The organism is Acetivibrio saccincola (assembly GCF_002844395.1).
Lineage (GTDB): Bacteria > Bacillota > Clostridia > Acetivibrionales > Acetivibrionaceae > Herbivorax > Herbivorax saccincola.
In genome coordinates this window covers 2,652,892-2,710,562 of sequence record NZ_CP025197.1, presented here as the reverse complement: position 1 = coordinate 2,710,562, position 57,671 = coordinate 2,652,892, and the positions used below count along the sequence as shown (strand labels likewise).

Genomic DNA, 57,671 nt, shown 5'->3' with positions numbered 1-57,671 from the left:
AGTATAGCTTCAAAAGTAGAGATAATAAGAGTATAGCTTCAGAGGTAATATATGAAAAGAATTAAGAGGTATGCTAAAAGATTTATTATAATGCTACAGTTTTTTACAACAATACCCATAAAGGAAAACATAAATTGCCATGCAGAGGATTATGGAAAGGGACTGGTTTTTGCCCCCTTTACCGGGTTAATTATAGGAATTATATTAATGGGTATATACTGCGGTTTGGAGCTTTTTTTTCCTCATGAAGTAGTATTTGCATTTATAATAATTGCATATATTGTTTTGACAGGAGGAATTCATCTTGACGGTTTAGCCGATACATTTGACGGGCTATTTTCCGGAAAGTCAAAGGAAAAAATTCTTGAAATAATGCGTGACAGCAGGATTGGAACTAATGGGGTGCTGGCAATTGTATCCTTGCTTTTACTAAACTACGCATTGTTTGTATCTTTGGATTTACAGGATATTAAAACAGTTTTAATTTTATTTCCTGCAGCAGGCAGAATGGCTTCTTTAATTGGAGCCGGAGCCTCCGGATATGCAAGAAAAACCTGGGGGCTTGGCAAATCATTCATTGATTTTTGCGATCTCAAAGAAGTTATAGCCGGCTCTCTTATCTACACGCTGGCAATATACATTGGCCTTGGTGTGGAAGGATTGGTTATAGCTTCTTTAACAATTTTGTTTCCCTATATAATTTTAAAACTAATAGAAAAAAAGATACAGGGGGCAACAGGGGACGTTTTAGGGGCACTTTGTGAATTAAACCAGACATTTTTTCTTATATGTTTTATGCTTTATAAAGGGGTAATTTTTAAAATTTTTTAAAGAATATAAAGAATATGCGAGGTTGATTATAATGCTGGAATTAATACTTATAAGACATGGGCAGACAGACAGCAACAAAAGAAGGACTTATGTGGGCTGGACTGATGTGGAGCTAAATGAAGAGGGAATAAGGCAAGCCCGTAATTTGAAGGAGAAGCTGAAAAACTTATCCGTTGACAAGATATATTCAAGCCCGCTAAAAAGAGCCAGAAAAACCGCTGAAATAATAAATGAAAACTTTAACCTTGACATTCATTATGACAACAATTTAAAAGAAAGAAATTTTGGCATATGGGATGATTTAACAGACGATGAAATAAAAAAACTCAATGAAAAAGAGTACAATGCCTGGCAAAAGGATTGGAAGAACTATCCCGTTAAAGGCGGGGAAAGCGGGATGGACTCTTATGAAAGAGTGATAAAGTTTACAGAAAACATTTTAAATTCTTTTGACAGCGGTAGGATATTAATAGTGTCCCATTTAGGGACAATAAGATTTATGTTAAGTTATTTACTTGGAATGGGAATTGAAGGTTCCTGGAGGTTCAGGCTGGATAATTGTGAAATGGCAAAAATCCAAGTCACAGATGGTTATGGAATATTAACTTCCCTTGGGAAATAAATAAAAAAACCACCTTCTGATTAAGCAAAAGGCAAAACCATTGCAAATAACCAAAAGGTGATTTAAAATTTTATTTTTTATACTCTTTTAATTTATTATCAAGTTCATGAACTAATTGCTCAAGGCTTAGGGCAGATCCTCTTATATTTTCTAAAGCTTTAAGCTCATGTTCTGTGGTAGCTGCAACTTCCTGGCTTGCAGCTGCAGTTTCTTCTGAAACGGATGAAATATTTTCAATGGCGGTGTTAACCTGTACTTTGTCATTTTGCATTTTATTAACTGACTGGTTAACATCATTGATTTTTTCTATAATATAGTTTATTGCGTTGGCTATATTATTAAATGCATCCCCTGTTTTGTTAACTGCTTCATTTTGCTCTTGAGAAACCTTTTTCATGGTTTCCATAGATTTTATTGCCAGGTTTGATTCTTCCTGTATGCTCTGCATTAAAAGGCTTATTTCTTCTGTGGACTGCCTGCTTTGGTCTGCCAGCTTTCTTACCTCCTCTGCAACAACAGCAAAACCTTTTCCCGCCTCTCCGGCTCTTGCAGCCTCAATTGCAGCGTTTAGGGCCAGAAGGTTAGTCTGCTCCGCTATATTTTCAATGGACTCCACAAAAAGACCGATATCCTGGGTTGTGTCGGTGAGCTTTCTAATAACTGCAAATATTTTTTCAGCGGTATCAGAGTTTTCCTTTGACTTAGCCCTTAGTATGTTTACAGAATCTAAACCTATATTATTTAATTCCGTTATTTTTCTTGTTTCCTCGGTAATACCGGAATAACTTTCATATACAGAGTCAATTTGCTCAGAAAGATTATCCACCATTTCAACACCCTTTTGTGCCTGTGATGCCTGTTCTGATGCCCCTTTTGCAATATCATCCATTGTCTTTGCAATGTCGTCCATTGCCAATGTGGCTTGTTCGGCACTGGCGCTTACAGTTTGGGTTGCAGTCAGTATTGATTTTGATAATTCATTAAAATTATCAATTAGCTGTTGAATGTTCTTATAGGACTCCTTAACAGACATGGCAGCTGATTTTAATATGAAATTCTCATAATTTTCAAAGGAGTGAGAAAAATCTTTTTCTTTTCTTGTTAAATCCACCTCATCTTGAAACTGTTTTATAATCTTTTTAAATATGAGATAAGATACCGTTATAATACCGGATATACATATAGCGTTTCCAATAAAAAATACAATTGATGTGAGCCAGCTTTTTGTTATAACCCCTGCTATGACGCTAAACATTATGGAAACTGCTGCTATTGCCAATAAGAATACCAGCTTTGGATTGTTTTTGAAGAATTTTTTCATATTTTTCCCTCCATTAAATATGTAGAACAGAAAAAAGAATTATTATGCAAAAACAGATAAGCCTAAAGCGCTGTCACTTTATATATTTCTATAAAAATTTTAAAAATCCTTCTTTATTAATTTTATTGAGTTTGGTAAATGTATCCTGTATCTTAAAATTTGTCAAAAACCCTTTGTTTTAAGAGAGTTGACATGGTTTATATAATTGTATACAATTAAACGGGAATAGTAATACATATACAAATTAGACTTTTTTATTACTACATTTTCAAGATTATCAATAGTAATCCAAATGACAATTGTTTTTTGTACATGGTTCATGGAGTGGGTTTTTCTAAGGGGGTTAATTTATGATAGTATTTAACAAAAAGACCAATACACTTGAGCAAACTAAATATAAACATTCACTTCAAGATGTAAAGGAGCCCAATCTTTACAGGGATTTATTTAATTATGATGAGATACCAAAATGTACATTTAATCATAGAAAGGTTCCAATGCGGCCGGCAGATGAAATATGGATAACCGATACCACATTCAGGGACGGGCAGCAGGCCAGGGCACCTTATACTGTAGAGCAGATACTAAGGCTTTTTGACCTTCTACATAAGTTAGGAGGTCCTAAAGGAATAATCCGTCAGTGTGAATTTTTTTTGTATAGTGACAGGGATAAAGAAGCAGTATATAAATGTCTGGAAAGAGGTTATAAATACCCTGAGGTTACAAGCTGGATAAGGGCAACAAAAGAAGATTTTAAACTTGCAAAAAATATGGGTATGAAAGAAAGCGGGATACTGGTAAGCTGTTCAGATTACCATATTTTTAAAAAGCTTAATATGACAAGGAAGCAGGCATTAGAGCACTATCTTAACATTATAAAAAGTGCAATAGAAGTGGGTATAAGGCCAAGATGTCACTTTGAAGATATTACCAGGGCTGATTTTTATGGATTTATTGTTCCTTTTGCCTTAGAATTGAAAAAGCTTATGGAAGAAACTAAAATGCCAATAAAGATAAGGGCTTGTGATACTTTAGGATACGGGGTTCCTTATCCCGGCGCAGCTTTGCCAAGGAGTGTCCCCGGAATTATTTACGGGTTAAACCACTATGCAGGTTTCCCAAGTGAACTTATAGAGTGGCATGGACATAATGATTTTTATAAAGCGGTGGTTAATTCAGCTACCGCATGGCTGTACGGTGCTTCAGCGGTAAACTGCTCTTTATTGGGAATTGGAGAAAGAACAGGAAACACCCCTTTAGAAGCTATGGTTATTGAATATGCCCAATTAAGAGGTACTACAGACGGAATGGACACCACTGTTATAACAGAAATTGCAGAGTATTACGAAAAAGAAATTGGATACCGAATACCATCAAGGACACCATTTGTAGGAAAGTACTTTAACGTCACCAGGGCAGGCATACATGCAGACGGACTTTTAAAAGATGAAGAAATTTACAATATATTTAATACATCCAAGCTCCTTAACAAACCTGTGGGAGTTGCTGTAAACCAGACTTGCGGCCTTGCCGGTATTGCCCACTGGGTTAACAGCCATTTTGGTCTTGAGGGGGAAAAGAGAATTGATAAAAAGGATGAAAGGATTAAGAAAATAAAAGAATGGGTGGATGAACAGTACAAAAACGGTCGTGTTACCTCAATAGGGGATGAGGAATTAGAAGAAGTTATACGAAAACTTACTCCTGACATTTTTGATTTGGGTATATAAATATTTTTTATAAATTCTTTAATATTTACAAATTCTTTTAGGAATTAAAAGACAATTTAAAATGCAACAGTAAAAAATTATTGTAACTATAAAAAATATAAAGAGGGGATAAATTTATGGGACTTAATTTAGCGCAAAAAATAATTAAAGAACATTTAATAAGCGGGGAAATGGTAGAAGGAAAAGAGATAGCTATAAGAATTGACCAGACTCTGACCCAGGACTCTACCGGTACAATGGCTTATTTGCAATTTGAAGCTATGGGAATACCAAGGGTTAAGACAAAAAAATCCGTTGCATATATTGACCACAATACCCTGCAGGCTGGTTTTGAAAATGCAGATGACCATAAGTATATACAGACAGTGGCAGCAAAGCACGGTGTTTATTTTTCAAGACCCGGAAATGGTATTTGCCACCAGGTGCATTTAGAAAGGTTTGGCGTTCCTGGAATGACTCTCTTAGGCTCTGACAGCCATACCCCTACAGCAGGCGGGCTGGGTATGCTTGCCATTGGTGCAGGGGGATTGGACGTTGCAGTTGCAATGGGTGGAGGACCATACTACCTTACAATGCCAAAGGTTTGCAAAGTAACCTTAAAGGGAAAATTAAGACCGTGGGTTAGTGCAAAGGATATCATTTTAGAGGTTTTAAGAATTATGACTGTAAAAGGCGGAGTCGGAAAGATAATTGAATATGCGGGAGACGGCATTAAAAGCTTAACTGTGCCGGAGCGCGCTACCATTACAAACATGGGAGCAGAGCTTGGGGCAACAACTTCTATTTTCCCAAGTGATGAAGTGACAAGAGAGTTTTTGAAGGCGCAGGGAAGAGAAGAGGACTGGGTAGAATTAAAGCCTGATCCTGATGCTGTATACGATGAAGAACTGGAGATAGATTTAAGCAGCTTAGAGCCTTTAGCAGCAAAGCCCCACAGTCCTGACAACGTTGAGAAGGTAAAGGACATAGGAAAAATTAAAGTGGACCAGGTTGCTATAGGTAGCTGTACAAACTCTTCTTTCATGGACATGATGAAAGTTGCAAAAATACTAAAGGGTAAGACAGTTCACCCTGACGTGAGCCTTGTAATTGCACCAGGTTCCAAACAGGTGCTTACAATGATTGCCAAAAATGGTGCTTTAGCAGACATGGTTGCAGCAGGAGCAAGAATTTTAGAAAGTGCGTGCGGGCCATGTATAGGAATGGGGCAGGCACCTAAAACCAATGCAGTATCCCTTAGGACATTTAACAGGAATTTTGAAGGCAGAAGCGGAACAAAATCAGCCCAGGTTTACCTTGTAAGCCCGGAAGTGGCAGCTGTCAGCGCCATTACAGGGGTGCTTACAAATCCTGAAGAATTTGGAGAGGCGCCACAAGTTGAAATGCCTTCAGAATTTATTGCAGATGACAATATGATTGTGCCACCGGCGCCTGAAGGAGAAGAAGTGGAAGTTGTAAGGGGACCTAACATCAAGCCGTTCCCACTAAATAAGGAATTGGAAAATGAAATTGGAGGCAAAATTCTTATAAAAGTAGAGGATAACATAACTACTGACCATATTATGCCGTCAAATGCAAAGCTTTTGCCATACAGGTCAAATGTCCCTTATCTTGCAGAGTACTGCCTCACACCGTGTGATCCTGATTTTCCTAAGAGGGCAAAGGAAAACAACGGAGGATTTATTGTGGGAGGTTCCAATTACGGTCAAGGTTCCAGCAGGGAACATGCTGCACTTGCGCCGCTTCAATTAGGAGTAAAAGGAGTTATAGCAAAGTCATTTGCAAGGATTCACATGGCAAACCTGATAAACTCCGGTATTATTCCTATGACTTTTGAAAATGAAGGGGATTATGATGAAATAGATATGGGAGATGAGATTGTAATAGAAAACATTATAGATCAGATTAAAAGCGGCAGCAGGCTTATTGTAAAGAACAAAACAAAGAACAAAGATATACCAGTTAATGTAAGTTTATCTGAAAGACAAGTGGAAATTATATTAGCAGGCGGCCTTATTAATTATACAAAAAAGCAAAGTAAATAAAAAAATATTTATTTGAATAAATATTTTTAAGTTAAAAAGTCAAATAATAAAATCCCATTTTTAAACGGATTTTATTATTTGACTTATTCCCTATAAACAGGAGTTAGTAATATGAGAATTCCAGAGAAGTTTTTAAAAAAAATGAAAATGCTCCTTGGAGATGAAGAATTTAAATCATTTTTAAAGTCTTACGACTACCCTGGCTACCGAGGGCTTAGAGTAAACACCCTTAAAATAAGCGTTGAAGAGTTTTTAAAAATCTCTCCCTTTAATTTAAAACCCATTCCCTGGACAAAGGATGGGTTTTACTGCTCAAAGGAGGACAGCCCTGGAAAGCACCCCTTTTATCATGCAGGTCTTTATTACATTCAAGAGCCCAGTGCCATGTTCACGGGGGCTGTAATTGATGCCAAACCCGGAGAATATGTATTGGACCTTTGTGCTGCCCCGGGAGGAAAAACCGTTCAAATGGCAGCAGGAATGAAGGGAAAGGGGCTGTTGGTGGCGAATGATATTAGTTCTAACAGGGTAAAGGCGTTGGTAAAAAATATAGAATTGCTGGGTGTGACAAATTCAATAGTTACAAATGAAACCCCTGAAAATCTTGCGTGTAAATTTCCGGAATTTTTTGACAAAATACTTGTTGATGCACCTTGTTCAGGGGAGGGGATGCTGAGAAAAGATGAAAATGCTGCAAAAAGCATTGAAAACTTTGATTGCAGCGTGTATCCCGGTATGCAAAAGGGTATTTTAGAAAATGCCTATAAAATGTTAAAGCCAGGCGGTCAATTGGTCTATTCAACTTGTACTTTTTCACCGGAAGAAAATGAAATGGTAATAAGCTGGTTTTTAGATAAATTTAAGGATTGTAAGCTTTGTGGTATAACAAAAACAGCGGGTATTGAAAGCGGCAGACCTGAGTGGGCGGATGGAAATTGTGAGCTTTTAAAGACTGCAAGACTTTGGCCTCATAAATTAGAGGGTGAGGGGCATTTTACAGCTCTTATTAAAAAATCAGGTGATGCAGAAAGAATAAATAAAGGTAAAGAAGATTATATTGAAAATGAAGAGCTTAAGCCTTTTTATGATTTTATAAAAGAAAATATGGCCTGGGAAATAAAGGGTTTTTTAACCTTGAAAAAAAAGCATTTGTATCTATTGCCGGTGAAAACCCCTGATTTATCAGGTATAAAAGTATCTAAATTCGGGTGGTACCTGGGAGAGTTTAAAAGGGAAAGATTTGAGCCCAGCCACTCATTTATAATGGCTCTTAAAAAAGAGAATATTGTAAACACTATAAATTTTGATTGTGATTCACTGGAGATATTTAAGTATTTAAAGGGTGAAACATTGATAGTTGACGGCAATAAAGGGTATACCGGTGTATTGGTAAACGGGTACACTGTTGGATGGGCTAAACAGACAGGTTCTATGTTGAAAAATCTTTATCCTAAGGGATGGAGGATGGTGACTTAATTTGCGGGAAACTCAAAGGGTAGATAAGCTGCTGTCAAATTCAGGGTTTGGCACCAGAAAAGAAGTCAGGAAACTAATTAAAAGCGGTGCTGTAAAAGTTGACGGGACAGTTATAACAGACGCTGGTATTCATATTGATCCGGTAAACAGTCTGGTTGAAGTAGGAGGAGAAGTAGTCAAATACAGGGAATATATATATGTCATGATGAATAAGCCTAAGGGGGTAATATCTGCAACTTATGATAAAAGACATATGACAGTTGTAGATATTTTACCTGAGGAGTATAAATGTTTTAACCTTTTCCCGGTAGGTCGGCTGGATATAGATACAGAAGGGCTTTTGGTACTTACAAATGACGGACAGTTTGCCCATGAAGTTTTGTCGCCTAAAAAACATGTACCCAAAAAATACCATGCCATCATTGAAGGAACAGTTACTCAAGAAGATGTACGGCGTTTTAAAGAAGGTGTTGTATTAGATGATGGCTACAAGACCCTTCCGGCAGAGTTAAATATATTAAATTCAGAAGACACCTCCCATGTGGAAGTTGTAATTTATGAAGGAAAATTTCATCAAATTAAAAGAATGTTCCAGGCGGTAGGTAAAAGAGTTAAATATTTAAAAAGAATTGAGATGGGAAAATTAAAGTTAGACAGCACCCTCTTAATAGGGGAGTGCAGGGAATTATCCAAAAAAGAAGTGGCATTACTTAAAATATCAAATGATTCTGATATAAATTAAATACTTTTAAAAAAAGAGAGGTAAAGAAGAGGTAGAGTTTATGAATAAGCAGGTGATAAATAAATTAGCTTTATTTTTAACAGGCTTAGAGCAGAGGTACAAAGATAATATAGACTTTTTTAAAAAGATAAGTTTTAATTTTAAGTCTGGAAACAGGGATTTTACAGGAAGTGTTTGGGCAGATGATGATATATTGAACCTAAATTTTAACACCCGGACTGAAAAAATAAGAATAGAAGAATTTGCAAATAAAATATCCATGTATGCTAAGGATTATGACAGCTTAGTCTTTATATACGAAGAGAGGGGCAGCACTATTATTATAGAGGCTGATGATAAAAATGTTAAAATGAGGACTGAAAATTCCGGCAAAGAAAGCGGTTTAGAGACAGGGCACGCTGATTCCCCTAAGATATCCAACAGGGATTATTATATAAAAGTTGGGCAGGCAAATGAGCTTTTAAGGGAAATAGGTATTTTAGGAGCTAATAATAAAGTTAAAAATAATATGATACGAAAATACAATCAAATTGACCATTTTGTTGAGCTTATTGATGATATAATAAAAGAACTGTATGAAAAAAATGATTCCATAACTGTTTTAGATAGCGGATGGGGGAAATTATATCTTTTATTTGTTTTAAATTATTATATCAGGGAAGTTTTGAAAAAGCCTTGCTATTTTATAGGATTGGACAATTCAGATTCTGTTATTGAAGCTTCCAGAAAAACAGCTTCTAATTTAGGATATAAAAACATGGAATTTGAAGTGACAGATATAAAAAATTATATACCTCAGAAAAAAGTACATTTTAGTCATCAGTTTGCATGCCTGTAACACCGCAACCGACGAGGCCATTGCATTTGCAATAAACAATAATGTTGAGGCGGTAGTGGCGGTACCATGCTGTCAGCAGGAAATACTAAGCCAGTACTCCTTTAAGCCCTTTGAAAGCATAATAAAATATGGTGTCCTGAAGGCACGTATGGCAGATATTATTACTGACGGTATAAGGGCTATATTATTAGAGGCTTCTGGATACAAAGTTTCAGTAGTGGAATATATATCCCCCATTGATACACCCAAAAATCTTATGATAAGGGCTCAGAAGTTGAGGGAGAAGAATAACAAAATGTTAGAAGAGTATAAAATCTTAAAAAAGATGCTAAATATAGAACCTTCTTTAGAAAAATTTATTTTATAAAAAAGTATATTGTGCACATTTAATGTTGAGAACTTTTAGATTTTACTTTTAATTGGTTGACTAGCAGTAGTTTTTTTTGTAAAATAGTTTTAGGTATAAATTCAATGTGTTGTAAAAGCATGTAGGATTAACTGATTATCTCACTTTTTTAATAAAAGTAAAGTCATTTTAAAAAAACGAAGTCAAACCTGCTATTAACTTTTTTATATTAAATTCCGATTAATTATGATGGAATGGTTTTGATTATGTTTTCAGATTTATAAATTTTAGCAAGAAATCATTTATGAAAGTCTAGTTTAATTTATCAATTAAGTAAGTGAATAATATTAGATTTAGCAGTATTAATAAAAATATACGAAGTGGTATTTATAACATTATTAAAATCAAAAATAAGAGGTGATTATCATGGCAAGAGCAAAACAATTGTATGAAGAAAACGGCGTTCAGGTATCAAAATCATCAATACGGGTCGGAGATGAAATTACTCTCTCTTATAGTGGACTATTAGTACAATGCGGTGCGGAATCGGTTTATGCACACATTGGTTACGGAGAGAATTGGGAAGCTAAGGAATTTATACCTATGGAAAGATGTAATGACGTTTTTAAGGCTAAAATTAAAGTGACTCATCCTGATAGTCTCAATATTGCTTTTAAAGACAGCGGGGATAACTGGGACAACAATTCCTACTTAAACTACTCTTTTAAAGTATCTGAAAAACCTGCAAGAACTACAAAAAAAGCAAGTAGTACTACGGAGAAAAAGACCGCCAGTGCTAAAAAGAGCGCAGAGGAAAAGACTACATCAAAGAAGACAACAAAGAAAACTGCTGCCAAAAAGACAAAAAGCTAAAGTTTTTAGGTATAAAAATTTAATATTAAAAAATAAAAAAAGAGGAGTCTTCCTCTTTTTTTATTTTGGTTTTTTGTTAAAAGCAAAGGATTTGACAACAAATTAATATAGTATTAATATTAATTTATAAAATATAACTAAACTTTATTTGCTGTTTGTCTCTAAGGTTTTTACAAAGGAGGACACAGGTTTTGTTTTATGTTATGGTTGTGGTAGATGACCGGATGTTGGGGGAATGGTTTCAAAGCCATGTCAAATGGAATGATTATGGCTTTGAACTGGTTTGTGTTGCAAAAGACGGGATAGATGCTTTGCAAAAACTAAATCAGCATGAAATAGATCTTATAATTTCAGAAATCAATATGCCAAAAATGAACGGAATAGAGCTGTTAAATACAGTCAAAGAATATGGTAAGGATACAATGGTGGTATATTTAACGAAAAAAGAGGATTTTTCCTATGCAAAACACGGATTGCTGTTAGGTGCATATGACTACCTTGAAAAGCCTGTTAGCATTGAGAAATTATGCAATTTACTTAAAAATGCTTATGAAGCTTTGAAAAAAAAGCAGCTGGAAAAGGAAAAAAGCAAAAAATTAAGAGAAAAGCTGGAGCTGAATCTTTCTATATCAAGGGAGAAAATATTATACGATTTATTGAGGGGTAAAGAGGTATTCAGCAAATTAGGCGGGCTTATTAGTGAATATGATATTGATATTTCAGATAGAATGGTTTTGGTAGGACTAATAGAAGTAGGAAATTTTGATGCAACATCTAAAGAGTGGATAAAAAGCGGAAAACTTGGCGAACTAATTAAAAAAATAAGAGAAGTGATACATAGCATTTCAAAAGGATATGAAAATTTAATTTGCAATACCATTGATATGGACATAGGCATTATAGGTGTTATTTTACAACCTGTTAATGAAAATAAAATGAAGAAATTCGAAGATTTGTCCAATGATTTTTTTGAAGTTATATCAAAGGAAATAAAGAGAAATTACAATGTAAGGGTAACGGTAGGCATAGGCAATATAGTGTCCTGCCCGAATGATATAAGTTTAAGCTACATGGGTGCAAAATCAGCACTTAGGCATAAATATATTTTAGGTGGGAACAAAATTATAAATATAAGCCAGTTTAGTGGAAATAACAGCAGAAGTCTTCTGTATCCTGTAGAGAGGGAAAAAATACTGGCAGAGTACATAATGGCCGGGGATGACAGGGCTTTAAAACTTGCAGAAAACACATTTGATGATATTGCAGCAGGAGGGCAAGACAACCTTAAAAGAATAGCTTTTGCCACAGGTCAATTGATATTTAACATATCTCATTTTATTGACATACATTATGGATTTATAAATAAAATATATGATTTTAGTGAATTTACAAACATTAATATGTCTGACTTTAATTCAAAGGAAGAAATAAAGGCTTATTTTATTAAATTTGTTACAAGCGTTTTAGATGTTGTAAAAGAGTACAAGCCTGCTCAAAGCAATCCTCTTATAAAAAAAGCATGTGAATATGTTTTAGGAAATATAGAGCAGGACATTACATTGCTTTCCATTGCTGAATATCTGAATATAAGCAAAAATTATTTTTGCTCACTGTTTAAACAGGAAACAGGCTATAATTTTTTAGAGTATGTGACAAAGATAAAAATGGAATGGGCAAAAATGCTTTTAAAAGAAGGTAACTATAAAACTTACGAAGTAAGTGAAATGTTAGGATACAGGGAAGCAAGTTATTTTAGCAGGCTTTTTAGAAAGTATACAAACCAAAGCCCGGCAGAGTATAGAAAAAGTTTTCAAAATCAAAAATAGAGGTAAGTTTAAGCGGTATTTTAAACCGGGAAAAGCACAGGAAGGCGTCAATTGAAGTTGATGCTTTTTTTCATCAGTGGCAAAAAGCCGGGCAAAGAGCGGGAGGAAGAGTTAAAAAGACATATGGAAATTTTAAAAAAAGTAAAATTTGTTCCTTGACAAATACATTTATAAAGAGTATAATTGTCCTTGTGATTAATCAGAAGATGCGGGTTTAACTCAGTGGTAGAGTGTCACCTTGCCAAGGTGAAAGTCGCGAGTTCGAATCTCGTAACCCGCTCCAACAAAACTTGCGGGTGTAGTTCAATGGTAGAACATCAGCCTTCCAAGCTGACTGCGAGGGTTCGATTCCCTTCACCCGCTCCATTTTATTTTTGGAAGTCTTTTTTAGTACATAGTCTTTTCAAAAGTCAAATTTCTTTTTTCCCCTTTTCTCAGGTTTATTTTTGCGCATAATTAATATATAATATTGTAGTAATGGATTTATTTAAACTATAGTTGCTGAAATTTCAGCTGTTTATAGTATCACTGCAAAATATTTAAAAGGGGCGGTGACGCATGCATTTAAATAACCGGTATAATCAAGGGGATGGAAATGAAAATCAGCATATACCAAGAGAAATTAGCTTAACTGCGATTATGAAAGAATTTGAACTGGAACAGGCGACAAATTTTAAAAACCTGGATAAAGTTTTAATAACTTCCACAGAAGTTAACAGACCTGGGTTGCAATTGGTAGGCTACTTAGAACATTTCGGCAAAGACAGAATTCAAATAATAGGTAACATGGAAACATCCTATTTGGCTACTTTGACGCCGGAAGAGCGTTATGCAAGATTAGATGCTTTTTTTAAAGCCGGCTTTCCCTGTATAGTGGTAGCACGTAAATTGGAAGTATTTCAAGAAATGATTGATGTAGCACATAAATACAATATACCTGTTTTGAGGACAGACAGGACAACATCCAGATTTTTGAGTGCATTAATCAGCTACCTGAATGTTAAATTAGGACCAATGGGGACATGGCACGGAGGTCTTGTGGAAGTATATGGCGAGGGCATTTTGATATTAGGAGAAAGCGGTGTGGGGAAAAGTGAAACTGCTTTAGAGCTTGTAAAGCGCGGACACAGGCTGGTGGCAGATGATTTAGTGGAAATAACAAAAGTTTCAGAAAAAACCCTTGTAGGTGAAGCCCCGGAAATAATAAGGCATTTTATTGAAATACGGGGTGTTGGAATATTAGATGTCAGAAGACTTTACGGTGTAGGAGCTGTAAAAAATAAGGAAAATATAGATTTGGTTATTAGGCTTGAAAACTGGAATAAGGAAAAAAATTATGAAAGACTTGGACTGGTTGAAGAATACGAGACCATATTAGAACTAAAAGTTCCGCGTCTTACCATACCGGTGAGACCAGGGAGAAATTTAGCTATAATTGTAGAAGTTGCTGCAATGAATCACAGGCAAAAAAAGATGGGTTATAATGCAGCAGAAATTATGAAGGAAAGAGTAATACAAAGAATAAATGAAAATAAAGGACTGGAGGATGAAAATTGAAGATTGTTGTTGATACACACACTCACACATTAGCAAGCGGACATGCTTACAGCACCATTCAGGAAATGGCAATAGAAGCTGCAAAAAACAACATAGAAGCGTTTGCAGTGACAGATCATGGTCCTGCTATGAAAGGAGGCCCTTTTTTATACCACTTTGGCAATCTCAGGGTTGTGCCGGAAACCATAAATAACGTAAGAATTATAAAAGGTGCTGAGGCCAATATAATAGATTTTTCAGGCAGATTGGATATACCTGATGAATATCTTAGAAGGCTGGAATTTGTTGTTGCCAGTTTTCATGATATTTGTATTGAGCCGGGAAGTGTGGAGGACCACACCAATGCGGTAATAAATGTTATGAAAAATCCTTATGTAGATGCCATTGCCCATCCGGGAAACCCTGTATTTCAGGTGGACATTCCCAAAGTGGTTAGTGCCGCTAAAGAATACAATAAATTTATAGAAATAAACAACGATTCATTTGTAATAAGACCCGGCAGTGATAAAAACTGCAAAGAATTTGCGCTGGAATGCAAAAAGCAGGGAGTAAAAGTGGTATGTGGAAGTGACGCCCATATAAGCTTTGATGTTGGAAGATTTGAAAGGGTGTCCAAATTATTTGAGGAAATTGATATGCCTGAAGAACTTGTTATGAATACATCGGTATCCAATTTTTTAGAATATTTCAGGTTTAAAAAACAGCGATTACAGAAAAGATAAAATATATGAAACACTATTATTATCATTAATATAATAATAGTGGTGGTAATCAATGACTTACAAGGGGATGGAATTATTGGATAAGATGAATTTAGCACATATCATTAAAAAAATAGCGGGAGAACAAAATGTAATGATTGATGAGCCAATGAAGAATCATTCTTCATTTAAAGTTGGAGGGGCTGCGGATATATTGGTCACTCCCACTTCCGCTTTTCAATTAAGTGAAATTTTAAAGCTATGTAAAAAAGAAAATGTTCCGATATTTATAATAGGAAATGGAAGCAACCTGATTGTTTCAGATAAAGGCATCAGAGGAGTGGTAATTAAAATTTTTGACAATTTTAGCGGCTGTAAAGTTGAAAATAACACTATGTCTGTGTATGCAGGTACGCTTCTTTCAAAAGTATCAAATATTGCCCTTAAAAATGAGCTGACAGGTCTTGAATTTGCAGCAGGTATACCCGGTACTTTAGGTGGTGCTATTGCCATGAATGCAGGGGCATATGGCGGGGAAATGAAGGATGTTGTTGTTGAGACAGAATGTATGGATTTAAATGGTGAAATTAAAGTGCTGCGTGGTAGTGAGCATGAATTTGGCTACAGGACCAGCCATATTTTAAAAAACTCATACATTGTTTTAAAATCAGTATTACATCTAAAAAAAGGAAACAAGCAAGAGATAAAAGAATTAATGGATGACTTAAACAGAAGACGGAAGGAAAAACAACCTCTTGAGATGCCAAGTGCAGGAAGTGTATTTAAAAGACCTGAAGGGCATTTTGCAGGGAAGCTAATTGAAGATTGCAACCTAAAAGGATACAGGATAGGCGGGGCACAGGTGTCAGAAAAGCATTGCGGGTTTATTGTAAACACCGGAAATGCCACAGCCTCTGATATACAAAGTCTTATAAAGCACATACAAGAAACGGTTAAGTCAACTTACGGTATTGAATTGCAAACAGAAGTGAGGATTATAGGAGAAAAGTAAAAAAATTTGGAGGTACAAATGAGGTTACTTATAATTACAGGTATTTCAGGAGCAGGAAAAAGCCTTGTGATAAAGCACTTAGAAGACATGGGTTTTTACTGCGTTGATAATTTACCACCTCTTTTAATACATAAATTTGTCGAGATATGCATTCAGAGCAGGGGGAAAATTGATAAAATTGCAATGGTTATTGATATCAGGGGGGGAGAACTGTTTAATGATCTTTTCCCGGAACTTAAAGCACTAAAAGATTTAGGTATTTTATACGAAATATTATTCATGGAGGCTTCAGACAATGTTCTTATAAAAAGATACAAAGAAAGCAGAAGAACACACCCCCTGTCCCCGGAAGGAAGAATTCTTGAAGGTATAAAAAAAGAAAGGGAAATACTTAAGGAAATAAAAAAGCAGGCTACATACATTATAGATTCATCAAACTTAACTCCCAGACAGCTAAAAGAAGAATTAATTAATATATTTGAATATGGGAAAAAATTTAATGGAATAATAATAAACATTATTTCTTTTGGTTTTAAACATGGAATACCCATAGATTGTGATTTGGTTTTTGATGTAAGGTTTATTCCCAATCCCTATTATATTGAATCCATGAGAAACCAGACAGGCAAGAATGAATTGGTTAGGGATTATGTTTTAGGATTTGATGAAACCCAATGTTTTCTTATAAAGCTGCGTGAAATGCTGGACTTTTTAATTCCAAACTATATAAAAGAAGGAAAATCACAGCTTGTTATTGGTATTGGATGCACCGGGGGTCAGCACAGGTCTGTCGCTATTTCAGAGGCCTTGTTTTCCCATCTTTCAAAAAAGGGGCACAGGGTTGTTATAAATCACAGGGATATGATAAAAAAATAGTACAGCTAAATAGCTTATTTTATAAACTGCTTATGTTAAATATGTGAATAGCTTATATTATAAATGCTTATATTGTTTATATTATAACGGGAAAGATATATGCACCATATAAGTTAAATAAGGAATAATACGACAGCTGATAATATAACAAGAAATGGAGGTTTGGACAATGAACTTTGGAAAATCAAATTGGAGAACCTATGAACAAGGAATACAAAAAGAGTGGCTTTTAACAAATGGAATAGGTGGTTTTGCATCATCTACTATAATTGGAGCTAACACCAGAAGATACCATGGACTTTTAATAGCAGCTTTAAAGCCTCCTGTTAACAGACATTTAGTTTTATCAAAAATTGATGAAAGCGTTATAATTGATGGGGATTCTTACAACCTGTTTTCCTATGAAACCCCGGGTTTTACCATGAAAGGCTATCATCATCTTGAGAGATTTAAATATGATTTACTGCCTGAATATATTTTCAGGGTCAGGGATGTGTATATAAGCAAAAAAATCAGTATGGTTTATGGAGAAAACACTGTAGCAGTGGTATATCATGTTAAAAACGGGACTGATGCCATAAAACTAAGACTGACTCCCTTGGTAAATTTCAAGGACCATCACTTTAATTCAAAGAGACAGTACATGAGTTTTACCAAAAAATACAATTCAAATATCCTCACGGTAAGGCCTTCTTATTATGATATTGATATAAATGTTTTTTGCAGCCATGGTACTTTTACAGGCCTTGAAGATTGCTGGTTTTACAATATGGATTATGCCATTGAGAGGGAAAGAGGTCTTGAATCAACAGAAGACCACTACATTCCAGGTTATTTTGATATTGATATAAAACCTGAAGAAGAAAAAGTCATTACCATAATATCAACTGTTGAAAAGAAGATAAAAAATAAAGACGGATTGGACATAATAAAAAAAGAAGAAAAGAGACAGAAAAAATTAATAAGTAGTTCAGGGTATAAAGATGAATTTGCAAAAAAACTTGTTCTGGCAGCAGACAAATTTATAGTATACAGGGAATCAACAGATGCCAAAACCATTATAGCGGGTTATCCTTGGTTTACAGACTGGGGAAGGGATACAATGATAGCCCTTACAGGTCTTACTCTTTCAACAAAGAGATTTGATGATGCCAAAGAAATACTATATACTTTTTCCAAATATGTAAAGGACGGATTGATTCCTAATATGTTTCCTGACGGGGGACATGAACCACTTTACAATACTGTGGATGCAGCCCTGTGGTATTTTGAAGCTGTTAATAAGTATGTTGAATATACAGGTGACTATGAATTTATAAAAAAACACATATATCAGGGACTAAAAGACATTATCAATTCTTATGCCAACGGAACCCACTTTAATATAAAAATGGATAAAGACTTTTTAATTACGGCAGGGGATGCAAATACCCAGCTTACATGGATGGATGCAAAAGTGGGGGACTGGGTGGTTACGCCAAGACACGGAAAAGCAGTGGAGATAAATGCTTTATGGTATAATGCACTAAAGGTAATGGCAAATCTTTCAGATAAATTTGGAGAAGATGACAGTTATTATAATGATTTGGCTTCCAAGGTCAAAAAGTCCTTTGTGAAAAGCTTCTGGAATGAAGAAAAACAGTGTCTTTATGATTGTTTGACAAATGATTATAAAGACGGCAAGGTAAGACCCAACCAAATAATGGCTGTAAGTCTTTCAAATGCAGTGCTGGACGGGGAAAAGGCCAAAAAAACAGTCAACAGGGTATTTAAAGAATTGTATACCGCATACGGTCTTAGAAGCTTATCCCCTGAATCAAAAGAATATGCAGGGATATATGCAGGAGACCAGTGGAGAAGGGACGGTTCATACCACCAGGGGACAGTCTGGACCTGGCCTTTGGGACAATTTATAACTGCATATGTTAAAGTAAACGGAAATTCAGATGAAGCAAAGGAAATGGCACTAAGATTTATAGAACCTTTTAAAGACCATTTAGAAGATGCTTGTTTAGGTTCTATATCAGAGATATTTGACGGGGATGAGCCTTTAGTGCCAAGAGGATGTTTTGCACAGGCCTGGAGTGTTTCAGAAATACTAAGGGCATATATTGAAGATGTTTTAAAATAACTTAAAATCCATTTAATTTTGTCCCACTAAACAGACATTCAGAAAAGATATTTAAAATTGAATGTCTGTATAGTGTATAATTAAAAGTAAGGGAATATATTACACATGTGAAGAATGTTTTGCAGGGGTGTTTGAATTGTCATTTTCATCGGCAGTTAAAAATGAATTGTGCAGAATAACTACCAGTGACAGGTTTTGTATGCTGGCGGAACTGGCAGCTGTAGTCAGGATTAACGGCCTTGTTAAAGTGATTAATGAGAATGAAATAAATTTGAGAATAACAACTGAAAATTCAGCTTTGGCAAGGAGGGTTTTTTCACTAATAAAAGAACTTTATGGTGTAAATACCGAAATAATTATAAGGCGCAGCCCGAAATTAAAGAAAAATATTGTATACATTTTGATATTAACTTCTTCAAAAGGATTAAAGAAAATACTTGACGATATGAATATTGTATGCAGCAATGAAGATCGGAAAGAAGTAAAATATCTGCCCTGTAAAATTTTATCAAAAGACAGGGAATACCAAAAAGCGTATTTAAGAGGAGCATATTTAGCTGCAGGTTCAATGAGCGACCCGGAAAAAACTTATCATTTGGAAATAATTACTCAAAAAAAAGACTTAGCAAAGGAATTAAGCGGATTAATTAATGATTTTAAACTAAATTCTAAAATAATTAAAAGAAAATGTAATTATGTTGTATACTTAAAAGAAGGGGAAAGTATAGTTGACTTTTTAAACATAATAGGAGCCCATGCAGCTCTTTTAGAACTTGAAAATGTCAGGATACTTAAAGAAGTACGGAATAATGTTAACAGAATTGTAAATTGTGAAACGGCAAATTTGCAAAAGACAGTAGATGCTTCAATAAGGCAGGTTAAGAACATTACATACATAAAAGAGAATTTGGGTTTTGATAAGCTGCCTGAAAACTTAAGGGAAATAGCCATATTAAGATTAAAATACAGTGATTTTAGTTTAAAGGAATTAGGGGAAATGCTGACTCCGGCTCTTGGAAAATCAGGCGTTAACCATAGGCTTAGAAAGCTTGATAAAATTGCAGATAAAATCAGACATGAGAAAGGAGAAATAGAAAATGGTTGAAAAGACTGTTAAAATAATTAACCCGTCAGGTCTTCATGCAAGACCGGCAGCCCTGTTTGTTCAAACAGCCGGTAAATATACATCTGAAATTTGGATTAAGCACGGAGGCAAAAAAGTTAATGCCAAAAGCATAATGGGTCTTATGTCTTTGGCAATTTCTAAGGGAACTTCCATTGTAATAGGCGCTGAAGGAGAAGATGAAGAAATAGCAATAAAAGAACTTGAAGATCTCATTATATCCGGATTGGGAGAGTAACTACACATATAATTATATAAAAATATTATAATAAATATGTTAAATAAAATATATTATAAGAAAATTATACATTACATAAAAAATATATAGAAATAATTAATTATAACCACATCAAAATTCATTCCTTTTACGAACCTTACAAACACAGGGGATATGTATGTTCAACCATATATATGCACATCAAATTATTAGTAATTAGGGGGAATAATGTATGAGACATGTAAAAAAAAGGCGTTTCAGTGCGCTACTGGTTGTAATGCTTTTTGTTATTGCAACCGTAACTTCAAATGCAGCCCCATTATATGGTGATATTAATAAGGACGGGGCGGTGGACTCTTTAGACAATGCCATTATGAGCAGGCATGTTTTAGACATCAGAAAAGCTGATGACACTTCTATGATGGATCTTAACGGGGATGGCATAGTAGATTCTAGGGACTATGTTTTGTTAACCAGATACGTCTTAGGTATAATTAATTCATTCCCTGTTGAGCAAATGGATCCGACACCTACTCCGGATGACGAAGCATGGAAAAACAATACCGGAACAATTGAATTGGGAAGCAGGATAACTGTTTCGGGAGAAGGAATATCTGTAAACGGTTCAGTTGTTAATATAACAGCCGGTGGCGACCACGTTGTTACAGGAACATTAACAAACGGTATGATATACATAAACACCGAAGAAAGAGTTAAATTAAGACTAAAAGGCGTTAACATAACCAATCCTAACGGACCTGCTATTTATTTTGAAAATGTGGATAAAGGGTTTATCACAATATCAAAAGATACTGTAAACTATCTTACTGACGGAAGTTCTTACAGTGATGAGGAAGCAACGGCTACTATATTCAGCAGGGATGACCTTGAAATTAAGGGCGGCGGTACTTTATATATAAAAGGGAATTACAAACATGGTATAAACAGCAATGATGATTTGATTATTGAAGAAGGTAATATTTTCATAGAAGCTGTAACTGACGGTATACATACCAATGAAAAAGTGAAAATCAAAGGAGGAAATGTTAACATTACCGCCGGTTCAGATGGTATTGATGCAGGAGAGGCTATAACTATCGAAGATGGAACTTTAGATATAAATGCAGTGGGAGACGGCATAAAATCTGCAGAAGATATAACCATTACAGGTGGTACCTTTGATATCACTGCTGATTCGGACGGCATAGACAGCAAAATAAATCTTATAATTGAAGGTGGAAAATTTGATATAAAAGCAGCTAAAGACGGGTTAAAATCAGGCGGTGACACAATCATTACCGGTGGAGACTTTGAGCTTGATACAGATTCAGATGGCGTGGACAGTGATGGAAGCCTTCAGATTGAGTATGGAACATTCAACATAGAGTCAGCTAATGACGGGTTAAAAGCAGTTAAAAGTGTAAAAATTAAAAACGGTACCTTTGATATTGTGGCAGCGTCTGAAGGTATTCAATCTGATGACTATGTTGAAATAAATGGTGGAAACTTCAGGATAAAAGCCGGCTCTGGTGTTCGTGCAGAAAATGACATAATAATAAACGGTGGAACTTTAAATGTTACACAACCAAGAGAAGAACTTGAATCAATTAACGGACGTGTCAGGGTAAATGGTGGGCGCTTGAATATAACAGTAAGCGGAAATGAATTTGCATCTAATAAGAGTAAAGAGCTTTTGACTGGAGACATTATTTTCTCAGAGCCCAGCAGGACTTTTAGCGGTCAGATCACAGTCACACTGGATTCTAAGATTAATAATGCACAGATTAGGTATACAACTGACGGAAGTGTACCTAACAGCAATTCCATGCTGTATACCGGTCCTTTAACCTTTACAAAAACTACACAGCTTAGGGCTCAGGCTTTTGTTAATGGGAGTCCGGCAGGGAAAATGGGAACATCTATATATGTTGCCACTCAAATAAACACCAGACATGATCTTCCTGTGCTGATTTTAGATGCCTATGGAAAATCAAAACCAGGCCGTCAATATATAGATGCAGCCTTTATGTTGTTTGAGCCGACAAACAATAATACCGTATCTTTTTCACAAGAGCCGGCTGTTGCTACCCGTGCAGGTTTCAGGCTGCGTGGGCAGTCCTCATCTAATTTTGAGAAAGCTCCTTACAGAATTGAACTGTGGGATAATGAAAACAATGATGCAAAATACTCACTGTTAGGTATGCCGGAAGATGGGGACTGGATATTGCTTTCCCCGTTTCCTGATAAGTCTTTAATACGTAATGCCCTTGCTTATGAACTTGGTAAAGCTAAGGGACTGGAGGCACCAAGGTATAGGTTTGTAGAAGTATATACCAGCTTTAACAGTGATGTGGTAACTGATAATGCTTACCAGGGCGTATATCTCCTTGTTGAGAGAATAGAAATAAACTCCAGACGTCTTAACATAGCAAAGCTTGAAAAGGAGCATTTGTCTGAACCGGAGATTAGCGGAGGATATTTGCTGCAGTTTAACATGGGTGCAGCTGATCCGCCATTGATTAGAGGTAATGGCTGGAGTGACCTTGAGGTTACAGAACCGGACGATTTGACAAGTGAACAATTGGCGTGGATAACTGACTATATCCAAAAAACACACAATGCTATCCACAGTGCAAATCCATCAGATCCTAATACCGGTTATCCGGCATACATAGATGTGGATTCTTTTGTAGACTATATAATTCACAATGAGTTAGCCCGTCAGGGAGACTCATATATGAGAAGTACACGTATGTATAAAGACCGGGGTGGAAAGCTTACGGCAGGACCCCTTTGGGATTATGACCTGGCATATGACTGCTTTAACATGGGTGGATTCTTTGGTGGCGGAGGAGGCTCTCAAATAGAAGGATTCCAATTCCAGCCAATGATGGGTGGCTGGGGAATGGGCTCTCCATGTGACTGGTTTGTAACACTTATGTATGACCCAAGTTTTCAAGAAAAAGTAAGAACCCGTTGGCAGGAACTGCGCAGGGGACCTTACTCCGACCAGCAGCTTATAGCTTTGGTTGATTCATTAGCTGCCCAATTAAAAACTGCTCCTACGCGAAACTTTAACAGATGGAATATATTAGGAACTTCTATGGTAGGCGGTATGGGTACACAAGTTACTCAAACTTGGGAAGAGCAGTTGGACATTTTGAAAAACTTCCTGATTAGAAGAGCTGCCTGGTTAGATAGCTGCGGATGGGCACCAACTCCAAACGGAGGCGGTGGCGGCTGGAACCCATGGGATCCTGGAAACGGCGGTGGCGGCGGCTGGAATCCATGGGATCCTGGAAACGGCGGTGGCGGCGGCTGGAATCCATGGGATCCTGGAAACGGCGGTGGCGGCGGCTGGAATCCATGGGATCCTGGAAACGGCGGCGGAGGCGGCTGGAATCCATGGAACCCATAAGGTGCGGGCATTTAGTGCTAAGAAGTGCCTTCTAATAAAGGAAACAAACATAAATTCCATTTAAAATACAAAAAGAGGCTGTGAAGCTTAAGATTTTAGCTTCACAGCTTCTTTTTTAACTTAAATGCAAATATTTTGTCGATATCTTTTTTTTATTTGACAAAAGCTTACAATGTTTTATGAAGGAAAAATACTGCTGATACAGAAATAGTAACAATAACCATTAGTGAAGGAGGATTATTTTGAAAGTTAAAATTTCGTATAAGGGGACTATTTTAATTGCCTCTCTAGAGGGGGAGTTAGATCATCACTCTGCCCAATATGTGAGGCAGAAGATAGATAGTGAATTAATGAAATCATCTAACAGGGATATGATTTTGGATTTTTCAAAAGTTAGCTTTATGGATAGCTCCGGAATAGGAGTTGTTATAGGAAGATACAAAAATATTCAGAAACTAAGTGGAAAACTTATAATAATTAATTTAAACAATCAGGTGAGGCGTATATTTGAGATGTCAGGATTACTCAAAATAATACCAGTATACGACAATTTAGAAGATGCTATAAAAAATGTAAAGGGGAATAAAAATGCAGCCTATAAATGAGATGAATTTAGAATTTTCCAGTAAATCAAGAAATGAAAGTTTTGCAAGAGTTGTTGCAGCAGCTTTCGTATCCCAGCTTGATCCTACTTTAGAGGAGCTTGCAGATGTAAAAACTGCAGTTTCAGAAGCAGTGACCAATGCAATAATTCATGGTTATGAAAACAGGGACGGGTTGGTTAAAATGAATTGTAAACTATATAACAACTCAGTGGAAATTACCATTAGTGATGAAGGAAAGGGAATAGAAAATATATCCCTTGCAAGGCAGCCCATGTATACCTCCAGACCTGATATGGAAAGATCCGGCATGGGATTTACCGTTATGGAAAGCTTTATGGACAAAATTGAAGTGGTATCAGAGTTGGGAAAGGGTACTAAGGTAACTATGTTTAAAACATTTAAATCCATAAAGTAAATATATAAAAATAAAAATATAAATTTGCTTGCATAATGCAAACACTTACATGATATTTATAACAACTATTAATAGGCAACTATTAATAAGCAACAAAAAATATGTAAATTATAGGAGTAGCCATGGATGATTTATTTGAGAAGGAAACTTTGGATTTAATTAAAAAAGCTAAAAAAGGTGACAAAGAAGTTCAATCTGTTTTAGTTGAAAAAAACATAGGTCTTGTTTGGAGTATAGTTAAAAGATTTCAAAACAGGGGTTATGAGCCTGAGGATATTTTTCAAATAGGGTGTATCGGGCTTATTAAAGCCATAAATAAATTTGATGACTCTTTTAATGTAAAGTTTTCTACATATGCAGTTCCTATGATAATAGGGGAGATTAAACGGTTTATAAGAGATGACGGTATGATAAAAGTAAGCCGTTCTTTAAAAGAACTGGCTAATAAAACCAGAATAACAAAAGAAATTATGACAAAGGAATTAGGCAGGGAGCCTTCTATAAGTGAAATTTCCAACCACCTGAAAATTCCAAAAGAAGAAATTGTTATGGCTTTAGAAGCAAGTTATACTCCTGAATCTTTATATAGTACGGTAGGAGAAGGAGAAAATTCCTCCATGTTATTAATTGACAGAATTGACAATGAAAGAAGTGACAACGAATTAGATCTTGTGGATAAAATAGATTTGAGGAATGTACTGGAAACATTAAAACCAAGGGAAAAGCAAATAATTATTTTAAGGTACTACAAAGAAAAAACCCAGTCGCAAATTGCAAAAATGCTCGGTATATCCCAAGTACAGGTTTCCAGGATTGAAAAAAAGATATTAGAAGAAATACGGAAAAAAATGAAGCATGTATAAATAATGATTTTTTGCATATTGTATTAAGAATTTCAAATACTATATACTACTCTTTAAAAATATTATGAAGGTGAAATTATGACAGGAGCAGCAATAAAAAACAGAATAATTTTAATTATTTTAGCCTTAATAGTAATAATTGGAGCTATAATTGTTTACACCGGATTCTATAAGAAAAATGAAATTCCATCAAAGGGTGTTTTTGTAACAGAAAGTTTTTTAAATTTAAAAAAACTCTGAAAAGCTTAAAAAGTATTTGGGAAAAAAGAAGGATTTATATGATAATCATAGAATATAATATAGTATGCTTTTAAAGGTTGGGAAAGTTTACTTCTCTAATGGTACAAGCTGGCATATCAATTGTTTAATTTTAAATAAGGTGGTAGTAAAAATATGAATGTAGAATATATAAATCCATTTATTGAAGCAAGCCGGACAGTATTAAAACAGATAACAGGGATAGATGCTAAGTTAGGAAAGATATTTGTAAAAACTTCTCCTTATGCCAGTGACAATATACTTATAATTGTCGGACTTACCGGAAAAATCAGGGGACAGGCTGTTTTTGCCATGAACCAGTATGTTGCTTTGGATATAGCTTCAAGTATGATGGGGGGAATAGAAACAGTTGAACTGGACGAAATGTCAAAAAGTGCCATATCTGAACTTGCCAATATGATTCTTGGGAATGCAGCGACTATATTATATAATAGGGGAATTGGTGTTGAGATAACCCCTCCTACTTTTCTCATGGGAGAAAATATGCAAATATCCAACGCAAAAATGAAAACTATATGTATTCCCCTTTTGCTGGGTGATAATAAACAAATGCAAATTGATGTTTCAATAGTTGAATAATTATATAATAATTGATTATATTTAAATAATTGATTTTGGAGTATTTTTAGTTGCAATAATATTCTCCTTTTCCTACCATTAACCCCGGTAACAAAATTTATGCAGTTAAATACTTGTTTAAGTGGAAAGACTATGGGTAAGTTATAATTGTGGCTGCTCTTTTCATGTGCTATAATATTTAACAAGATTTTGAATAACAGCTGAGAGGAGTTAGGAGCAGTCAATGAACATAGTTTTAGTTGAACCTGAGATACCGCAGAATGCGGGGAATATTGCCAGGACATGTGCAGCAACAGGTACTAATTTGCATATGGTTAAACCTTTGGGGTTTTCTGTGGAAGATAAATATTTAAAGCGTGCCGGTCTTGATTATTGGGATAAAGTCAATATAAGCTATTATGACAGCTTTAATCAGCTGATTGAAAAACACAGTAATGGTGTTTTCTTTTATGCCACAACAAAAGCTGTCAATTCTTATGCAGATGTAGAGTATCCCGAAGGTGCTTTTATTGTATTTGGCAAGGAAACGGCAGGCTTGCCTGAGGAAATTTTATTAAATAATAAAGACAGGTGCATCAGGATTCCTATGATAGAAGGTGCAAGGTCATTAAATCTTTCAAATTCTGTTGCAATTGTACTTTATGAAGCTTTGAGGCAAAATAATTTTAAAAATCTGAATTTAAAAGGAGAACTTACACAATATACGTGGTGAGGAGAGAAGTGAATGGTAAACAGGGACAGGATAATAGATGAATTTATACATTTGGTGAAAATCGACAGTATATCCCTGTATGAAAGGGATATGGCGGATGCATTAAAGATAAGGATGATGAAAGAGGGCATTAGTGTAAAGGAAGATGATACGGCAAAGAAGATAGGGGGAAATGCGGGAAATCTCATATGTACTTTAAAGGGAAATAAAGATGTTTCCCCTATCCTTTTAATGGCTCATATGGATACGGTTACGCCGGGTATAGGCAAAAAACCCCAATTAGAAGGGAATATAATAAAATCAGACGGAACCACTATACTTGGCGCTGATGATGTGGCAGGTATCGTATGCATATTGGAGGCTGTAAGGGTATTAAAAGAGCAAAAAATAGATCATGGTGACATATATATTGTTTTTACCGTTGCAGAAGAATTGGGATTATTAGGTGCAAAGAATCTTGATCTTAGTGACATAAACGCCAAATACGGTTTTGTCCTAGATCTGGGAGGGGAAATTGGATATGCGGCAATATCTGCCCCCACCCAGAATACATTTGATATAAAAATAATAGGCAAAGCAGCCCATGCCGGTATTGAACCGGAGAAGGGTATAAGTGCAATTCAAATAGCAGTTGATGCAATATCAAATATGAAACTTGGAAGAGTGGATGATGAAACAACTGCCAATATTGGAACCATAAAAGGCGGGGAAGCCACCAATATTGTATGCGAAGAGGTTGAAATACGTGCCGAGGCGAGAAGCAGGGATAATGAAAAGTTAAAGACACAGACAGAGCACATAAAAAGTTGTTTTGAGGAGTCTGCCGGCAAATTTGGCGGAAAAGTTGTTTTTAGAACAGAACACCTATATCCTGCTTATAACATTGATGAAAGTGAAGAAATAATATCAATTTTAAAAACTGCATCTGAAAAAGCAGGAATAGAATTAAAATTAGGACAAACCGGAGGGGGAAGCGATACAAATATAATAAACTCCAAGGGGATAAAATCTGTTAACATAAGCGTAGGAATGGACAAAGTCCATAGTTTGGAAGAACAAATTAATATTGACGATATGGTAAAAGCTACAGAGTTTTTAATTTCTATAATACAGTCCATTAATTAATATTATAAAACACTATAAATCTTAAAACTTCTAAAATTTCAAAATATTAAAAATATATGGGGAGGTTTTCTTCTGAAGAAAATAACATTAGAACATAAAAACTTATTTGACAGCTATTTAAATAAAAGTGATTTTATGGCCTCAGAAATGAATTTCACTAATTTATTTATGTGGAGAGATTTTTATAATTTTGAGTTTTTTGAAATAAATGAAATGATATGCCTTATAGCTTCCCCGAAGGGTCAAGAGCCCTTTGCCTATGCCCCTATAGGAAGCTATACTCCTGAAAGGTTTAGATCATCTGTAAATGCTATAAGGGAATATTTCAGTGAAAAAGAGTGGAGGCTTGTATTCAGAAGGGTTGAGGAAAGCAAACTTGAATATTTTGAAAGATATACAGACGGTCAGATAAAAATTGAATATGACAGGGACAATAGTGATTATATTTATTTGACAGAAAATTTAATAAATTTAAAAGGCAGGAAGTATCACAGCAAAAGAAATCATATAAATATTTTTTTAAAAACATATGAATATGAGTATGTTGAATTAAATGAATCCTATATAGAGGAAGCACTGAGAATAGATGAAGAGTGGAATTTGGGGAAAGAAGACGGAGGAAATGGAATAATGTACCCGGAAAGACTGGCAAACAGGGAAGTACTAAAAAACTTTGCTAAATTAGACTGTAAGGGTGCACTTATAAAAGTTAACGGAAAATTTGAGGCATATACCGTCGGGGAAATAATAAATAACCGGTATGCAGTAATTCATATTGAAAAAGCAAACAGCAGTATAAAGGGTATTTATGCATTTATAAATCAGAAATTTTGTGAATATGAGCTAAGGAATATTTTATATGTAAACAGGGAGCAGGACTTAGGGATAGAAAGCCTCAGAAGGGCTAAAAAATCCTATAACCCCATTAAATACATAAACAAATACAATATATACGTTAACTAAATAGAATTTTTGTTGTTAAATTTATAATATTTTAGGGAAATTAGTGAAGATTTTTATAGAAATATATCATTAAATGAAGTATAATAAGTATTAGAGGATTATATAATTATGGAGTTAAGTATGGACAATATTGTAAGGGATTCGGATAAAAAACTAAATTTACTATCAAACGGGAAAGAGAATTCACTAAAAGGATATTTTATGCACTTAATTGAGCAGTACTTAAATACTGCATTTAGAAAAACAGAGTTTTTGTTGTTTACTTTAATTTCTTTTTCCTTTTCTATAATTCAAATAATGCTTTCTCCTGATACAGAGCACAATTTAAGGGGATTTATAACTAATATCCAATCGTCCATACTTTTTATACTTGCCTTTAGGTTTGGATATTTAGGGCTTATTATAGCCGGTTTTGTTATTACATTTGATGTAGTTTTAATGCTTGTAATATATTATAATTTAGAAATGATGCCCTGGGGAATTTTAGGACTGTCTCTTAAAATTTCCACAGGAGTGATAACTGTTTTTGTTGCAATTCTTTCGTACAAGCAGGATATCCAGAAAAAAAAGCTTGAAACGCTGGCTATTACAGACGAACTGACCGGGGCATATAACCAGAGGTTTTTTTACAGCATCCTTGATGAGGAAATAGAAATGGCGGATAAAGAAAAGTCGTCCTTAGGACTTATGATGATAGATATTGACAATTTTAAAATGTACAATGAGATATACGGACATAGTTTCGGAGATGAAATTTTAAGAGGAACAGTAGCCATTCTAGAGAGTTTATTGAAAGATAAAAAAGCTTACATATGCAGATATGGCGGGGATGAATTTGCAATAATAATGAGAGGGGATAGTTTAGAAAGTTTAGAAAAAGAGGCAAAGAGAATTCAAGAAGAATTCGAAGAAAAAAAAGTTTTGTACTACCATGGAATTCTTTACGATAAACTTACACTGTCTATAGGTTTTTCAGAATATCCAAATAAGGCTAAGGGCAAAAGTGAGCTTATTTACCAGACAGATGTGGCACTTTACAATGCTAAAAACTTAGGAAAGGACAAAGTACATTTATACAAAGATGCTATTTTACAAATTCGCAAGCATATTAGTTCAGACCATCAGCAGTTAATAGGTATATTTAAGGGACTGGTTAGTACCATATCAGCTAAGGATAAGTATACATCCGGACATTGTGAACGTGTTTCCTCATATGCAGTAAAGATAGCAAATGCCATGGAGCTTGATTTCAAAGAAGTGTGTATAATTCAGTATGCAGCACTTTTGCATGATATAGGTAAAGTTGAAATACCTAGATTTATTCTCAATAAAAGAGAACCATTGACCAAAGAAGAGTTGGATCTGTTGCGGCAGCACCCGGTGTATAGCCAGAATATATTAGAGCCTCTGGAAGAATTGGATATGCTTACAGACTATGTACGTCATCATCATGAAAGATATGACGGAAAGGGATATCCTGACGGGCTGGCAGGAGAAGAAATAAGCCTTGGGGCAAGGATAATATGTGTAGCGGATTCTTATGATGCAATGGTGTCTGAACGCCCTTACAGCAGAAAAATGGATGAAGAACAGGCACTTAAAGAATTAGAGAAAAAAGCCGGTACTCATTTTGATCCTGAAATTGTAAAGGTATTTGTAAATATAATGAGAAAGCAGTCATAAAAATTATTAAAAATAAATCAAGAAATGAACTAATAAACAAATAAAGGATATAGATAAAAATTAGAGAAAACAAAAAGAAAAAGAAAATGGTGGGGATGTAATGGGTGGCTTAAAATTTTATTTTCCAAAAAACAAAAGAAAAAACATCACTAGGTTTTGCAAAATATTATCTACAGCCTCATTTTTTCCCGAAAAAGTTTTGACAAATGAGGAAATAATAGAAAAAAACTCTCTACCCTTTAAAAGCAGTGTAATTGAAAAGACAATAGGGGTAAAAACAAGACATATTGCAGATGATTCTTATGACGACAGTAAGATGCTTTTAAAATCTGCTAAAAAATGCTTAGATAGCTATGGATTAAAACCTGACCGTTTATCTAGGATTTTAGTGAATAAATATTATGGGGACAATTTATTGCCCATGACTGCCAGCAGGCTGCAGGGCAAACTAAATAGCAATACCGCCATGCATGCTTTTGATGTGGACGGCGGTATAACTTCATTTTTACATTCAGTGGATTTGATATCAAGGTATATAGATACAGGGGATGAATACATTCTATTATCCTCCGGGGGTATTCATACAAAACTTATAAGCAAAAAAGACCCCAGGGTGGCATTTCTCTTTGGCGATGCCTCTGCCTCTTTGTTGTTTGGAAGAACGGAAGAACAACATATTTTAGCAAGCTATTTTTATTCCAATCATGAGTACTCTCATCTGGCACTTTCCATAAGCCCCTTAAGTGCAGTGGATGGAACTGATGAAACGGTGCCTTTTGAAGAGTTAACGTACATATATGATACATATAGAATGGGGAACTGGAAGGAAGCAGAGGAGTTTTTCAGGGAGGCAACCTCTGTGGTTTCAAAAAACTTACTTGAAGAAAGCGGACTTAAAATGGAGGATATTGATTTAGTACTGGTCACAGAAAACAACAAAAAAATATGGCAACTTACTTTGGAAACATTGGGAGTTAGTGAAGACAAAAGCATTTCAATTTTAAGAGATTGTGGAAACACCATGTCTGCCATGCTCCCATTGTTGATAGATAAAGGAATCAGCACAGGTAAAATTGCCGAAGGCATGAATGTAATGATGATCTCCCACGGGGAAGGCATAAGCGGTGGGGGAATTATCTACAGAGTATAATAACTTAGGGAGGGATGTAATATGACTTATGATGAGATTTATCAAAAAGCAAGGGAAATAATAGCTGATTATTTGCGTGTTGAAGAGGATGAAGTGCATTTAGAAACAGATTTGGTAGAAGATCTTTGTGCTGATTCAATAGCATTGGTGGAATTAGGTTTTAAGTTTTCAGAAGTTTTTTTAGTTCCTATGATGGACGCGCGACCAGAATCATTTGTACTAAAAAACATTGTGGATTTTGTTAAAGAAAATATAAATGTCAAAAACAATGTAAAAAGTTAACAAATCATATTAAGCCCTAAAACAGAAGTTTGAAATGCAGGACTATTCAAAGCAATACTAATAGGTATTTTCAAGTAAAAATAACATTATGTAATATTAGGGGGGCAAAATGATAAGAAATACATATTCTTCAGATATTTCATTTCCAGATATAAAACCTTTACGTATCAATAAATATGCCAGAATTATGTCTACTGGTGTTGGCGTTCCTAAAAAGGTTATGACCAATCAGGATATCATTGATAAATACAACTATGTAGCTACAGACAGGGCTGTTCAATTTTCCATTGGGATAAAAGAAAGAAGATGGGTTAGTGAAGATGAAACCTTTGAAGACTTAATGGCTGAGGCAATTACCCAGTGTTTAGAGAGGGCAAATGTAAGTATTGAAGAGGTGGACAGGATTATATACACAAAATTAATTAGTGCCCAAAATGTTCCTGCCTCAGCTGTAACGGTACTAAAAAAGCTTGGAGCCAAAAAAGGAATACCCGGCTTTGATGTCACTTGTGCATGCAGCGGTTTTGTACACGTAATGGATATGGCATTAAAATACATTGCTACAGGGGATGATTATGTTCTTATATTGGGAGGAGGAGTATCTTCCACTAGAACGCAGCAGTGCAAAAATCCAAGTACCAAAACGGTGTTTTTATTTGGGGACGGCATTGTTGCAATGCTTTTGGGACCTTCTGATACTAAGCATTTCCTCTCATCTTATATTTTTACCAATCATAAATTATATGACAACGCTTTTATTCCCTGCGGAACCACTATGGTAGCAAAAGGGTTCTGTGATACTGAAGACGATATTTTAACCATGAAAATAGTGGACGGCAAAGTAATTTTAGATTCGGCTGTGGAGTATACCAAAATGATAGCAGAAAAACTCCTGTCAATGGCCGGTATGACTTTAGATGATGTGGATTATTTTATAACTTCTGACCAGTCAACCAGGATATGGGAAGCACAAGTAAAAGCTTTAGGAATTCCCTTTGAAAAGAGTTTAAGTTTATTTGAAAGGTATGGAAACACTGTGGCAGCCATGAGCCCCTTAATACTAAATGAATTAATTATGACAAACAAAATAAAAAGAGGGGATCTAGTAATGATGCTGGCTCATGGTGCAGGAGCAAGCAGTGGGGGATTGCTTTTCAGGTTTTAAAAATACTATATTTTGGGGGGATTTATGTGAATTACTGTGATTTCTTATATGATAGTATTGATAAATATATTGATAACGAAGCAATTGTTGATTTAGAAAAAGATGAAAGACTTACATTCGGGGAGCTTAAAGATGCGGTCATAAAGGTAGCGGATTTTCTAGTATCAAAAGGATATAAGCCGGGAATGGTTATAGCAACACATCTAAATAACGGTGCTGAAGCTGCCATTGCTTTATTGGCAATTCAGTACATAGGATGTGTTATATGCCTTATTGACCCTTTATACAAAGCAGATGAGCTTCCTTATTATATAAAGGACTCCGGAGCGTCATTAATATTTACACATTTAGATAAGGAAAGTGTTAAAAAAGTATACCAGGGGGAAGTTGAAATATTTGAGGAAGGAGATATAAGGCGGATTTATAAAAACACTCAAAGCATTGACAAAGAACCAGGTATGTATAAATTTGACAAAGACGAACTTGCAATGCTTCTTTATACTTCAGGGTCAACATCAGCCCCAAAGGCGGTTATGCTTTCTACAGGGTGTTACTATACATTCTTAGAAAAAAGCGACATGAGAATGTATCAATATACAGAAGAGGACAGGCTCCTTTGCTTTGTACCCTTTTCCCATGGCTTTGGTTCAATATCACTGCTTATTCCTTCCCTGGCACATAAGGCGGCTCTTGTGTTTTTAAAATCTTTTCATCCTATAAAAGTGGTTGAGGCAATAGAAAAGGAAAATATAACACATATCTACGGTGTTCCCACACACTATATGCAGCTTTTAAGGTATGAGCAGGGAATAGAAAAACTTAAAAAGCTAAAGGCGGCATTTTGTGCAGCTGCGCCGTTAAGTTCTGAGACAGCCATACAGTGGAAGGAAAAGGTGGGCATATATTTAGATGAGGGATATGGCCTGTCGGAAACTTGTACTTTAATAGCCACAAGAATATCAAAGCTTCCGGATGTTTCAGGTAATGTGGGCTTTCCACCTACAGGGATACTGGAGGTAGATGTGGTGGATGAAAACGGGCAGGTGGTGGAAGACGGAGCCATAGGAGAGTTAAGGGTCAGGGGAAGAGGTTTGATGCTTGGATATTACAACCGTCCGGAAGAGACAGCTGAGAGGCTAAGGGATGGATGTGTATATACAGGGGATTTAGGTTACAAAAAAGAAGACGGCTCTTATGTTGTATGCGGCAGGAAAACAGAGTTTATAAATGTTGCAGGTTTAAAAATTTCCCCAATAGAAGTTGAGTCAGCATTAAATTCCCATCCAAATGTTGTTGATTCAGCAGCTATCGGTATCAGCGACCCGCTTTATGGTGAGGTTGTAAAGGCATATGTTGTCATAGAAGATGGTGCGGATGTTAAAGAAAGGGATTTAATACGGTATCTTTCCGGAAAAATTGCAAATTTTAAAATTCCAAAAACCATTGAATTTATTGATGTGATACCAAGAAACAATGTAGGAAAAATAGACAAGAAAGCACTGAAAAACAGGGAAAGCCTAAAATAAGTTTCATTTAAAAGGCAGGGAGGGGGGATTTTTATGAACGAAGCAAGTTCAAAGTTTGTTGACAACATAGCTATGGAAAAAATCAAAAGTGAAAAGCTTTTTAAAGTAAGTCATTCGCCGGTAAATTCATATTTTATCTATGATGAATTATCCCTGGCTAATATAAGCAGCAAAAAAATTGATATTTCCACACTGAAATACGGGAAGGCTCCAGGCGGCTATGACGTTATTGAAATACCTTCTTTTTACACTACCTTACCTTATAAAGAAAACAACACCATTTACCTTTACAGTAGTTACTGTGACGATAGTATAGGAAATATATTGTTTGTCCATGGACTATACGATGAACATTTACTGAATTATACGTTTTTAGTCAGAATGCTAAATGAATTAAAATTCAATGTTTTTATAATGATACTGCCATATCATTATAAAAGAAAGCCTAAAAACAGTCTTTTTAGCGGGGAATATTTCTTAAGTGCTGATGTGTACAGGACAAAAAAAGCCTTTATTCAATCTGTTTATGATGTTGAGGCTTGTGTTCAGTTTATAAATCATGCCAATGAAAAGCCTTTGTTGCTTGTAGGATTCAGTATGGGTGGATTTGTTACTTTAAAGTATTATGTTATAAAGGATGGGACAAATGCTATAGAAAACAGAATTAAAGGCATTGTTCTCATTAATCCGGTAGGCAGCTTGCAAAGGCTTGTATGGGAAAGTGATATATTAGAATCCATTAGAAACGATCTTAGAAAACATAAATGGAATGAGAAGGCAACAGAAGCTGTATTTGAAGAAGTGGAGATATTTAACGGCACATATACAGATGTGGATTTTGAATCTGTTGCACTTTTGTACTCAATTTATGACCAGCTTATTGAAGAAGAAAAATACAAAAGCTTTATAGAAAAAACCAATGTAAAAAACGTCAGTCTTTATCACGCAGGTCATCTCAATATTTTAAGAGTACCTAAACTATCAAAAGATATTTATAATTTTTTCATGAAAGTTACCAAGATAAGCTAATCAAAGATAAGTTTAAAAATTATTTTGGGGAGGGGTTAAAATGAAAAAATACTATTATTCTGACGAGAGAATTGCAATTGTTGGTATGGGTGGGTTGTTTCCTGATGCGCCGGATATAAGTACTTTTTGGGAAAACATTTTAAATAAAAAAGTATCTGTTAAAGATTTACCGGAACACATTTTTGACAAAAAAGTGTTTTACAGACCAGAAATGTACGGGCAGATTAACAAACAGGACAAGTCATATACAAAAGTGGGAGCTTTAGTTGATAAGGACAGTTTTGCTGCTTTAAGCAGAAAGTACAGAATACCTCCTACTGTAGCTGAATATATGGATCCAAATCAACACACGGCAATATACTGTGTGGACCAGGCATTGCAATCAGTTAAATCCCCTATCCCTAAAGAGCGGACTGCGGTAATTCTTGGCACGGGAGCACCTGGAACACATTATGACAGCATTATAAGAAGACTTAGTTATTATAAAGTGAGAGAACATATAAAAAATAACCCTAAAATAAAATCTGCCTTTACTCCGGAAGAACTGGAAGAGATAATCAGTGACATAACGGAAAAATCCATAAAAGGTACATTTCCAATAACAGAAGATAGCGCTCCTAGTATGCTTCAGAGTATAACTGCAGGGAGAATATGTAATGTATTTGACTTCAGAGGACCGGCTTATACAGTTGATTCTGCATGTGCATCTGCACTGACGGCTTCCATCTGCGGGGTAATAGGACTTTTGAGAAAAGACTATGATGTAGTATTTGTCGGCGGTGTGGAAGTTACAATGAGTGAAATTCCTATGGTGGTCTTTTCCGGCATCAATGCACTGTCTCCCGATGGTTCATTCCCCTTTGACAAAAGGGCAAATGGTTTTGTAATCGGACTGGGCGGGGGAGTGCTGGTTTTAAAAAGGTTGGAAGATGCATTAAGGGACAAGGATGAAATTTATGGCATAATATCTGGCTTTGGCCAGGGAAGTGACGGCAAGGGTAAAGGCATTGCCGCTCCTAATAAAGAAGGTCAGATAAGGGTAATAGAGAGTTCATGCAAAATGGCAGGATATCCTGTGGACACCATTGAGTATGTGGAGGCTCATGGAACCGGCACATCTGTAGGGGACGAAGTTGAAGTAGAGGCACTTAAAGAAGCATTTTTAAATTTAGGTGCTAAGAGGAAAAACTACTGCGGTTTAGGTTCGGTAAAATCAAATATAGGCCATTTAAGATATGCATCAGGGGCACCTGGTATGATAAAAAGCTGTCTGGCCCTTTACAATAAAATCCTCCCTCCAACTGCAGGTGTTAAAGAGGTAAATCCTAAGCTTAAAATAGAAGACTCACCATTTTATATTGTCACTGAGAAGAAAAAATGGGAAGGAACAAACTGGCACCCAAGACGGGCAAATGTCAGTGCATATGGATTTGGAGGTGCTGATTTTCATCTTTGTATGGAGGAATTCAGACCTGAATTTGTAAAAAGATTTTATCCTGCTGCAATGAAAAATAATGAACATGTAAATACTGTAAATACAGCAAGTGTATTTGATTCAGCAGATACAGCTTCACAGGAAAGTTATAAATTATATGAAGTCTTAATGTTTTCAGGGGCTGTAATTGAGGATATCAGGAGCAAATACCTTAAGTTTTTACACCTAATAGAAAAAGAAAACAAGCCGGTAGAAGAAGGAGTACTTATAAACAATTCTTTAAATTATGCCAAAGATAATTTGAGGCTTGCTATAGTATTCAGTTCTTTAGATGATTTAAAGGATAAATGGGAATATTTTAATGAATGTATTGAAAAGAAGGACTTAACATCCCTTAATAGAAAAGGTGTGTTTTTCAGGGAAGGAAAAACCATAAAATCAGACGAAATGGCATGGATGTTTCCGGGGCAGGCTTCCCAGTACCCTAATATGTTAAGGGAGCTGTATGAAAAATACACCTGTGTTGAGTCATTGTATATGCAGGCAGATGCTTTCTGGGAGGCAAAATATGGTTATGGCATTACTTCACTTATATTCGGAGAAGATGAGGGTTCATTAGAAGAAGTGCTAAAGAATACAAAAAACACTCATCCTGCAATGTTTTTAAGTAATGTGGGAATGCATAAACTTTTGACTGAGTCCGGGGTAAAGGCAGATTACATGATAGGACACAGTTTAGGTGAAATGGCATGTCTTTTTGCAAGTGGAATGCTGGATTTAAATACTGCTTTAAATATTGTTGGGGAAAGAGGTTTATCCTTTGACAGCATACCGGAACAAGACAGGGGTATTATGCTCAGTGTAAATGCAGACAGCAAAAAGGTTGAAGAAATTATAAAAGAACAGGGTTTTAATGTGAGTATATCCAATATAAATTCCCCGGAGCAGACGGTTATAGGAGGAAAATTTGAGGAAATAGAGAAAGTGTCGGAATATTTAAAGGAAATGAATATTCACACCAGGGTGCTTAATGTTTCCCACGGTTTTCATACACCATTGATGAATGATGCATCAGAGAGGTTTTATGACAAAATTAAAAATTATCATTTCCAAGCGCCAAAGGAGAAGGTTGTGGCGTGTCATACAGGGGACTTTTACCCGGATACAGAGGAAGGGTTAAAGGATGTTCCGGATATTTTAAAAGAGCAAATTGTTTCAAAGGTGAATTTTAAAGATGCAATTTTATCCCTTTACCATAAAGGGGTAAGGGTCTTTATTGAATCAGGTCCTTCAACGGTACTTACAAACCTTGTGAAAAGTATTTTAAGTGACAAGGAGGTTACAGTTTTAACTTCCAATAGGAAGGGAAGAAGTGATATTGAGTCTTATAAAACAATTATGGCTCAGTTATTTACCCTAGGCGTTAATGTAAGGCATGTTCCGTCAAAGGAAATTTTGAAAAAAGTGACAAAAAACAATATAGAAGGGGATGTCCTTTTAAATGAGGACATTAGGTCAGAAACTTCAAAGACTTCAAATGCTAGTTTAGTAAAAGCCAAAGAAAGTCTTGTATATAGCGGAGTATCAATAGGACTTCCCGGTACTTTTAAGAAAGTGTTTTCAGATGACAATTTTGATTACATATTTGAAGGGAAAAACTTAATTGAAAAACTTACTGATGACGAGTTAGAAAGCTTGTTGGATTTAAACATAACGAGGCTTTTAAAGAATGAGCACCAAGTTACATTTAAAAAGCTTTCTGCAATTAATGAAGTTATTCAAATAGCAGGAAAACTTGGTGAAATTGACATGTTAAATGACTATAAAATAGATGAAAAGATAATAAATCAAATGTCTTTAGATGTGTGCGCAGGGGTAGCAGCAGGATATGAGGCATTGAAGGATGCCCAAATACCTCTTGTCAGGGAAAAGATTGTTACGTCTTCAGGGGCTTATTTAGAAGGAAGGCTGGTGCTACCGGAAGAAATGCAAAAGGATACAGGGATAATATATGCGTGTGGTTTTCCGGGATTTGAACCTTTTATATCCGAGGTATCAAAGTATATAGCAAGTAAATTTGGAAGAAAAACCAGAAGGGATTTAATAGATTTTTATGAGGAAGTAATTTCTAAAGTAAAAGATGACGGGGTAAGGAAAGTTTTAACCGACTGGTTTAATTTCCACTATTCAAGACTTATGAATAATTTTGGTGAAGAGGATATATATGAATTCAACCACCAATTGTTATTGCAGATTTCCTCCCTGGCAAACAACAAGCTGGCACAGTTTATAGGTGCCATGGGTCCTAATTTAACCATAAGTGCTGCATGTTCTTCCACAGCATCTGCCGTAACACTTGCAGAAGACCTGATAAGAGGCGGGCATGCCAGAAGGATGATTGTTATAGGTGCAGATAACCCTACTTCAAAGAAAATGCTTCCGTGGGTAGGAGCGAGTTTCTTAAGTATGGGAGCAGCTTCAGACAATGGTAATGTTTTTGAAGCGGCTGTGCCTTTTGACAACAGAAGAAGTGGAATGGTTCTAGGTGCCGGTGCTGTAGGTCTTGTAATCGAAAAGGAAGAAGATGTAAAGAAACGTGGTATGAATGGAATTTGCCGTATTTTAGGAACCCATCTTTTCAATACTGCAGGACACCAATCCAAAATAGAAGGCAGGAAGTTTTGTGATGAATTAGAGAGATTTATTTCAAAAATGGAAGAAGAACATGGAATTAACAGAAGCGAAATTGCAAAGGAAACGGTGTATTTTTCCCATGAGACATTTTCACCTAAAAAAGGTGGCTGTGCTGAAACTGAAAAAATGGCACTTGAAAATGTATTCGGGGACAGATACAGGGATATAAAAATTGTAAACACAAAGGGAATGACAGGGCATACAATGGGCGCATCTTTAGAAGAGGCTGTTGCGGCAAAAGCACTATTAAGACAGGAAATACCACCGGTGCCAAATTTCAAAGAGCCGGATCCTTCCTTAGAAGGTCTCAATATATCTAAGGGGGGACAGCATAATTTCAGATATGCTCTAAGGATGGTTATAGCCTTTGGAGGACAGGGCAACTACCATCTTTTAGAAAGAATATCCTCCAAAGACAACAGGATTTTTGACAGTGAAACTTATAATAAATGGCTGAAGGAAGTTTCAGGCTTTGAAAACGTGCAGTTAAAAAATCAGGGAAGAATCCTTGTGGCTGAAGGTGAAGGAAGAGAAGAGGAGCAAAGGGAAAGCCTTCCGGATGTACAAAGGTGTAAGCCGGATTTTAAAAGCAACTTGTTAGAAAACCAAAGTGGTGAAACAGGTGCAGAAAAAGTTCAATATGAGGATGTACAGATGGATGGTAAATCTGTATCTTACCACAATTATGAATCAGATGTACTTGGAATTATATCAGAAGTGACAAAATATCCGGTGGAAATGCTTGAAAAGGATATGGAGATGGAGGCAGACCTCGGAATAGATACAGTAAAGCAGGCAACAATATTTTCCCTTATAGGTGAAAAGTACGGAATGCAGGAGGAGACAGAAGTAAATATATCCAGCTACAAAACCATAGGGGATGTAATTGACTTTGTAAAGGGATTAAAAAAGGATTTTAAGGGACTTATAAATGAAAATGCAGAAAAAAATGAAGAAGAAAAGAAAGAAAATTTAGACGGGAAGATTGAAACAAAACAGATGGAAAAAGAGGATGTAGGAGGAGATGCAAAACCGGAAATTAGTGCAGAAGAAGCTGTTATAAAAATTATATCAGAAGTGACAAAATATCCTGAAGAAATGCTTGAAAAGGATATGGAGATGGAAGCAGACCTCGGGATAGATACAGTAAAGCAGGCAACAATATTTTCCCTTATAGGTGAAAAGTATGGAATGCCGGAGGAGACAGAAGTAAATATATCCGCCTATAAAACCATAGGGGATGTAATTGACTTTGTAGAAAGTAAATTTTACAAAACCGGGTCAAAAGAAGAAAATAGCACAAAAAAGAATGAAGAAAACAATACAGGTGAAGAAAACAATATAAGAGAAGAAAATGAAAAAAAAGAAGATTTAAATGCAGAAGCTATAAAAGCAGAAACTATAAAAGAGCCGGAAGAAAAATACCATAAAGTTGAAAGAGATTTAAGCCTTCAGATACCTGTATTTGCAGAAGAAGCTTTAGGTGAAAAGGATTTTGATTTAAATAACAAAAATATATGGATTATAGGTGATGAAGAGGAAACGGTAAGTAAGATATCAGATTATTTTAAAGAACAATCAAAATTTGTAAAAGAATTTATATTTAATAAAAATGAAGACTTTAAAGATTTTGAAAACAGTTTAGAAATCATACATGAAAATGCAGACATAATAATTGACTGCACTCACATAGGTAAGGTATTTGATATTGACAGCATATCAAAGGAAGAAGAGGCTTTGGAGTTTTTAAACGGTGGAGCCAGATTCATATTTTATAAAAAACTTAGTGAAAAAATTCCACAGCCAAAATTGAGGATTGTATGTGCAATTTCAATGGACGGCTGCCATGGATATGCAAAAGATACAAAGGAAATCCCTGACCCTTTCTTTGGAGCTTTAAGCGGCTTTTACAAAGGACTTAGAAAGGAATGGCCGGATTCAATAGTAAAAGTGGTGGATGTGGGAGCTTTTGAAGGCGACCTTATGGAAATTGCATCTATACTTAAGGCAGAGACGGAGTGTTCCTCTACTGATTTTGAAATTGGCTATGAAAAGGGTAAGCGCATGGTGCTGAAAATCGACTATTTAGATAGGGGAAAGCTGGAGAAGGCAGAGTACCCTGAAAATATTCACTTTTTGATTACAGGTGGTGGAAACGGTATAACTTCTGAAATAACAAAGAAGCTGTCAAAAAAATACAGAGCTAAATTTACCATTATAGGGCGTACTAAGTTGTACAGCAATGTGGATGAGCTTTCACAGCTGGATGAGGAGCAAATAGAAAACAAAAGAACAGAAATAATGGAAAGGCTTAAAAAAGAACATGAAAAAGTTACTCCTGTAATGATAAGCAAGGAGCTGGAAAAGGTAAAAAAAGCTGTATCCGTTTACAAACTGATGAATCAAATAAAGGATGACGGAAATGAAGCTTTGTACTTGTCCTGTGATGTCAGGAACTATGAGGAGCTTAAAGAAGTTATAAAAGAATCAGTTAAAAATAACGGTCCTGTCCATGTACTGATTCACGGGGCAGGAATTGAAAAGAGCAGGCTGTTAAAAGATAAGAGTGTGGAGGAATTTAATGAAATATTTTCAGTAAAGGTAAGGGGACTTCTAAACCTTTACAGGCTTTTGGACAAAAAGGAGCTAAAAAGCGTAATTGGGTTTTCCTCCATCTCAGGAAGGTTTGGAAATGAGGCGCAGCTGGACTACTGTGCAGCAAATGGTTTTATAGGAAGCTTTATTTCTTCATTAAACTCAAAGCATAAAAACATCCATGGACTGAGCATAGCTTGGTCTGGCTGGAAGGATGTGGGTATAGCCTGGAGAAATGAATACTTAAAAGAGAATTTTGAAGAAATAGGGCTAAACCTTATTGAGCCGGAAAGAGGAGCTGATGAGTTTATAAACCTCTTAGAGGGAAAAACAAATGCAAGTGAGATTATTGTAAGCAAAGGTCTTGGGTTTATAATGCCGGAAGACATGGCTTATAAAAAGCACAGCCCTACTCCTTTTATTGAGTGGGTGAGCAAAAGAAACGATTTTATTGAAAAGGCTTTTAAAGTATTTTCAGTTAAAAGAGACCCTATTATAAACCATCACAGGTTAGGGGAAACACCTCTGATGCCGGCAGTTGCATTTATGGAAATGTTTGCCCAGTACCACAGCATGATTTACGGAAGAAAAGACCAGTATTGTTTTAAAAACTTAATGCTTAACAATCCTTGTAAACTCTTTTATGAAAGACCCCAGGAAATTATATTGGAAGTGAAAAAGACAGGGGAAGAGAGTTTTAAAGGAGACGTATATACATATTTAGATTCTAAATACGGTATCTCAAAACTTATTAATTTAAACAGCATGGAGATAAGTACAAAACTTACAGATTACAGTGATTTATTAGATATAAGGGATATAGAACACCACCCCGGGGAAGAGGGTTCTACAAGGGCTGCCCTTGAAAGCCAGCTTAGAATAACCAAAAATGCCATAGTATTAGGAACTCTGTTTATGGATGAAGATCCGGAAAACAACAGGTTTTTGAGAAACAGCAAGGGTGCCGTGCTTACAATTAAGACACTTCCGTCAGAGGAAATTAACAATAAAGAGTATAAACTTGACCAGCTGTTAATTAACCCTGCTTTTATGGATTCCATATTCCAGGTGTGCGGCATACATACTGCTTATAACAATGAAAGAGTGTATCTGCCATGGAAGGTGGATGAAATCGGGGTTGTTAAAGTCCCAAGGGATGTATGCAGCTATAAAGTTTATGCAAGGCTAAAAGAGGATGGGGATGAATATAAAACATACGATGTAATAATGTTAAATGAGTACGATGAATTATGTTACTATGTAAGAAATGTTGTAAAGAGGCGGATTAGCTTATGATACCACAAAGGACAAAGCATTTAATTGAACTTAATATGGGAAGTATAAAAAAACATATTGACTTAAATTATGCATTGGTGGATATGGGTAAGATGCATGAAAGATTGCAGCTTGGGGAAAGCAGGTGCTTTTCCCTGCTGTCTGAGAAGGAGGCAGGGTATTTAGAGAGTTTTAAAGTTTATAAAAAAAAACTCCAGTGGCTTTGCGGCAGGTATGCGGTAAAAAAAGCACTTTTTGAATATAAAGCTTTAAGAAAGTGCATAGTGGATTTAAGCTGTGTGGATGTTTTAAAAGGGGCAGATTCTGCCCCTTATATTCATCAATACCCTGATATAACTGTGTCCATCACCCACTCTTTTCCGTACTGCATAGGAGTGGTGTCAGAAAAAAGAATAGGGGTGGATGTTGAAAAAAATTTTCAGGTGGAAAATTCTTTGATTAAATTCTTTTTTTCAGAAAGGGAAAAGGATGTTTTATTTAGAATACCGGACTTGAATGAAAGAAATGCACAGGCTATAAAATATTGGACCAGAAAAGAAGCGGTATCTAAATTTTTAAGGCTTGGAATGAAAATGAATTTTAAAGAGCTGGACACTGTAGATGATGTGTTGGAAGCAGGGGGTTATAAAATAAAACTTTTTTCATTTTTATGTGATGATTGCTGTCTGTCTTTGGCAATTCCTTATTCTGAAAGTTTATAAGTAAGCCTTTTATGATGTATTTAAAATAAAATCAATATAAAATTAGAACTGTTATGTTGACCAAAAAAATTAATTTGTTACAATAATTTTATAATAAAATTATAATTATACAAGTGAGGTGTGAACATGAAAAAATACTATAAATATGCGACAATAATCGCAGCTTTTATTTTTGTTATTACACTGTTAGGTTGCGGGTCTGTAAATGAGCCTGAAAGCACCGGCACTTTTTTAGAAAATGAAGGTAAAACACCAGAAGGGGCAGAAAATGACAGTGAAAAGGAAGAGAAGGGACAAGCAGAAGAAATTACTCCTAAAGAAACTCCTTTAGAAGAAGTATCGGACGAGGAAAGTCAAAAAGAGCCACAAACCATTACAATAGCTGCAGTAGGGGACATAATGTGTCACAATTTAAATTTGCAAAGTGCATTTAATCCTGAAACGGGGGAATATGACTTTACCGGGGTTTTTGAATATGTCAGAGAGTACATAGAGGATGCAGATCTTGCCATTGCAAATCTTGAAACCGTTACGGCAGGTGAGGAGGAAAAGTACACAAGCTTTCCTTATTTCAATACTCCGGATTCCATACTGGATGCACTAAAATATACAGGGTTTCATGTGCTTGTTACTGCAAATAACCATGCCTTAGACAGAAAGAAAAAAGGAATTTTAACAACCATAGAAAAAATAAATGAAAGAGGCATGCGGCATGTGGGTACTTTGGCAACGCCGGAGGATGACAGGTTTATAACCCTTGACGTTAAAGGCTTTAAAATAAGCATCATTGCTTATTCATACAGTTGTAACGGAAACTCACCTTTTTTAACTGAGGAAGAACAAAAATATATGCTAAATTTAATAGATGAACAAAAAATAAAGGAAGATATTGAAAAAGCAAAGGAAATTAATTCAGATATTATAATTGCCTACATGCACTGGGGGAATGAATATCACAGGACCCAAAGTGTCCACCAGGAGCAGCTGGCGGAAAAGTTATTTGACTGGGGAGCGGACATTGTGTTGGGAACCCACCCCCATGTAGTTCAAAAATCAGAAGTAGTGGAAGTAGAAGGTAGCCTTAAGTACATTATATATTCAATGGGGAATTTCATTTCCAATTTCCGCAGGGAAGACCAGGCACAAAGGCCAAACAAGGTGTATACGGAAGACGGGGTTATTGTACGCATTACTTTGGAAAAACAAAGTGAAAACGGGGAAGATAAAACTATATTAAAAAGTGTTAAGCACATTCCCACATGGGTGGACATGTTTTATGAAAACGGAAGACCGGTTCACAGGATTCTTCCTATTTTAAAAGAGAATATGGGAAAAGAGTATATTAATGACAATAACAGAAAAAAAGCAGAAGGCTCATATAATAATACAATGGAATTGATGATGGATTACCAGTGTGAGGAGGATATGTGATTAAACTTTTTAATCATTTTAACAGTTCTTATAATATTTATTATGTGAGTCCGATATGAGTACAAACTAGTGCAACATTCTTTGAATAGTTACATTTTAAAAAATAAAAAAACTATTAGAAAATTTTATTATTGGATAACTTTAAAAAAAATAGAATTTTTAGATACACGAATAAAAATAAGGAATTTGAGAAAACTATTTTTATTACATTTTACTGGAGTTATACGCACTTTTATTGGAAATAAAAAAACTTTGTTAAAAAATTAATTATTTTTTTGATATAGGTATTGAAAATCAAAAAGAAATAATATAAAATGTTCATGGTATATTATATAATTTATTACTTTTTGCATTGATGCTACCATGTAGCTTAAAATAAGTACCAATAAATTACATAGGAGGAGAAAATTATGGCAGTAAAAGTTGGAATTAATGGTTTTGGTCGTATAGGACGTTTAGTATTCAGAGCTTCTATCGACAATCCGGATGTTGAGGTTGTTGGTATCAATGACCCGTTTATTGATCTGGAGTACATGAAGTATATGTTAAAATATGACACTGTGCATGGTCAATTTAAAGGTGAAATTTCAAGTAAAGACGGTAAACTTGTTGTTAACGGAAAAGAAATAAGTGTTTATGCATGCATGGAACCTTCAGAAATTCCATGGAAAGAATGTGGTGCAGAGTACATTGTAGAATCCACAGGTGTATTTACAACTACAGAAAAAGCTTCAGCTCACATAAGTGCTGGTGCTAAAAAAGTAGTAATAAGTGCTCCTTCAAAGGATGCTCCAATGTTTGTTATGGGAGTTAACCATGACAAGTATACAAAAGATATGGATGTTGTATCAAATGCTTCATGTACAACAAACTGTTTAGCGCCTCTAGCTAAAGTAATTCATGACAATTTTGGTATAGTTGAAGGTTTAATGACAACTGTACACGCTACAACAGCTACACAAAAGACAGTTGACGGTCCTTCAAAGAAAGACTGGAGAGGCGGACGTGCAGCAGCAGGAAATATTATTCCTTCATCCACAGGAGCAGCAAAAGCTGTTGGAAAAGTTATTCCTGAACTAAACGGAAAACTTACAGGTATGGCATTCAGAGTACCAACTCTTGACGTGTCTGTTGTAGACTTGACTTGCCGTTTAGAAAAACCAACCAGCTATGAAGAAATAAAAGCTGCGATTAAGAAAGCTTCAGAAAATGAATTAAAAGGTATTTTGGGATATACTGAAGATGATGTTGTATCATCAGACTTCATTGGCGAAGCTAGAACTTCAGTATTTGATGCTAAAGCAGGTATAGCTTTAAATGACAACTTTGTTAAACTTGTTGCATGGTACGACAATGAGTGGGGATATTCAAACAAAGTTATTGATTTAATTTGCCATATGGCTTCAGTTGATTCAAAATAATTTTAACTTTAAGTTATATAAGACTGTATTAAGAGAGGTTGCTATTTAAAGGTTCGGTTATACAACCGAGCCTTTTTAAAATGAATGTAGTAGATATATACATTAATTAGTTTTAAATAAATTTAATTAATAAAGGGGAAAAAATTTATAATTAAGGGAGCGTGAATTTATGGGAATGATGAATAAAAAAGCCATTGAAGATATAGATGTTAAAGGCAAAAAAGTCATTGTGAGAGTGGATTTTAACGTGCCTTTAGATGAAAACTGCAAAATAACAGACGACAAAAGAATTGTAGGAGCACTTCCTACCATTAAGTACCTGGTTGAAAACGGTGCAAAGACAATATTGGTATCCCATCTAGGAAGACCTAAGAACGGTTTTGAAGATAAATTCAGTATGAAACCTGTGGCAGATAGATTAGGGGAGCTATTAGGTAAAGAAGTAATTTTAGCAAAAGACGTAATTGGGGAAGATGCAAAAGAAAAGGCTGCTTCCTTAAAAGAAGGCGAAGTACTTCTTCTTGAAAACGTGAGATTCCACAAGGAAGAAACTAAAAATGACCCTGATTTTGCAAAAGAACTGGCAAGCATGGCAGAAATTTATGTAAATGATGCATTTGGAACAGCTCACAGGGCTCATGCTTCAACAGCAGGGCTTGCTGACTACCTTCCTGCAGTTTGCGGATACCTTATAAAGAAGGAAATTGAAGTTATGGGCAAAGCCCTTTCAAACCCTGAAAGACCTTTTGTAGCAATACTTGGAGGAGCTAAGGTGTCAGACAAAATAGCTGTTATAGAAAACCTTATTGATAAAGTAGACACCCTTATAATAGGCGGTGGAATGGCATATACATTCTTTAAAGCTAAGGGTTACGGAGTGGGTACTTCCATTTGTGAAGAGGATAAAGTGGAACTTGCTAAAAGTTTATTGGAAAAGGCAGAAAAGAAAGGTGTTAAATTATTGCTTCCGGTGGATAATGTGGTAGCAACTGAATTTAAAAATGATGCAGAAAGCAAAGTAGTTGAATCATGCAAAATACCTGACGGATGGATGGGTATGGATATAGGACCTGAGACTATAGAATTATTTTCAAATGAATTAAAAAATGCAAAAACTGTTGTTTGGAACGGACCTATGGGGGTATTTGAGTTTGATAACTTTGCAAATGGTTCAAAAGCTGTTGCAAAAGCAGTTGCAGAGTCAGGTGCTGTTTCCATTATCGGCGGCGGTGATTCAGCTGCAGCTATTGAGAAATTAGGTTTTGCAGACAAAGTAACACATATTTCTACCGGAGGAGGAGCATCTTTGGAATTTTTGGAAGGAAAAGTACTTCCGGGAATAGATGTTTTAATGGACAAATAAGGGGGAAAATATAAATGAGCAGAGTAAAAATTGCAGCAGGAAACTGGAAAATGAACAAAACTGCAACGGAAGCCGTTGAATTTGTTCAGGCTTTGAAAGACAAAGTTGCGGGTGCCGATACGGAAGTGATTACAGGGGTGCCTTTCGTATGCATTCCATCAGTTAAGAAAGCTGTTGAAGGCTCAAACATAAAAGTAGCAGCACAAAATATGCACTGGGAAGAAAATGGAGCTTTTACAGGGGAAGTCTCAGGTGCCATGCTGGCTGATTTAGGAGTGGAGTATGTTATAATAGGTCACTCAGAAAGAAGACAGTACTTTGCAGAGACTGATGAGACTGTAAACAAAAAGACTCATGCAGCTTTTAAATATGGTTTAAAGCCTATAATCTGTGTCGGAGAGTCACTGACTCAGAGGGAGCAGGGTGTAACTTCTGAATTAGTCAGGTACCAGGTAAAAATAGCTCTTTTAGGTCTTAGTGCAGAACAGGTAAAAGAGGCTGTTATAGCTTATGAACCTATATGGGCCATCGGAACGGGTAAGACGGCTACAAGTGAGCAGGCTCAAGAAGTTTGTGCAGTAATAAGAAAAGTTATAGAAGAGCTGTATGGAAAAGATGTGGCAGATGCCATAAGGATACTGTATGGCGGAAGCGTTAAAGCATCAAATGCAAAAGAGCTTTTCACTATGCCTGATATAGACGGAGGACTTGTAGGTGGTGCAAGTCTTGACCTTGACGAATTTGACAAAATTGTTAACTACAACAAATAACAACAGGATATATTAACAGACAAAACCCCCTGCCTGTTTTTGGCATAAGGGGGTTTATATTTTCCTTAAAAAATTGATAAGTAAAAGAAAGGAAGGGAAGGTATGAAAGATAGATTGGTTGCCCTTATTATTTTAGACGGGTACGGAATAAACCCAAGGGAAGAGGGAAATGCAATAAAAGCTGCCAACAAGCCCAATATTGACAGGTTTATGAAAGAGTATCCCAATACCATCATTAGGACAAGTGGGATGGATGTAGGTCTTCCTGACGGGCAGATGGGTAACTCTGAAGTAGGTCATACAAATATCGGAGCCGGAAGGATTGTATACCAGGAGCTTACACGCATTACAAAATCCATAGAAGACGGTGACTTTTTTGAAAAGAAAGAGTTTATTGATGCTATAGAAAACTGCAAAAAACACAATTCAAAACTTCATTTATTCGGTCTTTTATCCGACGGGGGTGTACATAGCCATAATACCCACTTGTACGGATTATTGGAATTTGCAAAAAGAAAAAATTTCAATGATGTATATATACATTGCTTCTTTGACGGAAGGGATGTACCACCGGACAGTGCAAAGGGATATGTGGAAGAATTAGAAGAGAAGCTGAAAGAGATAGACGTAGGTGAAATTGCCACTGTAATGGGAAGGTACTATGCCATGGACAGGGACAACAGATGGGAAAGAGTACAGCTGGCTTATGATGCCATGGTGCTGTCAAAAGGCTTAGAAGCCCAAAGCGCGGTGGAAGCTGTTGAAGAGTCATATAAACGGGAAGAATACGATGAATTTGTAAAGCCTACAGTAATTAAAAAGAATGGTACTCCTGTAGCGGCTATAGGTGAAAATGACTCAATTATATTCTTTAACTTCAGACCTGACAGGGCAAGGGAAATAACAAGAGCTTTTACAGAAACTGATTTTGATGGTTTTGAAAGAGGTAAAGGTTATTTTCCCGTATATTTTGTGTGTATGACAGAGTATGATAAAACTTTTAAAAATGTTCACGTGGCATTTAAGCCTGAAAGCCTTAAAAATACTTTTGGTGAATATATAAGCAGATTGGGCTACAGGCAGCTTAGAATTGCCGAAACTGAAAAGTATGCTCATGTTACATTCTTTTTTAACGGAGGGGTGGAGGTTGTATACGAAGGAGAAGACAGGGTGCTGATACCATCCCCTAAAGTTGCTACTTATGATATGAAACCTGAGATGAGTGCATACGAAGTAACTGATGAGGTTGTAAAAAGAATTAACCAAAAAGTCTATGATGTAATAGTTTTAAACTATGCAAATCCTGACATGGTAGGGCATACAGGAAATTTTGACGCAGCTAAATCTGCTATTGAAGCTATTGATGAATGCCTTGGAAAGGTGATTCCTGCAATATTAGATCAGGGTGGAGTGGCGCTGATTACTGCAGACCATGGAAACTCTGAGCAGATGAAGGATTATGAAAACGGGGGGCCTTTTACAGCCCACACAACAAACCCTGTTCCTCTAATTGCAATAGGTTTAGGTGATGTTTCCCTAAGAGAAGGGCGTTTAGCTGATATTGTCCCCACAATCCTTGACATTATGGGAGTTGAAAAGCCTGAGGAAATGACAGGGGAATCTATAATAATTAAAAAATAAAACTATTAAATAAATTAAGTATTCCGGACCCAGGTGGAGTATATATCCACCTGGGTTTTGCGAACTTTTTATAAGGTTGTCCCGTCTAATATATAGTTTATTGAATTTATTAAACTAAAGTTTTGGAAGGGGCAAATTGATAATGGAAGGATACACCTATACAGAAATAGGAATGTTGGCAGGAACTGTAATAGGAGGGATGCTTGCCATAGCAGAATTTGTAATTTGGGATAGTTTTCCGCCATTGGTTTGTGTTGTTTTAGGGGTATGCTTAGGAAGTTTTACAGGTAAATTAATGGATAAAAAGTCTAAAAAATAATTTATCTTCAATTCTTAATAATATTTAAAATATTAAACTCTTTTAAATGATATATATAATTTTTTATGAGCACCTTTAAGTAAACCAAATAATATACTGTTATAAAGACCTGAAATTGAGGTGCTCAAAGTGGATGGTATTGTAAAACTTAAGAATGTTTCCATGAAATATCATTCCTTAAACGGGGAAACAGATGCATTACGTGATATTAACTTTTCTATAAAAAAAGGAGAATTTTTTAGCATTGTAGGTCCTAGCGGATGCGGAAAATCAACTCTGCTGTCTTTAATAGCAGGTCTTATTAAACCTTCTTGTGGCGAAGTTTTGATAGATGGTAGTCTGGTTTCGGGGATATCTGAAAAAGTAGGATACATGCTTCAAAAAGATCACCTTTTTGAATGGAGAAATATTTTACAAAATGTGCTTTTAGGTCTTGAAATTAAAAAAAGAGTTTCAAAAGAAAATAAAGAATATGTACTAAACCTTTTGGACACATATGGTCTTGGTGAATTTAAAGATAAGTACCCGTCCCAATTATCAGGAGGAATGAGACAAAGAGCGGCTCTTATAAGAACCCTTGCCTTAAAACCGGAAATACTTCTTTTAGATGAGGCCTTCTCTGCATTAGACTATCAGACCAGGCTTTCTGTTGCTGATGACATATTCAGGATAATAAAAAAAGAAAACAAAACGGCAATACTTGTTACCCATGATATAGCTGAAAGTATAAGCCTGTCAGACAGGGTTATGGTTCTTTCCAAAAGACCGGGTACTGTAAAAAGCATACACAATATTGTACTTTCCAAAAAAGAAAAAAGCCCGTTGGCGGCAAGGGAGGCACCGGAATTTAAAGATTATTTCAACATGATATGGAAGGAGCTTGATGTCCATGTTTAGTTCTAAAAAGGTGCCGGTATCAAAAGAACATATGGAATATTTGAAAAAAATAAAACTTCGCAAAATACTTATTTTGTTTACACAAATTGCTTTGGTGATACTGATTTTTCTTTTATGGGAAGTGGCTGCAAATTTGAAAATTATAGATGCATTTATAACAAGCCAGCCTTCAAGGATTATAAAAACTTTTTTAAACCTTTACAATGAGGGGGAACTTTTTAAACACATTTTAGTTACCTGTGCTGAAACGGTAATAGGTTTTTTACTGGGAACATTTCTTGGCACCATTGCAGCCATTATACTGTGGTGGTCGGATTTTCTTTCAAAAGTCATGGAACCTTACCTAATTGTGTTAAACAGCTTACCTAAAATAGCATTAGGGCCAATATTTATAGTGTGGATAGGTGCCGGACCTGCAGCAATAGTTGTGATTGCCCTGTCTGTATCCATAGTTGTAACTATACTTGAAGTTTTAAATGGATTGCAGTCGGTGGATAAAGATAAAATAAAACTAGTTGAAACTTTTGGAGCAAATAAGCTCCAGGTGCTGTCCAAAGTTGTGCTGCCCTCTTCCTACCCCGTTATTGTCAATGCTCTTAAAGTTAATGTAGGTTTGTCCTGGGTTGGGGTGATAGTGGGGGAATTTTTAGTATCCAAATCAGGTATAGGTTATCTCATTGTTTATGGAGGCCAGGTGTTCCAATTGGATTTGGTTATGACAAGTGTATTAATTTTATCTGTTGCAGCAACCCTCATGTACCAGGTAGTAGCTTTTATTGAAAAAATTATAATTAAATCCAAGTAAAATTATTTACAATAATTATTTATAATTCACCTGTCACTTTGAGAAAGAATATATTGGTTTTAGGAGGTGTGAAATATGAAAAAGATTTTGGTTTTTATTTTGATTTTGGGAATTTTGCTTTCATTTTGTGCATGTAGCAAAAATGATTACCAAAAGATACGTTTAAATGAAGTTACCCATTCAGTTTTTTATGCTCCACAGTATGTAGCTTTGAATCTAGGCTTTTTTGAAGAGGAAGGTTTAGAAATAGAGCTTACAACAGGGCAAGGGGCAGACAAAGTTATGACAGCGGTTTTGTCAGATCAGGCAGATATTGGTTTTGCAGGACCTGAAGCTGCAATTTATGTGTACAATGAAGGGAAAGAAGATTACGGGGTGGTCTTTGCCCAGCTTACAAAAAGGGACGGCTCATTTCTTGTAGGAAGAAAACCTGAAGAAAATTTTAAATGGGAAAATCTTAAAGGAAGCGTTTTAATTGGCGGTAGAAAAGGCGGAGTTCCCTACATGACATTGGAATATGTACTTAAAAAGAAGGGATTAAACCCTAAAGAAGATTTAGTGGTTGATACCAGTATACAATTTGCCCTTATGGCAGGAGCTTTTACAGGAGGGCAGGGGGATTATGTAACTTTGTTTGAGCCTGTTGCATCAATGCTAGAAAAAGAAGGCAGAGGATATGTTTTAGCTTCCATTGGAAAGGAAAGTGGGGAAATACCTTATACAGCTTACTTTGCCAAAAAGAGCTATATAGAAGAAAACAAAGATATCATTCAAAAATTTACAAATGCAATATATAAAGGACAAAAATGGGTGGAGCAGCACACCCCGGAGGAAATTACAGAAGTTATAAAACCTTCTTTTCCTGATGCAGATGAAGATATTTTAATAAAAGTTGCACAAAGGTATAAAGAAAATGATGCATGGTGCAGCGACCCGGTTATGAAAAAAGAAGCTTTTGAACTTTTGCAGGAGGTAATGAAAGAAGCAGGGGAACTTACAAAGGAAGTTCCGTATGAAAACATAGTAAATACAGAGTTTGCCAAAAAGGCCATGGAAGGCAAATAAAGTCATTTTGGCGGCTGTAGACCGAAAAACTGGTAGTAGTCAACTTTTATATTGCCGTTAAATAGCTTTCTTTTTTTACTGGCTTTTTTGCCGTATAATCTCTCGAATTTTTCCACAGGACTTAAAAAATATTTGGACCAAGTGGGGTAATTTTTCAAAAATTTTCCTAAATCCTTATATAAATTCTCCACTTCTTTTTTTTCACTGATTCTTTCACCATATGGGGGATTGGATATCACTACACCATAGTCCCCCTTAACTTTTGCATTTTTAAAATCGCAAACGGAAAAATCTATACAGTCGTCAACACCTGCTTCATAGGCGTTTTCCCTTGCCAGTTCCACAGCTTCAGGGTCAATATCCGATGCGTAAATTTTTAATTCAACATCCTGGTCAATTGCCTGAAATGCAATGCGTCTTTCTTTTTCCCATATACTTTTATCTATAACAGGCCATTCCTGAGATGCAAATGTCCTGTTAAGCCCCGGTGCAATATTTTTTCCTATAAGGGCAGCCTCAATGGGTATGGTGCCTGAGCCACAAAAACAGTCTAATAAAGGCTTGCTTTTGTTCCAATAACTTATCATAATCATTGCAGCGGCAAGGGTTTCTTTGATAGGTGCTGCTACAATTCTTTTCCTGTATCCTCTTTTGTGAAGAGCAGTACCGCTGGTATCTATAGTTAAAGTAGCAATATCCTTTAAAAGGGATACCTGAATTGTGTATTCAGGTCCGGTTTCTTCAAACCATTCCACATTATATTTTGTTTTTAATTTTTCCACAACGGCTTTTTTTACAATTGCCTGGCAGTCTGAAATGCTAAAAAGTTTTGACTTTACCGATTTGCCCAAAACGGTAAATTTGCCATCCACTGTTATCCATTCATCCCATGGAAGGGCTTTGGTTTTTTCAAAAAGCTCTTCAAAGGAAAGGGCTTCAAATTCTCCTATTTTTAAAAGCACCCTGTCAGCACATCTTAAATTAATATTTGCTTTGGCAATGCTGGATAAATCTCCCTTAAAAGTAACTTTACCGTTTTCGGTTGATATATCTTTAAATCCTAATTTTTGGACTTCTCTTTTTACCATAGCTTCTATGCCTGCAGCACATGTAGCAATAAGCTCTATTTCTTTCATAGCATTTTCCTTTCTAAAAAATTACATTTTAAATTTATTATATTTATTTCTGGCATCAGCCAATGCATTTTCCCCAATAGATGTTATTTTTTCCAGCATTATCTTATCTTCCACCTGCTTAATGGCTTTTTTCATCAATGCCTGAAAATTTTTACCGTCATCAGGGAAAGTTGAATATACAGTATAAAAAAGTTGGTCAAATTTAAAATCTAAATTATTTAAAGCCTCCGAAACACTAATCTTTATTTTTTCAACAACTTTTGACGCCCCAGCTGCATCTGTAAAGGGCAGTATTACCAGAATATCCTTGTTGTCATTTAGTATAACAGTATCTGTGTACCTTGAAGAAAGTTTGACCTTTTCGATAACAGAATTATACATATCTTTTTCAAATTCCGGATTAATTTTTTTATCTTTTTCCAACGTAGCCTTATAAGGATACACGGGGGTTATGAGTATTATTGAAAGCTTTTTATTGGCCCGGGAAGCAATCTTAAATTCTTTGGTTATATAGTCTTCAACAGACATAGTTATAACATTTGCGCTGTCTATATTGTATTTAGCCTGGTCAATTTTTAATATACTTCTGACGGAATTTCCCAGGCGCTGTGTCCTGTATGGTTTTATTATATAATCCCGGACATTAAAATCTAAAGCGGTTTTACGGTAAGTTTTATTATCTGCCTTTGTAACTATAATAACAGGAGTATCAGCAGTAAGTTTCTTTAAAGAAGACAGGATTTTAAAGCCTTCCTCAGCCACCGGAAATTCTATATCTATAATTACAAGGGAGATATCAGGTTTAATACTTTTAAGACTGTAAAATTCGTCTGGCTTTTTTATTTCAATAAACTCAAAGTCCCCAATATTATCAAAAGTAATTTTGATTTTTTCCCTTTCATATTCAGAATAATCTATAATTAGTATGGTTCCATCCATATAAAACTACATCCTTATCATTGTATTTTTAGGCTTAAATTTTAACTACATTTTTTATTATAGTAATATTTTAGCACATATTTTTAATAAGTGATAGAAGATATTAATTATAAAAGTTTGTCTATAATCATTTAATATATTAAAATATATATTGTAAAGAAATTATTTAAAAATATGTAATATTACAATAGGCATTGTATGTCAAATAAATAAAAAATACAAAACTAAGTTTTGATGTACAGTCAGGTAAGTGAAAGGGTAGAAAAGGAGAGACGAGAAAATGATATTAAAGGTGAGAAAGTCAAGTACGAGTGGCAGGGTTAAAATACCCGGATCAAAATCCCATACAATAAGGGGGTTGTTTTTTGCTTCTTTGGCAAAAGGCAAATCTGAAATTAAAAATCCTCTAATTTCAGGGGATGCAGAATCGGCAATTGAGACATGCAAAGCATTAGGTGCTAAAATTCAAATGTTAGGTGATAAATATGTTATAGAGGGATTTAACGGGGAACCTTCTACACCCTGCGATGTCATTAACGTAGGAAACTCAGGGACTACATTAAGATTTGGAACGGTTACAGCTGCCTTAGCGGAGGGTTACTCTGTTTTTACAGGGGACTATCAGATAAGAAAAAGACCATTAGGTGCCCTGTTAAAGGCGGTGAACAATTTAGGGGGGCAAGCTCTATCCACCAGGAATAATGACATGGCGCCGGTAATTGTTAAAGGAAAAATAAAAGGAGGGTTTACAGATTTAGACTCCATAACCTCCCAATATCTCTCAGCATTGCTTATAAATGCACCACTTTTTGAAAAGGATACGGAAATAAATATTACAAGATTAAATGAAATCCCTTATGTAGACATTACATTATGGTGGCTAGATAAATTTGGAATAAAATATGAAAACAACAATTATAAATCTTTTTATATAAAAGGCGGGCAAAGGTATAATGCTATAGATGCCACAATCCCCGGGGATTTTTCCTCTGCAACCTTCTTTGCTGTGCAGGCAGCTATATCAGGCGGGGAATTTACCCTTGAAAACTTAGATATTAATGACCCTCAAGGAGACAAAGAGGTGTTTTCAATACTCGGGGAT

45 protein-coding genes, 2 tRNA genes and 1 pseudogene (1 of these 48 running past the window's edge) are annotated in these 57,671 nt (G+C 35.6%); 45 read left to right on the top strand and 3 right to left on the bottom strand.

Going from position 1 to position 57,671, the window contains the following annotated elements:
• Positions 1–51 precede the first annotated feature (51 nt).
• Positions 52–831, top strand: a complete 780-nt coding sequence (gene cobS, locus HVS_RS12175) for an adenosylcobinamide-GDP ribazoletransferase (RefSeq protein WP_101302751.1) — start codon at positions 52–54, stop codon at positions 829–831.
• A gap of 31 nt (positions 832–862) precedes the next feature.
• The gene (cobC, locus tag HVS_RS12170; protein WP_101302749.1) at positions 863–1,453 is read left to right on the top strand and encodes an alpha-ribazole phosphatase; all 591 of its coding nucleotides are present in this window, start codon (positions 863–865) and stop codon (positions 1,451–1,453) included.
• A 70-nt stretch (positions 1,454–1,523) separates the two neighbouring features.
• On the opposite strand, the gene HVS_RS12165 is transcribed toward cobC, so the two are convergent.
• Positions 1,524–2,774 (bottom strand): methyl-accepting chemotaxis protein, encoded by a 1,251-nt coding sequence (locus HVS_RS12165; protein ID WP_101302747.1) that lies wholly within the window; start codon positions 2,772–2,774, stop codon positions 1,524–1,526.
• 350 nt (positions 2,775–3,124) lie between these two features.
• On the opposite strand from HVS_RS12165, the gene HVS_RS12160 reads away from it, so the two are divergent.
• The 42 genes and pseudogenes from HVS_RS12160 (at position 3,125) to HVS_RS11965 (ending at position 54,494) form a co-directional block, all read left to right on the top strand.
• Positions 3,125–4,504, top strand: a complete 1,380-nt coding sequence (locus HVS_RS12160; protein ID WP_101302745.1) for a beta/alpha barrel domain-containing protein — start codon at positions 3,125–3,127, stop codon at positions 4,502–4,504.
• A gap of 116 nt (positions 4,505–4,620) precedes the next feature.
• Positions 4,621–6,549, top strand: coding sequence for an aconitate hydratase (locus HVS_RS12155; RefSeq protein ID WP_101302743.1), 1,929 nt, complete (start codon positions 4,621–4,623; stop codon positions 6,547–6,549).
• A 111-nt stretch (positions 6,550–6,660) separates the two neighbouring features.
• The gene (locus HVS_RS12150) at positions 6,661–8,025 is read left to right on the top strand and encodes an RsmF rRNA methyltransferase first C-terminal domain-containing protein (protein ID WP_101302741.1); all 1,365 of its coding nucleotides are present in this window, start codon (positions 6,661–6,663) and stop codon (positions 8,023–8,025) included.
• A gap of 1 nt (position 8,026) precedes the next feature.
• Positions 8,027–8,767, top strand: coding sequence for a pseudouridine synthase (locus HVS_RS12145; RefSeq protein WP_101302739.1), 741 nt, complete (start codon positions 8,027–8,029; stop codon positions 8,765–8,767).
• A gap of 40 nt (positions 8,768–8,807) precedes the next feature.
• A pseudogene (locus HVS_RS12140) lies at positions 8,808–9,972 on the top strand (class I SAM-dependent methyltransferase).
• Positions 9,973–10,377: 405 nt separating this feature from the next.
• A complete protein-coding gene (locus HVS_RS12135) occupies positions 10,378–10,824 on the top strand; it encodes a carbohydrate-binding protein (RefSeq protein ID WP_101302737.1) in 447 nt (148 codons plus the stop codon).
• Positions 10,825–11,015: 191 nt separating this feature from the next.
• Positions 11,016–12,650: a response regulator gene (locus HVS_RS12130; RefSeq protein WP_101302735.1), complete on the top strand. Its 1,635-nt coding sequence runs from the start codon at positions 11,016–11,018 to the stop codon at positions 12,648–12,650.
• A 208-nt stretch (positions 12,651–12,858) separates the two neighbouring features.
• A tRNA-Gly gene (locus HVS_RS12125) sits at positions 12,859–12,933 on the top strand.
• A gap of 9 nt (positions 12,934–12,942) precedes the next feature.
• Positions 12,943–13,016: transfer RNA gene (locus tag HVS_RS12120), tRNA-Gly, on the top strand.
• A 273-nt stretch (positions 13,017–13,289) separates the two neighbouring features.
• A complete protein-coding gene (hprK, locus tag HVS_RS12115; RefSeq protein ID WP_235827358.1) occupies positions 13,290–14,207 on the top strand; it encodes an HPr(Ser) kinase/phosphatase in 918 nt (305 codons plus the stop codon).
• Complete coding sequence (locus HVS_RS12110) at positions 14,204–14,929, top strand: phosphatase (protein WP_101302731.1); 726 nt, start codon at positions 14,204–14,206, stop codon at positions 14,927–14,929. Before hprK ends, HVS_RS12110 begins: the two co-directional genes overlap by 4 nt.
• A gap of 76 nt (positions 14,930–15,005) precedes the next feature.
• Positions 15,006–15,920, top strand: coding sequence for a UDP-N-acetylmuramate dehydrogenase (murB, locus tag HVS_RS12105; protein WP_101304272.1), 915 nt, complete (start codon positions 15,006–15,008; stop codon positions 15,918–15,920).
• 18 nt (positions 15,921–15,938) lie between these two features.
• The gene (rapZ, locus tag HVS_RS12100; protein ID WP_101302728.1) at positions 15,939–16,796 is read left to right on the top strand and encodes an RNase adapter RapZ; all 858 of its coding nucleotides are present in this window, start codon (positions 15,939–15,941) and stop codon (positions 16,794–16,796) included.
• A gap of 169 nt (positions 16,797–16,965) precedes the next feature.
• Positions 16,966–18,927, top strand: coding sequence for an amylo-alpha-1,6-glucosidase (locus HVS_RS12095; RefSeq protein ID WP_101302726.1), 1,962 nt, complete (start codon positions 16,966–16,968; stop codon positions 18,925–18,927).
• A 136-nt stretch (positions 18,928–19,063) separates the two neighbouring features.
• Entirely contained in the window at positions 19,064–20,032 is a 969-nt protein-coding gene (gene whiA / locus HVS_RS12090) for a DNA-binding protein WhiA (RefSeq protein WP_101302723.1), read from the top strand.
• Positions 20,025–20,288: an HPr family phosphocarrier protein gene (locus HVS_RS12085; protein WP_101302720.1), complete on the top strand. Its 264-nt coding sequence runs from the start codon at positions 20,025–20,027 to the stop codon at positions 20,286–20,288. The genes whiA and HVS_RS12085 overlap by 8 nt, the downstream gene beginning before the upstream one ends.
• 211 nt (positions 20,289–20,499) lie before the next feature.
• Entirely contained in the window at positions 20,500–23,685 is a 3,186-nt protein-coding gene (locus HVS_RS12080) for a carbohydrate-binding domain-containing protein (protein WP_101302718.1), read from the top strand.
• Positions 23,686–23,927: 242 nt separating this feature from the next.
• The gene (spoIIAA, locus tag HVS_RS12075; RefSeq protein WP_101302716.1) at positions 23,928–24,290 is read left to right on the top strand and encodes an anti-sigma F factor antagonist; all 363 of its coding nucleotides are present in this window, start codon (positions 23,928–23,930) and stop codon (positions 24,288–24,290) included.
• Positions 24,274–24,705: an anti-sigma F factor gene (gene spoIIAB / locus HVS_RS12070; protein ID WP_101302714.1), complete on the top strand. Its 432-nt coding sequence runs from the start codon at positions 24,274–24,276 to the stop codon at positions 24,703–24,705. Before spoIIAA ends, spoIIAB begins: the two co-directional genes overlap by 17 nt.
• Before the next feature lie 122 nt (positions 24,706–24,827).
• Positions 24,828–25,568: an RNA polymerase sporulation sigma factor SigF gene (gene sigF, locus HVS_RS12065; RefSeq protein WP_101302712.1), complete on the top strand. Its 741-nt coding sequence runs from the start codon at positions 24,828–24,830 to the stop codon at positions 25,566–25,568.
• Between the two features lie 78 nt (positions 25,569–25,646).
• Entirely contained in the window at positions 25,647–25,808 is a 162-nt protein-coding gene (locus HVS_RS16595; protein WP_157943030.1) for a hypothetical protein, read from the top strand.
• A gap of 153 nt (positions 25,809–25,961) precedes the next feature.
• Positions 25,962–26,426 carry a chemotaxis protein CheX gene (locus tag HVS_RS12060; RefSeq protein WP_101302710.1) on the top strand — a complete coding sequence of 155 codons (465 nt, stop codon included), beginning with the start codon at positions 25,962–25,964 and terminating at the stop codon, positions 26,424–26,426.
• 223 nt (positions 26,427–26,649) lie between these two features.
• Positions 26,650–27,138, top strand: a complete 489-nt coding sequence (gene trmL, locus HVS_RS12055) for a tRNA (uridine(34)/cytosine(34)/5-carboxymethylaminomethyluridine(34)-2'-O)-methyltransferase TrmL (RefSeq protein WP_101302708.1) — start codon at positions 26,650–26,652, stop codon at positions 27,136–27,138.
• Positions 27,139–27,150: 12 nt separating this feature from the next.
• Positions 27,151–28,263, top strand: a complete 1,113-nt coding sequence (locus tag HVS_RS12050) for a M20/M25/M40 family metallo-hydrolase (RefSeq protein ID WP_101302706.1) — start codon at positions 27,151–27,153, stop codon at positions 28,261–28,263.
• A gap of 147 nt (positions 28,264–28,410) precedes the next feature.
• A complete protein-coding gene (locus tag HVS_RS12045; protein WP_242971559.1) occupies positions 28,411–29,226 on the top strand; it encodes a DUF2156 domain-containing protein in 816 nt (271 codons plus the stop codon).
• 108 nt (positions 29,227–29,334) lie between these two features.
• Positions 29,335–30,909 carry a bifunctional diguanylate cyclase/phosphohydrolase gene (locus tag HVS_RS12040; RefSeq protein ID WP_235827707.1) on the top strand — a complete coding sequence of 525 codons (1,575 nt, stop codon included), beginning with the start codon at positions 29,335–29,337 and terminating at the stop codon, positions 30,907–30,909.
• Positions 30,910–31,108: 199 nt separating this feature from the next.
• The gene (locus tag HVS_RS12035; protein WP_242971558.1) at positions 31,109–32,059 is read left to right on the top strand and encodes a 3-oxoacyl-ACP synthase III family protein; all 951 of its coding nucleotides are present in this window, start codon (positions 31,109–31,111) and stop codon (positions 32,057–32,059) included.
• A gap of 21 nt (positions 32,060–32,080) precedes the next feature.
• A complete protein-coding gene (locus tag HVS_RS12030) occupies positions 32,081–32,341 on the top strand; it encodes a phosphopantetheine-binding protein (protein ID WP_101302700.1) in 261 nt (86 codons plus the stop codon).
• A gap of 109 nt (positions 32,342–32,450) precedes the next feature.
• The gene (locus HVS_RS12025) at positions 32,451–33,506 is read left to right on the top strand and encodes a ketoacyl-ACP synthase III (RefSeq protein ID WP_101302698.1); all 1,056 of its coding nucleotides are present in this window, start codon (positions 32,451–32,453) and stop codon (positions 33,504–33,506) included.
• A gap of 26 nt (positions 33,507–33,532) precedes the next feature.
• Entirely contained in the window at positions 33,533–35,032 is a 1,500-nt protein-coding gene (locus HVS_RS12020) for a class I adenylate-forming enzyme family protein (protein WP_101302696.1), read from the top strand.
• 33 nt (positions 35,033–35,065) lie between these two features.
• On the top strand, positions 35,066–36,061 hold the full coding sequence (locus HVS_RS12015; protein ID WP_101302694.1) for an alpha/beta hydrolase: 996 nt from the start codon (positions 35,066–35,068) through the stop codon (positions 36,059–36,061).
• Between the two features lie 40 nt (positions 36,062–36,101).
• Entirely contained in the window at positions 36,102–44,081 is a 7,980-nt protein-coding gene (locus HVS_RS12010) for a type I polyketide synthase (protein ID WP_101302691.1), read from the top strand.
• Positions 44,078–44,782 carry a 4'-phosphopantetheinyl transferase family protein gene (locus tag HVS_RS12005; RefSeq protein ID WP_101302689.1) on the top strand — a complete coding sequence of 235 codons (705 nt, stop codon included), beginning with the start codon at positions 44,078–44,080 and terminating at the stop codon, positions 44,780–44,782. The genes HVS_RS12010 and HVS_RS12005 overlap by 4 nt, the downstream gene beginning before the upstream one ends.
• A 126-nt stretch (positions 44,783–44,908) precedes the next feature.
• A complete protein-coding gene (locus HVS_RS12000) occupies positions 44,909–46,213 on the top strand; it encodes a CapA family protein (RefSeq protein WP_101302687.1) in 1,305 nt (434 codons plus the stop codon).
• Between the two features lie 410 nt (positions 46,214–46,623).
• Positions 46,624–47,634, top strand: coding sequence for a type I glyceraldehyde-3-phosphate dehydrogenase (gene gap, locus HVS_RS11995; protein WP_101302684.1), 1,011 nt, complete (start codon positions 46,624–46,626; stop codon positions 47,632–47,634).
• Positions 47,635–47,803: 169 nt separating this feature from the next.
• Complete coding sequence (locus HVS_RS11990; RefSeq protein WP_101302682.1) at positions 47,804–48,997, top strand: phosphoglycerate kinase; 1,194 nt, start codon at positions 47,804–47,806, stop codon at positions 48,995–48,997.
• A 14-nt stretch (positions 48,998–49,011) separates the two neighbouring features.
• Complete coding sequence (gene tpiA, locus HVS_RS11985; RefSeq protein WP_101302680.1) at positions 49,012–49,767, top strand: triose-phosphate isomerase; 756 nt, start codon at positions 49,012–49,014, stop codon at positions 49,765–49,767.
• 102 nt (positions 49,768–49,869) lie between these two features.
• Entirely contained in the window at positions 49,870–51,408 is a 1,539-nt protein-coding gene (gene gpmI / locus HVS_RS11980) for a 2,3-bisphosphoglycerate-independent phosphoglycerate mutase (protein WP_101302677.1), read from the top strand.
• Between the two features lie 142 nt (positions 51,409–51,550).
• Positions 51,551–51,727: a hypothetical protein gene (locus HVS_RS16590; protein WP_157943028.1), complete on the top strand. Its 177-nt coding sequence runs from the start codon at positions 51,551–51,553 to the stop codon at positions 51,725–51,727.
• A gap of 129 nt (positions 51,728–51,856) precedes the next feature.
• Positions 51,857–52,624: an ABC transporter ATP-binding protein gene (locus HVS_RS11975; protein ID WP_101302675.1), complete on the top strand. Its 768-nt coding sequence runs from the start codon at positions 51,857–51,859 to the stop codon at positions 52,622–52,624.
• Positions 52,617–53,429, top strand: coding sequence for an ABC transporter permease (locus HVS_RS11970; RefSeq protein ID WP_412779135.1), 813 nt, complete (start codon positions 52,617–52,619; stop codon positions 53,427–53,429). The genes HVS_RS11975 and HVS_RS11970 overlap by 8 nt, the downstream gene beginning before the upstream one ends.
• Before the next feature lie 75 nt (positions 53,430–53,504).
• Entirely contained in the window at positions 53,505–54,494 is a 990-nt protein-coding gene (locus HVS_RS11965; protein ID WP_101302670.1) for an ABC transporter substrate-binding protein, read from the top strand.
• Positions 54,495–54,496: 2 nt separating this feature from the next.
• On the opposite strand, the gene HVS_RS11960 is transcribed toward HVS_RS11965, so the two are convergent.
• Together HVS_RS11960 and HVS_RS11955 are read right to left on the bottom strand one after the other, a co-directional pair.
• Positions 54,497–55,630 (bottom strand): THUMP domain-containing class I SAM-dependent RNA methyltransferase, encoded by a 1,134-nt coding sequence (locus HVS_RS11960; protein WP_101302668.1) that lies wholly within the window; start codon positions 55,628–55,630, stop codon positions 54,497–54,499.
• A gap of 21 nt (positions 55,631–55,651) precedes the next feature.
• Positions 55,652–56,569, bottom strand: a complete 918-nt coding sequence (locus HVS_RS11955) for a response regulator (RefSeq protein ID WP_101302666.1) — start codon at positions 56,567–56,569, stop codon at positions 55,652–55,654.
• A 280-nt stretch (positions 56,570–56,849) separates the two neighbouring features.
• Between HVS_RS11955 and aroA the strand changes: the two genes are divergently transcribed.
• A protein-coding gene (aroA, locus tag HVS_RS11950; protein ID WP_101302664.1) for a 3-phosphoshikimate 1-carboxyvinyltransferase crosses the window boundary here: on the top strand, positions 56,850–57,671 show its 5' portion. The gene runs 453 nt beyond the window's last position; the window shows 822 of its 1,275 coding nt (coding positions 1–822); the start codon lies at positions 56,850–56,852; its stop codon lies off the right edge, out of view.

Excerpts from the sequence above, each read along its gene's own strand:
- HVS_RS12135 (WP_101302737.1), top strand. The coding sequence starts at position 10,378 with ATGGCAAGAGCAAAACAATTGTATGAAGAAAACGGCGTTCAGGTATCA.
- HVS_RS12085 (WP_101302720.1), top strand. The coding sequence starts at position 20,025 with ATGGTTGAAAAGACTGTTAAAATAATTAACCCGTCAGGTCTTCATGCA.
- HVS_RS12160 (WP_101302745.1), top strand. The coding sequence starts at position 3,125 with ATGATAGTATTTAACAAAAAGACCAATACACTTGAGCAAACTAAATAT.
- HVS_RS12080 (WP_101302718.1), top strand. The coding sequence starts at position 20,500 with ATGAGACATGTAAAAAAAAGGCGTTTCAGTGCGCTACTGGTTGTAATG.
- HVS_RS12005 (WP_101302689.1), top strand. The coding sequence starts at position 44,078 with ATGATACCACAAAGGACAAAGCATTTAATTGAACTTAATATGGGAAGT.
- cobC (WP_101302749.1), top strand. The coding sequence starts at position 863 with ATGCTGGAATTAATACTTATAAGACATGGGCAGACAGACAGCAACAAA.
- HVS_RS12000 (WP_101302687.1), top strand. The coding sequence starts at position 44,909 with ATGAAAAAATACTATAAATATGCGACAATAATCGCAGCTTTTATTTTT.
- HVS_RS12025 (WP_101302698.1), top strand. The coding sequence starts at position 32,451 with ATGATAAGAAATACATATTCTTCAGATATTTCATTTCCAGATATAAAA.
- sigF (WP_101302712.1), top strand. The coding sequence starts at position 24,828 with ATGGATGATTTATTTGAGAAGGAAACTTTGGATTTAATTAAAAAAGCT.
- HVS_RS12030 (WP_101302700.1), top strand. The coding sequence starts at position 32,081 with ATGACTTATGATGAGATTTATCAAAAAGCAAGGGAAATAATAGCTGAT.
- HVS_RS11965 (WP_101302670.1), top strand. The coding sequence starts at position 53,505 with ATGAAAAAGATTTTGGTTTTTATTTTGATTTTGGGAATTTTGCTTTCA.
- rapZ (WP_101302728.1), top strand. The coding sequence starts at position 15,939 with ATGAGGTTACTTATAATTACAGGTATTTCAGGAGCAGGAAAAAGCCTT.
- HVS_RS16595 (WP_157943030.1), top strand. The coding sequence starts at position 25,647 with ATGACAGGAGCAGCAATAAAAAACAGAATAATTTTAATTATTTTAGCC.
- HVS_RS11990 (WP_101302682.1), top strand. The coding sequence starts at position 47,804 with ATGGGAATGATGAATAAAAAAGCCATTGAAGATATAGATGTTAAAGGC.
- HVS_RS12050 (WP_101302706.1), top strand. The coding sequence starts at position 27,151 with ATGGTAAACAGGGACAGGATAATAGATGAATTTATACATTTGGTGAAA.
- gap (WP_101302684.1), top strand. The coding sequence starts at position 46,624 with ATGGCAGTAAAAGTTGGAATTAATGGTTTTGGTCGTATAGGACGTTTA.
- spoIIAB (WP_101302714.1), top strand. The coding sequence starts at position 24,274 with ATGCAGCCTATAAATGAGATGAATTTAGAATTTTCCAGTAAATCAAGA.
- tpiA (WP_101302680.1), top strand. The coding sequence starts at position 49,012 with ATGAGCAGAGTAAAAATTGCAGCAGGAAACTGGAAAATGAACAAAACT.
- hprK (WP_235827358.1), top strand. The coding sequence starts at position 13,290 with ATGAAAGAATTTGAACTGGAACAGGCGACAAATTTTAAAAACCTGGAT.
- HVS_RS11970 (WP_412779135.1), top strand. The coding sequence starts at position 52,617 with ATGTTTAGTTCTAAAAAGGTGCCGGTATCAAAAGAACATATGGAATAT.
- HVS_RS11960 (WP_101302668.1), bottom strand. The coding sequence starts at position 55,630 with ATGAAAGAAATAGAGCTTATTGCTACATGTGCTGCAGGCATAGAAGCT.
- HVS_RS12010 (WP_101302691.1), top strand. The coding sequence starts at position 36,102 with ATGAAAAAATACTATTATTCTGACGAGAGAATTGCAATTGTTGGTATG.
- HVS_RS12015 (WP_101302694.1), top strand. The coding sequence starts at position 35,066 with ATGAACGAAGCAAGTTCAAAGTTTGTTGACAACATAGCTATGGAAAAA.
- cobS (WP_101302751.1), top strand. The coding sequence starts at position 52 with ATGAAAAGAATTAAGAGGTATGCTAAAAGATTTATTATAATGCTACAG.
- HVS_RS12165 (WP_101302747.1), bottom strand. The coding sequence starts at position 2,774 with ATGAAAAAATTCTTCAAAAACAATCCAAAGCTGGTATTCTTATTGGCA.
- HVS_RS12040 (WP_235827707.1), top strand. The coding sequence starts at position 29,335 with ATGGAGTTAAGTATGGACAATATTGTAAGGGATTCGGATAAAAAACTA.
- trmL (WP_101302708.1), top strand. The coding sequence starts at position 26,650 with ATGAACATAGTTTTAGTTGAACCTGAGATACCGCAGAATGCGGGGAAT.
- HVS_RS11955 (WP_101302666.1), bottom strand. The coding sequence starts at position 56,569 with ATGGATGGAACCATACTAATTATAGATTATTCTGAATATGAAAGGGAA.
- HVS_RS12095 (WP_101302726.1), top strand. The coding sequence starts at position 16,966 with ATGAACTTTGGAAAATCAAATTGGAGAACCTATGAACAAGGAATACAA.
- HVS_RS12150 (WP_101302741.1), top strand. The coding sequence starts at position 6,661 with ATGAGAATTCCAGAGAAGTTTTTAAAAAAAATGAAAATGCTCCTTGGA.
- HVS_RS12045 (WP_242971559.1), top strand. The coding sequence starts at position 28,411 with ATGAATTTCACTAATTTATTTATGTGGAGAGATTTTTATAATTTTGAG.
- HVS_RS12155 (WP_101302743.1), top strand. The coding sequence starts at position 4,621 with ATGGGACTTAATTTAGCGCAAAAAATAATTAAAGAACATTTAATAAGC.
- HVS_RS16590 (WP_157943028.1), top strand. The coding sequence starts at position 51,551 with ATGGAAGGATACACCTATACAGAAATAGGAATGTTGGCAGGAACTGTA.
- HVS_RS12060 (WP_101302710.1), top strand. The coding sequence starts at position 25,962 with ATGAATGTAGAATATATAAATCCATTTATTGAAGCAAGCCGGACAGTA.
- gpmI (WP_101302677.1), top strand. The coding sequence starts at position 49,870 with ATGAAAGATAGATTGGTTGCCCTTATTATTTTAGACGGGTACGGAATA.